The following is a 55,763-nucleotide window of genomic DNA, read 5'->3' on the forward strand; positions in this document are numbered from 1 at the left end:
GCTCGCGCCCGGCACCCCGGTCGAGGTCGTGTACGGGCCGCGCACCGGCAAGAACGTGGCGCTCACCTTCCACGGCAGCGGCGACCCGAAGCTGGCCACCGCACTGCTGGAGATCGCCGAGCAGCGCGGCGCCAAGCTGACCGTGATGGTCGTCGGCAGCTGGCTCGACCAGCAGCCGCAGATGGCCCGGCGGATCCTGGACGGCGGCCACGAGCTGGGCAACCACACCCAGAACCACCTCAACATCTCCGCCATGACGCCCGACCAGGCGCGGGCCGAGATCGCCCAGTGCGCCGACCGGCTGCAGCGGCTCACCGGCTCGATCGGCCGCTGGTTCCGGCCCTCCGCCACGCAGTACGCCACCCCGATGGTGCGCGAGCAGGCCAAGGCCGTCGGCTACGAGCACGTGCTCTCCTTCGACGTCGACCCGCGCGACTACAGCGATCCCTCGGCCGCCGAACTGCAGCGCCGGGTGCTGAACTCGGTGCGCGGCGGTTCGGTGGTGGCCCTGCACATGGGCCACCAGTGCACGGTGGACGCACTGCCGGCCATCTTGGACGGGCTCGCCAAGGCGGGGCTCAAGCCGGTGACCGCCAGCCAGCTGTGCGCGTGAGGGCCGAGTACTCCTGAGGCCCGGGGGCGCCCGAGGCCCGGGGGCGCCCGAGCGCCGTACCGGTCAGACCATCGGGTCGTCGTCCTTGTACGGGCGCAGCCGCAGCGTGCGCGCGTCCGCGGCGCGGATCGCCTCGGCCTGGTGGACCAGTTCCTCCAGGTCGTCCCGCCCGGCGTGGATGAACCGCCCGTGCAGCGCGTCGAAGCGGCCGCGGGCGGCGTCCACGGTGACCGCGACCATGTACGGGATGGAGCCCCAGGCCTTCATGTCCCTGAACATCGGCATCCTGGCGGTCATGTCGGTGGCCACCGCGCCCGGGCTGATGTCGAGGACGACGACGTCGTGCCGGGCGAGCGAGTCCGCCATGTTGTCGGAGAGCTGGAGCAGTGCGCCCTTGGAGGTGGCGTAGGCGGTGTAGTTGCCGTCGGGGCGCAGCGCGAAGCCGGAGTTGAGGTTGATCACCCGGCCGCTCCGCCGGGCGACCATACCGGGCAGTACGCAGCGCAGCAGGTTGTAGGGGCCGCGCAGGTTGGTCTCGATCACCTGCCACCACTGGTTGGCGTCGGTCTCCCAGATCGGCACCTCGGCGCGGTCGACCAGGCCGGCGTTGTTGATCAGCAGGTCGATCGGGCCGAGGTCGCGCTCGACGAGCCGTACGGCCTCGCGCACCGAGCCGGGCCGGGTGACGTCGGCGGTGACGGCGACGCCCCGGGAGCCGTGCTTGACGCACTCCCTGAGGGTCTCGGTCAGCGTCTCGTGGGTGCGGCCGACCAGGCCGACGGCCATTCCCTCGGCGGCCAGGCCGATGGCGATCTCCCGGCCGATGCCCCGGCCGGCGCCGGTGACCAGGGCGACCTGTCCTGTGAGCGATCCCGTCGGCACCGTGTGCTCCCTTCCCGTCCCCGGCCCCCGTCTGCGGCATTCTGTCGGTCGGCGGACGGTGGCGGCCCCGGGCACACCCGCCGGGCGCACGGCCTCACCCGTTCGGGCGACTCCCGGCGGTGGCACTCCTCCGGGGAGGGGGTGACCTACTGGCCGGTACGGAGTAGTAACGTCGTCGGGGCGGTGACCGGTGCACCCATTCCGGCACACCGGCCCGTTGACCAGCAGCTCGCTGGGCCACCAGTCGCTGGGCGACCCCCAGCACCACCGAAGGGCAACTGAGTGAGTGACATCGCGCGCGTCGGAGTAGTCGGCTGCGGTCTGATGGGGTCGGGCATCGCCGAGGTCTTCGCCCGGGCCGGGCTGGACGTCCTGGTGTCGGAGGCCAGCGGTGAGGCGCTGGAGTTCGGCCGTACCCGGCTGACCAACTCCCTGGACACGGCGGTCAAGCGCGGCAAGCTGACCCCCGAGCAGCGGGACGAGGCGATGGCCCGGCTGTCCTTCACCGTGGAGCTGTCCGACTTCGCCGACCGCGACCTGGTGGTCGAGGCCGTGGCCGAGCGCGAGGACATCAAGGTCCGGATCTTCCAGACGCTGGACCAGGTGATCGAGCGCCGCGACGCGATCCTCGCCTCCAACACCTCCTCGATCCCGATCGTGAAGCTGGCCGCCGCCACCTCCCGCCCGGAGCAGGTCATCGGCCTGCACTTCTTCAACCCGGCGCCGGTGCAGAAGCTGGTCGAGGTCATCCCGACCCTGACCACCTCGGCGACCACCACCGAGCGGGTCGAGGCCTTCGCCACCCAGGTGCTCGCCAAGGAGCCGATCCGCGCCCGTGACCGGGCCGGCTTCGTGGTCAACGCGCTGCTGGTGCCGTACCTGCTGTCCGCGGTGCGGATGTTCGAGTCGGGCGTGGCCACCGCCTCCGACATCGACAAGGGCATGGAGGCCGGCTGCGCCCACCCGATGGGCCCGCTGCGGCTGTGCGACCTGATCGGCCTGGACACCATCGTCTCGATCGCCGAGTCGATGTACGACGAGTACAAGGAGCCGCTGTACGCCGCTCCGCCGCTGCTCTCCCGGATGGTCGACGCGGGCCTGCTGGGCCGCAAGTCCGGCCGCGGCTTCTACGACTACACCGCGAGCGCCTGACCGCTTCCGGCGGGAGCGACAGCGGGGCCCGGCGGCCGTGATCCGGCCGTCGGGCCCTGCTCCTCGTGGCTTTTGACGTCGCGTCAGCTGTTGATGGCGTAGCTGTCGCCGTAGACCTTCCACTTCAGCGGCGGGTTGAGGTCGAAGTTCCTGGCGTTGAGGAAGACCAGCTGCTCGGTGTCCACCCGGCTGGTGTCGGAGTGGGCGTCCTCCTTCTTCATGACCACCTTGCGGGCGTCCATGAACGCCTTGAGGTAGGTGGTCTCGTCGCCGCCCTGGGCGGGGGTCCTGGCCTTCTTCATGGCGGCGGCGCGGATGCCGCCGAAGCTGTCCGAGCTGTCGCCCGGGCCGTGCATGACGATGGCGTCGTAGTAGACGAACTGGCCGAGCGCGCGCAGGCCGTCGGCCTTGGCCTGGTTGACGGAGGGGTTGAAGTAGACGCGGTCGCGCTCGTCGTTCTGGGCCTGCTGGAAGACGGTGTCCTTGGCGGCCGTGGCCCAGTCGCGCTCGAAGGCGGAGCCGAGGCCGGCGTGCGACTCGGTGCCGTTGACCTTCTTCAGAGCCGGCAGGTACTTGGCGAGGATGTTGCCGGGCTTGAGGTCGGTGTAGTGCTGGACCAGCTCCAGCATGTCGCCCGTGCCGGAACAGAAGCCGATGATGCCGGCGGTGTAGCCGCGGCCGTCCTTGATGTCCTCGATGTACTTGTACTGGGCCTTCCAGTCCAGTGAGGAGTTCTCCGCACTGGACACCAGCTGCATCGCGATGTCCTTCTTGTGCGGGTCGTCCAGCCCGACCCCCTTGAGCTGGACGGACGCGGCCGGCGCCGGAGCGGCCTGGGCCGCCGTGGTGGCCGCGACGGTGAGGGGCGCGGCCACCAGGGCGGCGGCGAGGGCTATGCGGAGGGCACGACGGGGCTGAGGGCGCATGGGACGCTCCGATTCCTCATGGGTTAGGAAACTTTCCTAACGAGAGGAAAGGAAACGCCCTCCGGCCCCGCCCCCGCAAGGGTTTTGACGGAAACTCTTCAAGCGATCATGGGAGCCCCAGGTCAGACCGCCCGGCGCCGGACCCACCAGACCGCCGCCGCGCACAGGGCCACGGCGAGCAGGGCCGTCCAGCCGAACTCGATGAACTGGAAAGGCCAGTAGCGGTCGGCCGGCTGGTAGGACTCGTGCAGCGAGTAGCCGCCATCGCTCAGCAGCTTCTGGGCCCCGTAGTAGTCGCCGCCCAGATCGTAGAGCCGGTCGAGGCCGAGCCGGTTCCCCGCCGGGTCGGTGACCCAGAAGCTGCCCTCCCAGCGGTGGTCGAGCGAGGTCTGGGCGAGCGTGTGCACGGTGTCCTCGAACGGGGTGCGGTAGTGGAAGCGCAGCGACTCGGCGACCAGGGTGGTCACCACCGAGGCCGCCACCCCGATCCCCACCGCCACCAGCGTCCGCCGCAGCACGGCCCCGGCGAGCGCGGACAGCGCGAAGACCAGCAGCACCCGGCCCAGCAGCGCGGGAGGGGCGCTGGCGAACACCAGCGGAGCGAACCGGCCCCCAGTCGCCGCCAGCGGCGCGATCCACCAGTTGAGCACCGCCGCCGTCAGGGCCGTCGCGACGGCCAGCGTGCTGCCGACGACGACCAGTCCGCCGACCGTCCAGCGGGTGCGCCCGGCTCCCTGGGTCCAGGCGAAGCGCACCGTGCCGTGCTCGAACTCCCGGGCCAGCAGCGGGGCTCCGACGAACGCCCCGAGGGCACCGCCCAGGAAGTAGACCACGTTCCCGCCGACCATCAGCCCGGTGCCGTACTCGCGCCGGAACTCCTTCCAGCGCTCGTTGCACGTCCGCAGCGCCATGTCGCACTCGGCCGCACCGGAGCGGTCGAGTCCCGCGTGGACGTAGTACCCGGTGACGGCCAGCACGAGGATCAGCCCGGCGAGGACGCCCAGCAGGGTCCGCAGCGCGGGCCGGTGGCGCAGCCCGGCCGCCCGCAGGACGGCGGAGCGGGGCGGCGCGATGGTCGTGGAGCTCACGGCAGCAGTACCTTCTCGTTCGGGGGGAGGGCCCCGCGCGGGCCGGGGAGGGCGGAGGCGGTCGGCTCGCGCAGGTAGGCGAGCACCAACTCCTCCAGGCCGATGCGCTGTTGGCGCCATTCGCCGGAGACCGGGGCGTCCACGCCACCGGTGCGGACCAGCAGGTGGGACTGGGCTCCGGCCCGGCGGTCGCGGACCACCGGCAGCCGGTCGGCGACGTCGTCCGCCTCGACGGTCGGGCCGGTGAGCATCCGGTGGCCGCCCAGCAGGTCGTCCACCTCCCCCGCCACCTGGACCCGGCCGCCGCCGAGCACCACCAGGTAGTCGCAGCTCTGCTCCAGCTCGTTGACGGCGTGGGAGGAGAACATCACCGACAGCCCGTCCTCGGCCACCGCGGTCAGCAGCACGGCCATGAAGTCATGCCGGGCCAGCGGGTCGAGCGAGGCCAAGGGCTCGTCCAGCAGCAGGAGTTCGGGGCGCTTGGCGAGCGCGAGGGCGAGCGAGACCTGGGCCTGCTGACCGCCGGAGAGGCGGCCGTACCGGCGGTCCAGCGGAATGCCGAGGCCCTCCAGGTGGGCCTTGGCGCGGTCGCCGTCCCACCGGCGGTTGAGGTGGCGGCCCATCGCGAGCAGGTCGCGTACGGGCAGGCCCGGGTAGAGCGAGGCGTTCTGGGCGACGAAGCCGATCCGGTCCAACGCCCTGGGCGAGCCGGGGAGTTGGTCGCCGAGGACGGTCAGGGCGCCCTCGCTCGGCAGGCTCAGGCCGGCGGCCAGGCTCAGCAGCGTGGTCTTGCCGGCGCCGTTCGGGCCGACCAGCGCCACCACGTGCCCGGCCGGGACGGCGAGCCGGCAGTCCCGCAGCGCCCAGGAGCGGCGGTAGCGCTTGCCGAGCCCGGCGCAGTCGATCACCGTGTCCACGGCCATCAGGCCACCACCCCGTCCCGACCCTCGCGCAGGTCGCGCAGCGCGTCCTCGAACACCGCGGCCATCCCCTCCTCGTCCAGCCCGGCGGTCCGCGCCGAGCGCATCCAGTCCAGCAACCCCCGCCGCAGCGCGGCCCGTTCGCGCAGCGGCACCACCCCTGCGGGCAGCCCCCGTACGAAGGTGCCCTGGCCCCGGCGGCCGACGGCGAGGCCTCGGTGCTCCAGTTCGCGGTACGCCTTGAGCACGGTGTTCGGGTTGATCGCCAGCCCGGCCACCGCCTCGCGCACCCGGGGCAGCCGGTCCCCCTCGGTCAACCAGCCCATCCGCAGCGCCTGTTCGACCTGCTGCACGAGCTGCAGATAGGTCGGGACGCCGGAGGCCGGGTCCAGGCGGAACTCGATCGGCGAGGGCTGGTCGTCGCCTTTATCTACTTCCATAGGTAAAGAGATAAACCATGAGCTGAGACTCCGTCAACCCAAGACACCGTCAAATCCGGGAAACGCGAAGGGCCCCGCCCGGACCTCGGTGGTCCGGGCGGGGCCCTCCTGGGGCGCTACGGGATCAGGCGCCGCGCAGCACCGCTCCGGTGCGGGCGACGGCCTCGGCCACGGCCGCCTCGCGGGCCGCGCTGGCCTCGTCGGCGGTCAGCGTGCGGTCGACGGCGCGGAAGCGCAGCGCGTAGGCCAGCGACTTCTTGCCCTCGCCGATCTGCTCGCCGGTGAACACGTCGAACAGCCGGATGGCCTCCAGCAGTTCGCCGGCGCCCGCGCGCAGCGCGGACTCGACGTCGGCGGCCGGGACCTTCGTGTCGACGATCAGCGCGACGTCCTGGGTGGCCACCGGGAAGCCGGAGACGGTCGGGCCACTGACCCGCTCGGCACCGTCGGCCGTCAGCAGGTCGACGTCGATCTCCATCGCGGCGCTACGGGCCGGCAGCCCGAGCGCCTTGACCACCCGCGGGTGCAGCTCACCGGCGTGGCCGACCACCCGGTCGGTGCCGGCGACGACCAGCTCGGCGCAGCGGCCCGGGTGCCAGGGCGCCAGCTGCCCCTGGCGCACGGTCAGCTCGACGCCGGCCGCACGGGCCACCGTGCGGGCCGCCTCGACGGCGTCCGCCCAGGAGGCCTGGTCGCCCTTGCCCCACCAGCCCGACGGCAGCCGCTCGCCCGCGAGGGCGACGGCGATCCGGCGCGGCTGGTCCGGCAGCGCGGCGTCGAGCTCGGCCAGCTCCTCGTCGCTGGGCCGGTGGTCGACGGCCGGGCGGGGGGCCACGCTCAGCTCGTCCTTGGGCAGGAAGACGGTGCCGGTCTCGAAGATCGCCAGGTCGGTGTTGCCGCGGCCGATGTTGCGGCGCAGCGCCCCGAGCAGGCCCGGCAGCATGGTGGTGCGCAGCGCCGGCTCCTCGTCGTTGAGCGGGTTGACCAGCTTCACCGTCCGGCGGCGGCGGTCGTCCGCCTCCAGGCCGAGCGCCTCCCAGGCGGCCTCGCCGAGGAACGGGTAGTTGTTGACCTCGACGTAGCCGGCCGCGGCCAGCGCGACGCCGATCCGGCGGTTGACGCGCTGGGCCTCGGTCAGGCCCTTGCCCGGCGGGACGTTGGGCATCCGGGCGGGGACGTTGTCGTAGCCCTCCAGCCGGATGACCTCCTCCGCGAGGTCGTACGGGTCGGTGAGGTCGGGGCGCCAGGTCGGCGGGGTGACCTCCAGGACGTCCGCACCGGCGACCGAGCAGCCGACCTCCTGCAGGCGCCGGGTGACGGTCTCGCGGCCGTACTCGGTGCCGGCCACCCGGTCGGGCAGGTCGGCGGCGATGGTGATGGTGCGCACCGGGTGCGGGGCGGCGATGTCGGTGACCCCGGCCTCGGCGGTGCCGCCGGCGATCAGGACGAGCAGGTCGACGGCGCGCTGCGCGGCGGCGCGGGCGGCCTCCGGGTCGACGCCGCGCTCGAAGCGCTTGGACGCCTCGGAGGGCAGCTTGTGCCGCTTGGCGGTGCGGGCGATGGCGACCGGGTCGAAGTGCGCCGCCTCGATGATGACCTCGGTGGTGCCCGGGCCGGCGGCCGGGTCGAGGATCTCGGTGGAGGCGCCGCCCATGACGCCGGCCAGGCCGATCGGGCCGCTGCTGTCGCAGATCAGCAGGTCCTCGGCGGAGAGCTTGCGCTCGACGCCGTCGAGGGTGGTGAGGGTCTCGCCCTCCTCCGCCCGGCGGACCACGATCGGGCCGTTCACGCGCTGCTTGTCGTAGGCGTGCAGCGGCTGGCCGACCTCCAGCATCACGTAGTTGGTGATGTCGACGGTCAGCGAGATCGGGCGGATGCCGGCCTTCTGCAGGCGGCGCTGCAGCCAGATCGGGGACTTGGCGTTCGGGTCGACGCCGACGACCGTACGGGCCACGAAGCGGTCGCAGCCGACCGGGTCGTTGACCTTGACCAGGTAGCCGAAGGAGTTGGCCGGCGGCACGTCGAGCAGCGCCGGGTCGGCCAGCGGCAGACCGTACGCGGCGGCGGCCTCGCGGGCCACCCCGCGCAGCGACAGGCAGTAGCCGCGGTCCGGGGTGACGGCGATGTCGAGCACCTCGTCGACGAGCTGGAGCAGCTCGATGGCGTCGGTGCCGGGCTCGTACTCCGGCGGGAGCACGATGATGCCGCTGTGGTCGTCGCCCATGCCCAGCTCACGGGCGGAGCAGATCATGCCGGCCGAGGTGTGGCCGTAGGTCTGGCGGGCCGCGATCGGGAAGGGGCCGGGCAGCACGGCGCCGGGGAGCACGACCACGACCTTGTCGCCGACCGCGAAGTTGGTCGCGCCGCAGACGATCTCCTGCGGCTCGCCGGTGCCGTTGGCGTCGCCGACGTTGACGTAGCAGTGCCGGATCGGCTTCTTGAAGCCGGTCAGCTCGTCGATGGAGAGCACCTCGCCGACCACCAGCGGGCCCTTGAGCTCGCCGCCGAGCTGCTCGACGGTCTCGACCTCCAGGCCGGCCCGGACCAGGCGCTCGGCGACGTCACGGCCGGTCTCGCCGGCCGGCAGGTCGACGTACTCGCGCAGCCAGGAAAGCGGGACGCGCATCAGATCTCCATCCCGAACGGGAGGGTGAAGCGCACGTCACCCTCGACCATGTCGCGCATGTCGGCGACGTTGTGACGATTCATCAGGATCCGCTCCAGGCCCAGGCCGAAGGCGAAGCCGCTGTAGCGGTTCGGGTCGACGCCGCAGGCGATGAGCACCCGCGGGTTGACCACGCCGCAGCCGCCGAGCTCGATCCAGCCCTCGGAGGAGCAGGTGCGGCACGGCCGGTCCGGGTTGCCGACGCTCGCCCCGCGGCACACGAAGCACTGCAGGTCGATCTCGGCCGACGGCTCGGTGAACGGGAAGTACGAGGGGCGCCAGCGCAGTTCCAGACCGCCACCGATCAGCTTCTCGACCAGCACCTCGATGGTGCCCTTGAGGTCGGCGAAGGTGATGCCCTCGTCCACCGCGAGACCCTCGACCTGCCGGAAGACCGGGGTGTGGGTGGCGTCCAGCTCGTCGGTCCGGTAGACCCGGCCGGGGCAGACCACGTAGAGCGGGGGCTCGCGGTCGAGCATGGTGCGGGCCTGGACCGGGGAGGTCTGGGTGCGCAGCACCACGCCCGAGTCGGCGGAGCCGTCCGGGGCCTGGACGAAGAAGGTGTCCTGCATCGAGCGGGCCGGGTGGTCCGGGCCCAGGTTGAGGGCGTCGAAGTTGAGCCACTCGGCCTCGACCTCGGGGCCCTCGGCGACCTGGTAGCCCATGGCCACGAAGGTGTCCTCGATGCGCTCGGCCATGGTGGTCAGCGGGTGCCGGGCGCCGCGCGGGGTGCGGTCGTACGGCAGCGTGACGTCCACCGCCTCCTCGACCAGCACGCGGGTGTCCCGCTCCGCCTCCAGCTCGGCCTGCCGCCGGGCGTGGGCCTGACCGACCACGCCGCGGGCCTGGCCGATCATCTTGCCGGCGGCGGCCTTGGCGTGCGGGGGCAGGGCGCCGATCTCGCGGTTGGCGAGCGAGAGCGGGGACCGGTCGCCGGTGTGGGCGACCTTGGCCTGCTTCAGCTCGTCCAGGGTGGTGGCGGCGGCGAAGGCGGCGACGGCCTCGTCCCGCGCCTGCTCCACCACCTCGGGCTTGAGGGCCTCGACCTCGACCGGGTCGTACGACTTGTTGGGTGCCGACATCTCTATCTTTCCCGTGCTCCTGCTCGTCCGTGCTCAGGTGGGTGGGCTCGCCTTCGCGTCACGCCCGGCGGGGCCGGAGGCACGGGCAGCCGTTCTCCGTTCACCGGAGGCTCACGGGAGTGGATGTCCGCGGCTCAGCCGCGCAGGGCGTTGCGCGACGCCAAAGGTCGAGTGTAGTCGCAGCGCGTAGCGCGGCTGCCGCGAAGCCCGTCCGGCGGGACCTCGGCGCTCTGTCGGGGCTGCTCCGCCGTTCGTTCCCGCACCCTCGGGGCGGGAACGCGGAGCAGCGGTTCAGAGCATGAAGTCGGGGACGCCGGCGGGCAGGATGAATCGGAACCGGGCGCCGCCGCCGGGTGCGCGGTCGACGCTGATGGAACCGCCGTGGGCCTCCACGATGCCCTTGACGATGTAGAGGCCCAGGCCCGTGCCGCCGCGCTTGGAGCCGCGCCAGAAGCGGGTGAAGACGCGCGGCATCGATTCCTCGGGGATGCCGCTTCCTTCATCGCTCACGGTGACCGCTGTGCCTTCCACGATGCGGGGCGGAGTGCCGGAGCGCTCCCAGACGGGCGCCTCGACGACCTCCTTGGCCGGTGCCACCTCGATCGTGACAGTTCCCTCGCCGTGCCGCACCGCATTTTCCAGCAGGTTGCCGAGCACCTGGTCGACCTTGTCCGGGTCGGCCCACAGGACGGTCAGCGGCTCGTTGACCCGGACGTCGAAGCGCTCCTCGGGGATGCCGGTGGCGACCTTGCGCTCGACGTGCCGGTGCACCGCCGCGGCCAGGTCCACCACCTGCTTGCGCAGCTCCAGCCGGCCCGCGTCGATCCGGGAGATGTCCAGCAGCTCGGCGATCAGCCGGGTGACCCGGTCGGCGTCGGCGTCCACCGTCTCCAGCATCAGCCGCTTCTGCCCGTCGGTGAACCGCTCCCACTTGGCCAGCAGCGTCGCCGTGAAGCCCTTGACGCTGGTCAGCGGCGAGCGCAGCTCGTGCGCGACGGTGGCGATCAGCTCGGCGTGGCTGCGCTCGGTGCGGCGCCGCGCCTCGGTGCCGCGCAGGGCGATCACCAGGCGCTCCACCGGCCCGCACCGCGCCGTACGGACGTACCGGGCGGAGACCAGCACCTCGCGGCCGCCGGGCAGCAGCAGGTTGCGCTCCGGCTGGCGGGTGCGGGTGGCCAGGCCGCCGTACGGGTCGGTCAGCTGCCACCAGCGCCGGCCGTCCAGGTCCTCCAGCTGGAGGACGTCCTCCAGCTCGCTGCCGAGCGCGGCCTCCGCGGACACGCCGGTGAGCCGGGCCGCGGCCCGGTTGAAGCAGACCACCCGGCCCAGCCCGTCGGCGACCACCAGGCCGTCCGGAAGGTCGTCCGGATCGAGCTCGGGCCCGCTGCCGACCATGGGTTGCCTCCCCGATTACCCACCGTGCCGTTCCCCCCACCGAGGCAGACCCTAGCGCCTCCCAGGCCCCCGCAGTAGGGCTTGCAGGGGGGTGATCCACGCGCCCCCGGGTGCGTCAGGCGTTCGAGCGGCAGCCGCCCGGCGAACGCTGCGCCCGCGCCGAGGCGTACAGGCAGACGGCCGCGGCGGTGGCCAGGTTGAGGCTCTCGGCGTGGCCGTGGATCGGGACGCGCACGACCTCGTCGGTGAGCGCCCGGGTCTCCTCCGGGAGCCCCCACGCCTCGTTGCCGAACACCCACGCGCCGGGCGCGGCCAGGGTGCCCTCGTCCAGCTCCTGGTCCAGGTCGCGCTCCCCCGCGCCGTCCGCGGCGAGCACCCGGACGCCCGCCTCGCGCAGCTTGCCGACGGCCTCCTCGACCGGCACGCCGACGGCCACCGGCAGGTGGAAGAGGCTGCCCACGGAGGCCCGGACGGCCTTCGGGTTGTAGAGGTCCACCGAGGCGTCGGTGAGCACCACCGCGTCCGCCCCGGCCGCGTCGGCGGTGCGCAGCACGGTGCCGGCGTTCCCGGGGTCGCGCACGTGGGCGAGGATCGCGACCAGCCGGGGGCGGGCCTTGAGCACCTCGTCGAAGGGGGTGTCGATGAAGCGGCAGAGCGCCACGATGCCCTGCGGGGTCACGGTGTCGCAGATCCCGGCGATGACCTCGTCGGTGGCGGTCAGCACCGGCAGCCCCTCGGCGAGGGCGGCCTCGACGATGCCGGCGTGCCGCTCGGCGGCCTCCGGGGTCGCGTAGACCTCCACCACGGCGTGCTCGGCCGTGCCCGGCAGCCTGCCGAACGCGATGGCCTCCCGGACGGCCTGCGGGCCCTCGGCCAGGAAGCGGCGCTCCTTGGTCCGCTGGTTGCGCTTGGCCAGCCGGCGGGCGGCGACGACGCGCGGCGAGCGCAGGGAGGTCAGCAGGGGGGTGTCGGTGCTCGGCATGGTCTCGTTCTCTGGAGGCGCCGGCGGGCGCGGGGCGCCGGCGGACGGAGGCTGCTGGGGGCGGCGGTCACCCGGGGGGCGGTGGCCGCCTGGGGGCTGAAACGCAGAACCGGACCCGCAGGAGAGCCTGCGGGTCCGGTCAGAGCTCAACCGATCTCGGAAGATCAGGCGGCGTCCGCGGCGGCCTTCGGGGCGTTCACGTCGGCCGGCAGCGCCTTCTGGGCGACCTCGACCAGGGAGGCGAACGCACCCGGGTCGTTGACGGCCAGGTCGGCCAGCATCTTGCGGTCGATCTCGACGCTGGCGGCCTTCAGACCCTGCACGAAGCGGTTGTAGGTGATGCCGTTGGCACGGGCCGCAGCGTTGATGCGCTGGATCCACAGCTGACGGAAGTCGCCCTTGCGCTTCTTGCGGTCGTTGAAGTTGTAGACCAGCGAGTGGGTGACCTGCTCCTTGGCCTTGCGGTACAGGCGCGAGCGCTGGCCACGGTAGCCGCTGGCGCGCTCCAGGATGACCCGGCGCTTCTTGTGGGCGTTGACTGCCCGCTTGACGCGTGCCACTTGATTACTCCTTGGGTTGGACCACGGACTACTTCACGTGGTCCGTCATTCGAATGGGTCGGGAAGGATCAGCTGCCCCGCTCACGGCTCGCGCCGGGCGGGAGGGCGATCACTTGCCGAGAAGCTTCTTGATCTTCTTGGCGTCAGCGGGGGCCAGCTCGACCGTCCCGGCCAGCTTGCGGGTCAGCGTCGAGGGCTTGTGCTCCAGGAGGTGGCGGCGGCCGGCGCGCTCGCGCAGCACCTTGCCAGAGCCACTGATCTTGAAGCGCTTGCTGGCGCCACTGTGCGTCTTCTGCTTCGGCATTTCGCCGTATCTCCTCGTCGGTCCCGTTCGCGCCCGCGCAGCGCGTGCCACGCGGGCGTGAACTGGATGGATCTGTGGTGACCGGGCGGGCTGCCCCGTCACCCTTGGGGCCGGTCCCCCGGACTGCCCTGGGCCGTGAAGGCTCAGGCGCCCTGGGAGGCGGCCGGCTGCTCGACCGGAGCCTCGGCCTCGGTGGCCGGCGCCTCGGCCGGGGCGTCCTGCGCCTCGGTCACGGCGTCCTCGGTCACCAGGTCCTCGGCCACCGCGTCGTCGTCGTCCGCGGAGGCGGCGTCGGAGCCGGTACGGCCCTGACGCTCGGCCTTGCGGGCGTCCGCGAGGGCGCGGGCCTCGGCCATCGCCTCGGTCTTCTTCTTGTGCGGGCCAAGAACCATGATCATGTTACGGCCGTCCTGCTTCGGCGAGGACTCGACGAAGCCCAGGTCCTGGACGTCGTCGGCGAGCCGCTGCAGCAGGCGGAAGCCCAGCTCGGGGCGGGACTGCTCACGACCGCGGAACATGATCGTGATCTTGACCTTGTCGCCCTGCTTGAGGAACCGAACGACGTGACCCTTCTTGGTGTCATAGTCGTGCGGGTCGATCTTCGGCCGGAGCTTCATCTCCTTGATGACCGTGTGCGCCTGGTTCTTGCGCGCCTCACGGGCCTTCATGGCCGACTCGTACTTGAACTTGCCGTAGTCCATGAGCTTGCACACCGGCGGCCGGGCGGTCGCCGCGACCTCGACCAGGTCGAGGTCGTACTCCTGCGCAAGCTCCAGCGCCTTGGCAAGCGGCACGATGCCGACCTGCTCGCCGCTGGGACCGACGAGTCGCACCTCGGGGACGCGAATCCGGTCGTTGATGCGGGGCTCGGTGCTGATGGGGCCTCCTCGGTTGCACCTTCTGCGATGCGGCCGTCGGACGGCGGTCGCACGTAGTGGACTCGACCACTGGGCGGGGCTTCATTCGTGCTGCGCTGCCCGGCACCCTCCGGCACCGTGTGCACCCGCGACACGAAAAAAGCCCCGCTCGGTACAAGCGGGGCTCCACACAACCGGGGGCGGCGCCCGGTGAGGGACGCTGCGGCGACTCGGCGCCAGGGCGCCCGTCGCGGACCGGGACCCGTCGACCGCGAGGTCGATCAGGTGGGAGACTTTCGCGGTTGCCCTCTCGGGCCTCCTCGGTGGAGCCTCCTCTTGCTGGCCAGGCACCCCATACGGGATCCCGGCCGGTCAGTCTCGAAGCATACAGCGCCCGGAGGTCGAAATCCATTCCGCCCCCGCGCACTGCCCTTTCCGGCGCGTTCCGGGCCCCTTGTACGCTCCACGTGTACCCACACGGCACGACGGAACGAGCCCCTCTTGAGCAGCGAGCCCACCCAGACCCCCGGCGCGGACGACGACGCGATCGGCTTCGACGACCTCACCCGCGACATCGCCGAGGTCCCGGCCGTCGAGGTGATCACCACCGTCGCCGTGCACCTGATGAGCGCGGCCGCCGTCAAGTGCGGTCTCGCCGAGGGCGGCGAGAAGGACAAGGACCTGGACGAGGCCCGCAAGCTGATCACCGCGCTGGCCGGGCTGGTCACCGCCGGTGCCCCGGAGATCAGCAACTTCCACGCCGCCCCGCTGCGTGACGGGCTGCGCTCGCTGCAGCTCGCCTTCCGCGAGGCCTCCCTCGTCCCGGACGCGCCGGGCGCGGGCCCGGGCGAGAAGTTCACCGGTCCGGTCTACTCCTGATCCTGAGACCGACCTCGGAAGGAGCGCCCCGCCCGGGGCGCTCCTTCCCGTTTTCCGCCGCTTCCTACCGCTCCTACCGCTCCTACCGCCGGTACAGCGGCTCCCCGGGCAGCTCGGCGTCCGCCGGCAGCACCGCGAGGTCCAGCCCGCGGTCCAGCCGCACCCGCAGCACCGGGTCGGCGGCCACCGCCTGCCCGACCCGCTGCGCCGCGGCCTGCAGCCCCGGCTGGTCGAGCGCCGCGTCGAACACCACCGCGAGCACCCCGTCCGAGCCGTCGGAGGCCGCCAACAGCCCGGCGACCACCTGCGGCTCGGCCGCCAGCAGCGCCCGGACCGCCTCGCGCACCTCGGGGTCCCGGGCCGGCGGCAGGAACGGGCGGTTCTCCGCGAGCGCCCGCAGCCGGGCACCCGTCAGCTGGTAGGCCACCGGCCCGGCCGGATCGATCAGCAGGGTGTCGGCCCGCTCCGAGAAGGCCACCATCGCGGCCTGCGGGGCGGCCACCGGCGCCGGCCGGGCGTCGGCGCGCCAGCGGGCCAGCGCCTCCAGCGAGGTGAAGGCCGGCAGCGCGCGGCGCCCGTCCGGGGCCTCCAGCACCGGGACGGCCATGTCGCTGCTCTTGTCGTGCTTGTGCCCGTGCTCGTCCACCTCGACCTCGCCGAGGAGCGCGACGATCGGGACCATCAGCCGGGTCGGGGTCAGCGCCGCCAGCACCCCGGGCTCCGCCGTACGGTCCTGCGACCAGCGGGCGAGGGCCTCGGTGAGCGCCGGGTCGGCGGTGCCGTCGTCGTCGCCGAAGCCGGGGTTCGGGATGCTCTTGCCGACGAACGCCGGGTTGGAGAAGTCTTTGCGGTCCACCCGCCCGACCCTATGCCACCCCCCGCGACAGCCCCCATTTCCCTGCACGCGCCCCCTACCCACCGGTAGTCCGCTGTGGCACCCTGCGCCCATGGTGATCCTCGACGCACCCGCGCCCGCCCCGGCCTCCGACCGCCACCGGTACGACCGGGCCACCGCCCATCTGGACGGGCCGGTCGCCGTCGTGGACCTCGCCGCCTTCGACGCCAACGCCGCCGACCTGGTGCGCCGGGCGGGCGGCAAGCCGGTCCGGGTCGCCAGCAAGTCGGTGCGCTGCCGGGCCCTGCTGGAGCGGGTGCTGGCCACGGACGGCTTCGCCGGGGTGATGAGCTTCACCCTGGACGAGTCGCTCTGGCTGGCCCGTACCGGCGTCCGCGACATCCTGCTCGCCTACCCCTCCGCCGACCGGGCCGGCTTCGCCGAGCTGACCGCCGACCCGGAGGCTGCCCGCGAGATCGCCGTCGTGCTGGACGACCCGGCCCAACTCGACCTGATCGACAAGGCCCGGGGCGGCGACGCCGAGGTGCGGGTCTGCCTGGAGCTGGACACCGCGCTGCACCTGCTGGGCGGCCGGATCCGGGTCGGCGCCCGGCGCTCGCCGCTGCGCACCCCCGAGGACCTCGGCGCCTTCGCCGAACTCGTCCAGCGCCGCCCGGGCTTCCGGGTGGTCGGCCTGATGGCGTACGAGGGCCACGTCGCCGGGGTGGGCGACCGGGTGCCCGGGCGGCCGGTGCGCTCGCAGCTGATCCGGCTGATGCAGGCCACGTCCCGGGCCGAACTGGCCGAACGGCGCGCGGCGGTGGTCCGGCGGCTGCGGCAGGTGGCCGAGCTGGAGTTCGTCAACGGCGGCGGCACCGGCAGCGTGGAGTCCACCGTGGCCGAGCGCGCCGTCACCGAGGTGGCGGCCGGCTCCGGGCTGTACGCACCGCAGCTGTTCGACAACTACCGCTCCTTCCGGGGCCGTCCGGCCGCCCTGTTCGGCCAGCCGGTGGTGCGCCGCCCCGGCGTCGGCGTGGTGACGGTGCTCGGCGGCGGCTACCCGGCCTCCGGCGCGGCCGGCCCGGATCGCTCGCCGGTACCGTACCTGCCGCCGGGCCTGCGCTACGACCCGATGGAGGGCGCCGGGGAGGTGCAGACCCCGCTGCTCGGCTCGGCCGCCGACGACCTGCTGATCGGCGACCGGGTCTGGTTCCGGCACGCCAAGGCGGGCGAGCTGTGCGAGCGCTTCGCCGAACTGCACCTGATCGAGGGCGACCGGGTCGTCCGGACCGTCCCGACCTACCGGGGCGAGGGAAAGACGTTCCTCTGACGCTTCGTCCGCCCTTGCCCTACCGTGGTGCCGACACTGCGTCATGAACGAGGGAGCGGCATTGGACGCCGAGATCACGGAAATCGCAACGAGGGGCGCGGCCGCTCTGGCCGGCCTCATGGTCACCTCGGCCTGGGAGCGGGTCAAGCCGCGCATCGCGGCGATGTTCGGCCACAAGGCGGAGTCGGTCTCCGAGGAGCTGGACGAGACCCACGCCGAGCTGGTCGCGGCGCAGGAGGGCGACAGCGAGTCCGCCGCCCAGAGCGCGCAGGGCGAGTGGGCGCCGAAGCTTCGCCGACTGCTGGCCGGCAACCCGGCCATGGTCGACGAACTCCGGTCGATCCTCGACGAGTTCGCACCGGAGCCGCCGGAGGAGGCGACCACCGTGTACCACAACGAGCTCAAGAACACGACGGTCCACGGCACCGTCCTCCAGGTCGGCAACGCCGGCAAGGTCGTCCACACCGAGACGGTCAACGGCAACCTGAACTTCTGAGCCCGACCTTTCCGGAGCCTTAAGCGGGCCCGATGGAAGACCCAACTCCGGCCTTCCATCGGGCCTTTGCGCTGATCGGGGGCATACAGTCCGTCAACAAGCGGTCCACACACGGCTATTGCGCTCTGGTCCAGACCAATCCTACGCTCTGGCCGGGGGTCGCGCACCGGGCCGGCGGCCCCCGAGCGGGCAGGCGTGCCCGTTCCCCCACACCCGCCCGGAACGACGGTCAAGGAGTCCCCACCCCATGTCCATCAAGCGAAGTGCCCTGTCCGTCGGTGTGGTCGGCGCCGCGGTCCTCGCCGTGGCCGCGACCGCCGCCGGCACCGCCGGCGCCCACGGCACGATGACCAACCCCGTCAGCCGGGTCGCCGCCTGCTACGCGGAGGGCCCCGAGCACCCGGTGTCCCAGGTCTGCAAGGACCTCGTCGCCGCGAGCGGCACCCAGCCGCTGTACGACTGGAACGAGGTCAACATCGCCAACGCCAACGGCAACCACCAGGCGCTGATCCCGGACGGCAGGCTCTGCTCGGCCAACCGCGACAAGTACGCCGCCCTGGACTGGCCGCGCACCGACTGGCCCGCCACCCCGGTCAAGGCCGGCGCGTTCACCTTCCAGTTCCGCACCACCGCGCCGCACATCGGCACCCAGACCGTCTACCTCACCAAGCCGGGCTACGACCCCACCAAGCCGCTGAAGTGGTCGGACCTCGACCCGACCCCGGTGGTCCAGGTGCAGGTCGACCGCACCGCCAGCAACGGCTACTACACCTACTCCGGCACCCTGCCGCAGCGCACCGGCCGCCAGCTGCTGTACATGATCTGGCAGCGCAGCGACAGCCCGGAGGCGTTCTACAGCTGCTCCGACGTCGACTTCGGCCCGGCTTCCGCCGCCGTCGCCCCGGCGCTCGCCGCCCAGGCCCCGGCCGCGCCCAGCGACGCCCAGATCGCGGCCGACGCCCCCAAGTCCACCGTCGCCCACCACGGCCACGGCGGGGACCCGAACGCCCCGGCCGGCCGGATCGTCCCGACCAGCTCCGCGGCCGTGGCCGGCACCTCGGCCACCGGTCCGCTGCTGCTCGCCGGTGCCGCCGCGATCGGCGTCGGCTGGGCCGGCATGGTGCTCCGGCGCCGTCGCGTCGAGGCTGTTCGACGCGACTCCTGACGCCGGACGCGGGACCGGGCCGGCCACACCCCCGTCCGGCCTGGTTCCCGTGGCACCGAGGAATCCGCGCACGTGCACGCGGCGGCGGCCCACCCGGAGGTCTCCCTCCCGGGTGGGCCGCCGCCGCGTGAGGAGCGCGGGGCTCAGGTCGTGGTGCCCCCGGTGCCCCCGGCGCCTCCCGTACCTCCGGAGCCCGCGGAGCCGCCGGAGCCGCTGGAGCCCGAACCCGAGCCGGGCAGCCCGGGGATGCTGGGGATCTTGCCCTTGTAGTCGGTGATGCCCTTGACGATGGTGTCCATCACGGCGACGTCCGGCGCCTTGTCGGCGATGTCGAAGCCGAAGTGCACCGAGACCAGCGCCTTGCCGTCGGCGGACGGGAAGACCACCGTCTGCACGTAGCCGTTGTTGCCCTTGGGCGCGTCCACCTTCCAGCGGACCAGGTAGCCGTTGCGGCCGTCGACCTTGACCGCCTCGGACTTGAGCTCCTGGTGCCCGGTGATGTCGCCGTAGGACTCCTTGGCGGCCTTGGCGATGTCGGCCTTGGCCGCCGCCTGGGCGTCGGTGCCGCCGTCGGTGATCCGGCCGGTGTTCACGCCGCCCAGGGTGCAGTTGTCGCTGCCGTCCGCGCAGGTGTACGAGCCGACGGTGATCACGGCGTAGCCGTCGCCGGCGGTGGTCGCCTGCCAGCCGGAGGGGACGGGCAGGGTGAGCCGGTTCACCGCGTCGATCGCCTGGCCGGCGCCGGGCCGGGCCTTGCCGCTGCCCTTGCCGTCCCCGCTGCCGCCGCCACCCTTGCCGCCGCTGCCCCCGTTATCACCGTTTCCGCCGGGGTCGCCGAGGCCCGGGAAACCGTTCCAGGGCCCGTAGCCGCCCTGCGGGGCCGGCCGGGCGGCGTGCTTCCCGCGGTCGCCGTGCCCGTCCATCGCCAGGTAGGTGATCCCCGAGCCGGCGCCCAGGCCGAGCAGGGCGGCGACGGCGGTCGCCACGACGAGCTTGGAGGGCTTGCGCCAGGTCTTGCGCGGCGGCGCGGCGGGCGAGCCGTAGGCCGTGCCGAAGGGCGGCGGCTCCGGGTAGCGGACGGTCGGGCCGCTCTCCAGGACCTCGCCCTCCAGCACCGTGGGCCGCTCGGTCGCGCCCGGCCCCGGCTCGCCGGCCGCCGGGGCCTGCGGCGCCGGGGCGTCCGAGGGTGCGGGCCGGGTGTCGGCCGTCCAGCCCTTGCCGTCCCACCACCGCTGTGTCCTCGGGTCGCCGGTGGTGTCCTTCGGGTCCGGGTACCACCCGGCGGGGATCTGCTCACTCACGGAAAAGAATCTAAAGGCAGCCGGATAAACGCGAAATCAGCGCGGCAGCGAATTCCCCCGGTTTTCGATGAGATTACGGTGAGAAGCCCGGCCCCGCCCTACAGCGGGGTGACGTAGGCCCCGGAGATGCCGCCGTCCACCAGGAACTCGCTCGCCGTGATGAAGGAGGAGTCGTCGCTGGCCAGGAAGGCCACCGCGGCGGCGATCTCCTCGGCCCGGGCGAACCGGCCGAGCGGGATGTGCACCAGCCGGCGGGCCGCCCGCTCCGGGTCCTTGGCGAACAGCTCGCGCAGCAGCGGGGTGTCCACCGGCCCCGGCGAGAGCGCGTTGACCCGGATCCCCTCCCGGGCGAACTGGACGCCCAGCTCGCGGGACATCGCCAGCACCCCGCCCTTGGAGGCGGTGTACGAGATCTGCGAGGTGGCCGCGCCCATCCGGGCCACGAAGCTGGCGGTGTTGATGATCGAGCCCCGGCCGTGCCGGCGCATGTACGGCAGGGCGGCCTTGCAGCACAGGTAGACCGAGGTCAGGTTGACCTCCTGGACCTTGCGCCAGGCGTCCAGCCCGGTGGTCAGGATCGAGTCGTCCTCCGGCGGCGAGATGCCCGCGTTGTTGAACGCCACGTCCACGCTGCCGTAGGTCTCGTACGCCTCGTCGAACAGCGCCTCGACCATGTACGGGTCGGTGACGTCGGTGTGCACGAACAGCCCGCCGACGGCCTTGGCCGCGGCCCGGCCCGTCTCCTCGTCGAGGTCGGCGCAGACCACCTTGGCCCCCTCCGCGGCGAGCCGGCGGGCCGCGGCCAGGCCGATGCCGCTGCCCGCGCCGGTGACCACGGCGGTGCGGCCGACGAGCCGGCGGCAGACCGGCCCGTCCTGCGCGGCGTGCTTCTCGCTCATCGGGCTGTCACTCCTCGCTGTGGATGAAGACGTTCTTGGTCTCGGTGAAGTGGCGCAGCGCGTCCGGCCCCAGCTCGCGGCCGACCCGGGAGTCGCCGAAGCCGCCGAAGGGTGTCCAGTAGCGCACCGAGGCGTGCGAGTTGACCGAGAGGTTGCCCGCCCGCACGCCCCGGGGTCATGCGTCACATCCGTTCGAAGGACCGGTAGCGCTCCCAGTCGGTGACGGCGCCGTCGTAGGCGGCCTGTTCGACCCGGGCCATGTTCAGGTAGTGCTCGACCACGTCGGCGCCGAAGGCCTCCCGGGCCAGTTCGCTCCCCGCCCACGCGTCGGCCGCCTCCCGCAGCGACCCGGGCACCCGGGCGTACTCCTCCACCGCGTACGCGTTGCCCAGGCAGGGGGCGGGCAGCTCCAGCTTGCGCTGCAGCCCGTCCAGCCCGGCCGCGATCATGCCGGCCACCGCGAGGTAGGGGTTGACATCGCCGCCCGGCACCCGGTTCTCCATCCGCAGGCCGGGGCCGTGGCCGACGACCCGGTAGGCGCAGGTGCGGTTGTCCCGGCCCCAGGCGACGGCGTTCGGGGCGAAGGAGCCCGGGCGGTAGCGCTTGTAGGAGTTGATGTTCGGGGCGTACAGCACGCTGAACTCGCGTAGTGCGGTCAGCTGGCCGGCCAGGAAGTGCCGCATGGTGTCGGTCATCCGGCCGTCGCGGTCGGCGAAGGCGGGGGCGCCGACGGCGTCGCGCAGCGAGAGGTGGATGTGGCAGCTGTTGCCCTCGCGCTCGTCGTACTTGGCCATGAAGGTGAGCGCGCAGCCGAGTTGGGCGGCGATCTCCTTCGCGCCGGTCTTGTAGACGCTGTGCTGGTCGCAGGTGGTGAGGGCATCGGCGTAGCGGAAGGCGATCTCGTGCTGGCCGAGGTTGCACTCGCCCTTGGCGGACTCCACGACCAGGCCGGCGCCGGCCATCTCGTTGCGGATCCGGGAGAGCAGCGGCTCGACCCGGGCGGTGCCCAGCATCGAGTAGTCCACGTTGTAGAGGTTCGCCGGGGTCAGGCCGCGGTAGCCGCCGAGCCAGGCCTGCTCGTAGGTGTCGCGGAAGACCAGGAACTCCAGTTCGGTGCCGATGTCGGCGGCCAGGCCGTACTCGGCGAGCCGGGCGATCTGGCGGCGCAGCAGGTGGCGCGGGGCGGCGTCCACGAGGTGGCCGCCGTGCCGGGCGAGGTCCGCGGTGACCTGGGCGGTGCCGGGCTGCCAGGGGGTCAGCCGCAGGGTGCCGAGGTCGGGGCGCATCGCGAAGTCGCCGTAGCCGGTGGCCCAGGAGGAGAAGGCGTAGCCGTCGACGGTGTTCATGTCGACGTCGACGGCCAGCAGGTAGTCGCAGGCCTCGGCGCCGTGCTCGGCGACTTCGTCGAGGAAGAACCGGGCGGCGAAGCGCTTGCCCTGCAGGCGGCCCTGCATGTCGGTGAAGGCGAGCGCGACGGTGTGCACCTCGCCGGCGTCCACCAGGGTGCGCAGCTCGTCCAGGGTCAGCGGCGGCCGGGGCGGCGAGCCCGCGGCGGTGCGCTCCGACGCGGTGCGCTCCGACGCGGTGGTCCCGGGGGTGGTGTTCTCGGGAGTGGTGTTCTCGGGCATGGCTGAACCCTCCTTCCTCGATCACTCTTCGAGATCAAGCGGTCACAGCGAACCGTACGGCCTGCGACTCGTGGGGCGGAAGAGGGCGGGCGGGTGTGGCGCGCCGATGCGCGTGGTTGGCCGTGGATCAGGCCACCCGGGGGGAGAATGCCCGCCATGGATCGCAGGCCTTTGATCGGCGTCAGCACCTACCTGGTGGACGCGAGTTGGAGCGACTGGCAGGGCCGCCGGGTGGCCCTCGTGCCCGAGCGGTACACCGCGTACGTCCAGGACTCCGGCGGTATCGCCGTCCTGCTGCCGCCGGACGCACCGGAGCGCGCGCCGGAGGTGCTGGCCCGGCTGGACGCCCTGGTCATCGCGGGCGGGCCGGACATCGACCCGGCGTACTACGGGCAGCCGGCCCATCCCGCCACCGAGGCGGACTCGCCGCGGCGGGACGCCTGGGAGGTCGCGCTGCTGCGGGCCGCGCTGGCGGCGGGGATGCCGCTGCTGGGCGTCTGCCGGGGGATGCAGGTCCTGAACGTGGTGTGCGGGGGGACGCTGGTGCAGCACGTGCCGGACGTGGTGCCGGTGGACGTGCACGGCGGGACCCCGGGGCGCTACGGGTCGCACCTGGTGCGGCCGGTGCCGGGGACGCTGCTGGGCGGGCTGCTGCCGGAGAGCGAGCTGGCGGTGCCGACCTTCCACCACCAGGCCGTCGACCGGCTCGGCGAGGGCCTGCGGGTGAGCGCCCACGCGCCGGACGGAACGGTGGAGGCGGTGGAGGGGCCGGGTTTCACGCTGGGGGTGCAGTGGCACCCGGAGCAGGGGGACGACCTGCGGCTGATGCGGGCCCTGGTCCGGGCGGCCACCGCCGCGGTGCTGGACACCGTGGTGCTGGACGCGGTGGCGCTGAGGTAGCACAACTGGGCGCGGGGGCACGGGATTTCCGCCGTACGGACGGCTGCGGCCTGCACCGGGTGCGGCCGCCCGAACGGCAACGACAACGGTCACCAGTACAGCCTTTGGATCTTTGTCGATTCTGCGGTTCACTTCGGGTGCAGGGCGGTCGCGCCGCGCCCCTGTTCCCACCCGTGCGCCCAGAGAGGACTTCCATGGCCGGGCACGAGCATTCGCACGATGATCATGCGCATGACCACGAGCACTCGCACGGTGGCCACGGAGGTCACGGGAGTCATGGTGGCCACGGTGGTCACGGGGGCCACGGAGGGCACTCGCACGGCGTCTCCGCCGACGCGGACCGCCGCTGGCTGCTCAGCGCCCTCGCCCTGATCGTCGTCTTCATGGCCGGCGAGGTCGTGGTCGGCTTCGCCGCCCAGTCCCTCGCGCTGATCTCCGACGCGGCGCACATGCTCACCGACGCCGCCTCCATCGCGCTGGCCCTCGTCGCGATGCAGCTCGCCGCCCGCCCGGCCCGCGGCGGCTACACCTACGGCCTCAAGCGCGCCGAGATCCTCTCCGCGCAGGCCAACGGGGTGACGCTGTTGGTGCTCTCGGCCTGGCTCGGCTACGAGGCCGTCACCCGGCTGATCGAACCGCCGGAGGTCACCGGCTCGCTGGTGCTGGTCACCGCGCTGATCGGGATCGTCGTCAACCTCGCCGCCACCTGGTGCATGTCGAAGGCCAACCGCAGCTCGCTGAACGTCGAGGGCGCCTTCCAGCACGTGCTCACCGACCTGTACGCGTTCATCGCCACCGCCGTCGCCGGCCTGGTCGTCCTGACCACCGGCTTCGCCCGGGCCGACGCCATCGCCTCGCTCATCGTCGTCGCCCTGATGCTCAAGGCCGGCATCGCACTGGTCCGCGACTCCGGGCGGATCTTCCTGGAGGCCGCCCCCGCCGGGATCGACCCCGACGCGGTCGCCGACCGGATGGTCACCGAACCCCTGGTCGAGGAGATCCACGACCTGCACATCTGGGAGATCACCTCCAACCAGCCGGCCCTGTCCGCGCACATCCTGGTCACCCCCGGCGGCGACTGCCACGCCGTCCGGCGCCAGCTCCAGCGCCGGCTGGCCGACGAGTACGGGATCACCCACAGCACCCTCCAGGTCGACCACGTCGGCGAGGACGAGGCGGGCGCCCTGCTGCAGATCGCCGCACCCGGTGACACCGCCGCCGAACACTGCGCCGACGCCCACGGCCCGGTCCACCGCGCCGGGCCGCACGAACACTGAAGCCGCCCGTCCGTCGGCGCGGTGCGGCATGATCTGACGCGTGACCGCACCGCGACTGATGCTGCTCGACTCCGCCAGCCTGTACTTCCGGGCCTACTTCGGCGTACCGGACACCCTGCGCTCCCCGCAGGGTGAGCCGGTCAACGCCGTCCGCGGCCTGCTGGACTTCATCGCCCGGCTGGTCCACGACCACCGCCCCGACCGACTGGTCGCCTGCATGGACGCCGACTGGCGCCCGCAGTGGCGGGTGGACCTCGTCCCCTCGTACAAGACCCACCGGGTCGCCGAGGCCGCCCAGGACGGCGAGGAGGAGGTGCCCGACACGCTCGCCCCGCAGGTCCCGGTGATCGAACAGGTCCTGGACGCGCTCGGCATCGCCCGGGTCGGCTCCCCCGGCTACGAGGCGGACGACGTGATCGGCACCCTCACCGCCCGCGCCGAAGGCCCGGTGCAGATCGTCACCGGGGACCGCGACCTCTTCCAACTGGTCGACGACGCCCGCGGGATCACCGTGCTCTACCCGGTCAAGGGCATGGGCAACCTCCAGGTCACCGACGACGCCCTGCTCCTGGAGAAGTACGGCGTGCGCGGCGCCCAGTACGCCGACATGGCCGCCCTGCGCGGTGACCCGTCGGACGGCCTGCCCGGCGTCAAGGGCATCGGTGAGAAGACCGCCGCCCAGCTCATCAACGAGTACGGCGACCTCGCGGCCATCCGCGCCGCCGCGCTGGACGTGGGCTCCAGGCTCACCCCCGCCCGCCGCCGCAACCTCGTCGAGGGCTCCGCCTACCTCGACGTCGCCCCCAAGGTCGTCCGGGTCGCCGACGACGCCCCGCTCCCCGACTTCGACCCCACCCTCCCCCGCGAACCCCTCGACCCCATGACCCTTGAGGAACTCGCCACCCGCTGGGGCCTCGGCACCTCCCTCGACCGCGTCCTGGAGACCCTCGCCACCCGCTGAGCCCGTACCCGGGAGGGGTCCGTCGCATCGCGCGGCGGGCCCCTCCGGCGTTCCCGGGCCGGATCGCCGGCTGCATTGTCTCCCCGTGAACTCTTGACCGCAATCTACTTTGCGATGCAAAGTGAACCCACGATCAAGCTCGACAGGGGTGGATCATGGACACACTGCACCACGGCGACCCGGCCCAACTGCTGGCCGCCACCGAAGGGTTGCTGGCTCGCACCCGAACCCGACTGCGCGGCGCGGGGGTGCCACTACTGACCTTCGGCCTGCTCTCACTGGCAGCCGCGCCGATCGCCGGACAGGCCTACAACTTCGGCGCCAACGGGCGGAGCGTCGAGTCGTACCCGGCCTTCGCCTACGCGCAGCTCACCGGCCTCTGCGTCGCCCATGCGCCGGACGCCGCCTGCGACGCGCACGAATTCGACGGGGCGGTCCTCCGCTTCCTCGGCTGGGGGATCTGGTTCGCGCTGCTCCCCCTGGCCTGGCTGGCCCTGGCCCGCTGGTACCGGCGACGCGGCGAGGCACGCGGCATCGTCCCGCACCGCACCGCCTGGATCGGCGCCACGGCCGGTGCCGGCGCCCTGGTCGCCGCCGTGCTTCTCGCGCTGCTCCTCTCCGACCGGACGCCGTTCACGCTCTCCCTGCTGGCCAACGCCTACGCCTCGCCCTGGTACGTGATCGGCATCGGCCTGCTCGTCCTCGGGCTGACCGAGCGCAGCCCGCTGGTCGCCGGTGCGGGCCTCGCCCACACCGCACTGCTCACCGCCTACCTCGCGGCACCGTGGGAGAGCGGCTGGCTGCCGTGGCTCGACCGGAGCGACGGCGGCTGGGCCGACGGCCCCCAGCCCAAGGCCCTGCTGCTGGCCGCGATCCTGCTGGCCGCCGGGCTCGCCCAGTGGACCGCGACCCGCCGCCAACCGGCGCCGTCCCGTACGGTCACCCCATGAGCGTTGCCGACGAAGCCGAGGAACAGCATCCGACCCTCGCCCTGGACGACACCGTCCACCAGCGCGTCCGGCTCGGCATCCTGACCGTCGCCCGCGAGGCCGAGAGCGTCGAGTTCGGCTTCCTGAAGGAGCAACTCGGCCTCACCGACGGCAACCTCTCCCGGCACCTGAAGGTCCTGGAGGACGCCGGCCTGATCGCGGTCAACAAGGGCTACGCCGGCCGCCGCCCGCGCACCTGGGTCACCCTGACCCCGCAGGGCGCCCAGGCCCTGGACCGCGAACTGCGCGCCCTCCGCGAGCTGGTCCGCCGCCTCGACGCCGCCGGATCCGGACACCCCCGCACATAGGAAGTCGGCCGAGCCGACTTCCCGCGCTGCGTGTCCGCGATCGCTTGTGCGGCCAGATCGCCAACCTCGCGGACCTCGCCGCTTGGGCGGCGTTCGACGCGGGTCAGAGCGCACCCTCACGGAGCACCTTCGGACTCGGTATCAGGGCGGCGCAGGAGGCCGGCGACGACGGACTCCTGTGTCACGTCGCAACTGGCCTCGCTCGTCAGGAGATCGCCGAACGCAGGTCGAAGGATGCCGTGGCACTCGCCGACCGGGCGATGGACAACGTTCCCCTGTCGGCGCTCTCGATGATCGCAGCCGTGAAGGCCCAGGCCTACGCCATCCAGGGCGACGAGACCGAGGTGATGCGGCAGATCGCCCTCGCGGAGTCGATCTACAGTCGCGTCACTGATCTCCGCAGCGAACCGCGCTGGATGTGGTACTTCACCGAGCACAAACTGCACGGGGAGACCGGGCACGCCCTCTACCTCCTCGCATTGGTCAAGGACAGACCGGTCTCCGATCTGGTGTCCCGGCTCCGGCGAGCCGTGGACTCCCAGACCTCAAACCGGGCCCGCGCAACCAGCGCGGGCCCGGCCCTTCTCGTTTTCCACACCGTCGCCGCTTCGGCCTTGCCGAAGCGGCGACGGAAAAGTCTCCCCTGTGGAATCCCTGGAAGCCCTACGGCTGCCCCAAACATCTCGTCTGGATCACCTTTGCTTCTGTGCAGGAAGTCGGCCCAGCCGACTTCCTGCACAGCGCCGTCGCCGCTTCGGCTCCCGCCGAAGCGGCGACGGCGACCGATCGCGTGGTGGGGGGTGGGGGGGTAAGCCGCCAAGGCCGCAGGCCTGGCGGCTTACCGCCGATCGCTTCTTCTGTGCAGACGGCAAAGGGCCCGGGCTTCGAGATCGGTCTCGAAGCCCGGGCCCCTGGTTCGTCGGGTCAGCCCACGGAGGAGTAGGCGATGATGCCGCGGCGGAGGCCGTCGACGGCCTTGCGGGCGGTCTTGCGGAGTTCGACGTCCTCGCCGGCCGCGTCCTGGATCTGGCCGAGGACGTCGATCAGTTGCTTGGTCCAGCGGACGAAGTCGCCGGCGGGCATGTCGGCGTCGCGCAGGACCTGGTCGAGGCTGTGGCCGAGGGCCCAGCGGTAGGCGGCCCAGGCGAAGCCGAGGTCGGGTTCGCGCTGGCCGACGCCTTCGGCGGTATTGATCCGGTGCTGCTCCTCCAGGGCGTCGAGGTGGCCCCAGATCCGGACCATCTGGCCGAGCGCCTCCTTGGCCGCGCCCTCCGGTACGCGGGGGGCGCCGGCGTCGTCGGACTGGCGGGCCTCGTACACCAGCGCCGAGGCGCAGGCGGCGAGTTCGGCGGCGGCCAGGCCGCTCCAGACGCCCTCGCGGATGCATTCGGAGGCGAGCAGGTCGAGTTCGCCGTAGAGCCGGCCGAGGCGCTTGCCGTCGTCGGTGACGGTGTCGCCGCGCAGGTAGCCGAGGTCGGTGAGCAGGGCGCAGACCCGGTCGAAGGTGCGGGCGATGGTGTGGGTGCGCGAGCGCATCCGGCGTTCCAGCAGTTCGGTGTCGCGGTGCAGCCGGTGGTAGCGCTCGGCCCAGCGGGCGTGGTCCTCGCGGTCGGAGCAGCCGTGGCAGGGGTGTTGGCGCAGTTCGGTGCGCAGCCGGGTGATCTCGGGGTCGTCGGCGGCGGCGGCGCGGCCGCGGCGGAACCGCTCGGGCTCCAGGTGGCCGGCCTTGGTGCGCAGTGCGGAGGCGAGGTCGCGGCGGGACTGCGGGCTGCGCGGGTTGAAGGACTTGGGGATCCGCACGCGTTCGATCGCGGCGACCGGGTGCGGGAAGTCGATCATGGCGAGGCGCTTGACCTGGCGCTCGGCGGTGAGCACGACCGGGCGCGGGCCGTCCTGGTAGTCGGGGTGGCGCGTCCCGCCGCGGCCGGAGCGGTTGACCGGCGGCAGGCCTGGGTCGAGGACGAGGGCGAGGCCGGCGAACTTGCCGGTGGGGACGTGGATGACGTCGCCCGGCTTGAGCTGCTCGATGGATTCGACGGCGGCCGCGCGGCGCTGGCTGCTGCCCTCGCGGGCGAGTTCGTTCTCGCGGTCCTTGAGCCGGCGGCGCAGGTCCATGTACTCGTCGAAGTCGCCGAGGTGGCAGGTCATGGACGCGCGGTAGCCCTCCAGCCCCTCCTCGTTGCGCTGCACCTGGCGGGAGATGCCGACGACCGAGCGGTCCGCCTGGAACTGGGCGAAGGAGGTCTCCAGCAGTTCGCGCGAGCGGTGCCGGCCGAACTGGGAGACCAGGTTGACGGCCATGTTGTAGGAGGGCCGGAAGCTGGACTTGAGCGGGTACGTACGGGTGCCGGCCAGGCCGGCCAGCGCCTCCGGGTCGAGGCCCCGCTGCCAGAGCACCACGGCGTGGCCCTCGACGTCGATGCCGCGCCGCCCGGCCCGGCCGGTCAGCTGGGTGTACTCGCCGGGGGTGATGTCGGCGTGGGTCTCGCCGTTCCACTTGACCAGCTTCTCCATGACCACCGAGCGGGCGGGCATGTTGATGCCGAGCGCCAGGGTCTCGGTCGCGAAGACGGCCTTGACCAGGCCCTTCACGAAGAGCTCCTCGACCACTTCCTTGAACCGGGGCAGCATCCCGGCGTGGTGGGCGGCGATGCCGCGCTCCAGCCCGTCCAGCCACTCGAAGTAGCCGAGGACGTGCAGGTCCTCGTCGGGGATGTCGGCGCAGCGTTCCTCGACGATCGCGCGGACCAGGGCGCGGTCGGCGTCCTTGTTGAGCCGCAGCCCGGAGCTGAGGCACTGCTGGACGGCGGCCTCGCAGCCGGCCCGGCTGAAGATGAAGGTGATCGCGGGCAGCAGGCCCTCGGCGTCGAGCCGGTCGATGACGTCGACCCGGCCCGGGGTCCAGACCCGGCCGGGGCGGCCGTTGGGCATCGAGCGGCCCCGGCCGCGGCCGAAGCGGTCGCGGGGGTTGCGGTCGAGTTCGGAGCGGGCGAGCCGGACCAGTTCGGGGTTGACGGCCTTGCCGGGGTTCTTCAGGTTGTTCTTGGGGCGGCCGTCGCGGTCGGGGTTCGCGAACAGGTCGTACATCCGGTTGCCGGCCATGACGTGCTGCCACAGCGGCACGGGGCGGGTCTCGGAGACGATCACCTTGGTACCGCCGCGCACGGTGTCCAGCCAGTCGCCGAACTCCTCGGCGTTGGAGACGGTCGCGGAGAGCGAGACGAGGGTGACCGACTCGGGGAGGTGGATGATGACCTCCTCCCAGACGGCGCCGCGGAAGCGGTCGGCGAGGTAGTGCACCTCGTCCATGACGACGTAGCCGAGCCCGTTGAGGGTGCTGGAGCCCGCGTAGAGCATGTTGCGCAGCACCTCGGTGGTCATGACCACCACGGGGGCGTCGCCGTTGACGGTGTTGTCGCCGGTGAGCAGGCCGACCTTGGCGGCGCCGTAGCGCTTGACCAGGTCTCCGTACTTCTGGTTGGACAGCGCCTTGATCGGCGTGGTGTAGAAGCACTTGCGCCCGGAGGCCAGGGCCAGGTGCACGGCGAACTCGCCGACGATCGTCTTCCCGGAGCCGGTGGGGGCGGCGACCAGGACGCCGGATCCGGCTTCCAGCGTCTCGCAGGCCTCCAGCTGGAAGTCGTCCAGCGGGAAGTCGTACAGCTGCTGGAAGCCGTACAGGGCGGTGGCCTGCTCCTTGGCCCGGCGACGGCTGGCCGCGTACGCCTCGGCGGGGCTGAGCTCCTGGTCGTCCTGGGGCTCTGGATCGGGGGTGTTCATCGCCGTCCGGGTGTGATTGGTGTGATCTCGCATCTCAGCGAGAGGTTACCCGGGAGGACTGACATCGATAGCACCGTTTTTCCGCACCTCGGGATCAGTTCTCTCTCAGGTCCATAGTTGCAAATGTCTTCAAGTGATCGCGCTTGCGCCGACTTCGGACGTCTTCGGTCATCGGCGGTGGTTCACCGCACGACCTCCCTACCTTCGACGTCACGGCCGGCAAGCGGCCGCAGTCGGCCACGAGCGGCCGCAAGCAGCCACCAACGCACGGGAGGACAGCCACGATGGCGAACCTGGAGACGTCCCTCAAGGAAGCCATGGCGATCGAGGGCGCGATCGGCGTCGCCCTGGTCGACTACGGCAGCGGCATGGCCCTCGGCAGCCTCGGCGACGGGGGCGAGCTGGACCTCAACGTCGCCGCAGCCGGGAACACCGACGTGGTCCGCGCCAAGATGCGGGCGATGGAGATGCTCAACCTGCACGACAACGAGATCGAGGACATCCTGATCAGCCTGACCAACCAGTACCACATGGTCCGGCCGATCACGACGCCCAGCGGCCGCGGCCTCTTCCTCTTCCTGGCGCTCAACCGCAGCCGCTCCAACCTCGCGATGGCCCGCCACCGCCTCAAGCAGATCGAAGGCTCGCTGGAGATCTGACCCCGGACCGACACCAGGAAGGGGGGCCTCGTGACGATGGGGGTACCTCCCGGCCGAAGGCTGGGGGAGCTCTACCAGGTCAAGGCCGAGTTGTTCCGGATGCTCGGCCATCCCGTCCGGATCCGGGTGCTGGAACTGCTCCAGGCCGGGCCGACGCCGGTCCGCGGGCTGCTGGCCGAGCTGGAGGTCGAGCCCTCCAGCCTGTCCCAGCAGCTCGCGGTACTGCGCCGGTCCGGCATCGTCACCGCCACCCGGGAGGGCGGCACGGTGGTCTACGCGCTGGCGGGCGGCGACGTGGCCGACCTGCTGCGGGCGGCCCGGCGGATCCTCACCGGGCTGCTCGCCGACCGGAACCTGCTGCTCGCGGAGCTGCGGGCGCACGTCGAGTGACTCGCGCCGGCAGCGCTCCTCACCTCGACGGGCTGAACCTGCCCCAGCAGGCGGATCACTTGAGCAGCTCCGCCAGCCCGTCCGCCAGCCGCTCGTACTCCCCCGGCCGGTTGTACAGCTGGGCGCTGACCCGCAGCACCCCGCCGCCGGACCACGGGCGGACGGCGATCCGGGTGCGGAGCCGTCGCCACACCTCGGCCATCAGCGCCTTCGCCTCCGCCTCGGCCTCGCACCGGCCGGCCGGCAGCCGGACGGCGCGCATCCACACCCCGGGCGTGGCGGGCAGCGGCGGCAGGCCCGCCCGCTCGGCCAGTACCCGCTGGCCGTACGCGGCGAGCGCGGCGTTGTGCCCGGCCACCGCCGCCGGGCCGAGTTCGCGCAGCAGCTCGAAGCCGGCCGGGGCGGCCAGCCAGGGCGTGTAGTCGCAGGTGCCGCGCCACTCGACGTTGCCGGGGAAGCCCTTGTCGTGCTCCCAGGACAGTGCCAGCGGGCGTACCCGGCCGGTCCACTCGGGGCGGACGGTGAGCACGCCGGTGGCGCGCGGGGCGAAGGCCCACTTGTGCAGGTTGCCGAACCAGAAGTCGGCGTTCGGGTCGGCCGGGGCGGGCAGCATGCCGGGGGCGTGGGCGCCGTCCACCACGGTGGTCACGCCGCGTTCGCGCAGTTCGGCGAGCAGGGCCGGGCCGGCCACCAGCCGGGCGGTGGGCGAGGTGAGCTGGTCGAGGACGGCGACGGTGGTGCGCCCGTCCACGGCGGCGAGCACCGCCTCCCGGACGGCGTGCTCGTCCGGGGCGTCCAGCGGCAGTTCGGCGACCACCAGCTCGGCTCCGGTCTCGGCGGCCTTGCGGGCGACGGCCTGGGTGACCGCGCCGTAGCCGTGGTCGGTGACCAGGATCCGGTCGCCGGGGGCGAAGGGGATGCTGTCCAGGGCTATCGCGGTGGCCTCGGTGACGTTGGAGACCAGGGCGAGCCGGTCCGGGTCGGTGCCGAGGTCGGCGGCGATCCGGGCCCGGGCGGCGGCGATCCGGGCCGGGAGGTCGGCGAAGAAGCCGTCCGGGTCCAGCTCGTGTTCGGTCCGCAGCCGTTGCTGCGCCCGCTGTACGGGCACGGGCACGGCGCCGAACGAGCCGTGGTTCAGGTGCGCGGCCTCCGGCGACACGCTGAACAGCCCGTCGGCGGCGGGCAGCGGGGCCGGGGGCTCGGCGGTCCACAGGTCCTCGATCACGTTGTCCTCCCGCACGATGTCCTCCCGCACTGTGTCCTCCCACGCTGCGTCTTCTCCACGACGCGGCAACATGGTGTGTGACATTTCACATGGCAGACTACTGGTCGGGGCACGCACCGCGCGACCACGATCGGGCCGTGACCATCACCGACGCCTACCTTGCCCTCAGCGCCCGCACCGGCCGGTTCACCTTCGGCGCGCCGCGCGCGTACACCCTCGCCGAGGACGGTACCCGGCTGCTGCTGCTCCGCTCCACCGGTTCCGAGGACCCGGTCGACCGCCTCCACCTGGTCGACACCGCCACCGGCGAGGAGCGCCTGGTCGCCGACCCGGCCGCGCTGCTGCCCGGCCGCAGCGGCCGCCGCGACGACCTGCCCGCCGTCGAGCGCCGGCTGCGCGAACGCACCCGGCTGGTCGCCGCCGGGATCGGCACGTACGCCGCCACCGCCGACCTCGCGGTCGCCGTCTTCACCCTCGACGGCCGGCTGTTCCGCACCGACACCGCCGCCGGCACCAGCGACGAACTCCCCGTCGCCGGGCCCGCGTTCGACCCCCGCCCGGACGCCACCGGACAGCGCGTCGCCTACGTCGCCGGGGACGCCCTGTACGTCACCCCCGGCCTCGCCCCGCTCTCCCCCGCCGACGGCGCCCGCTGGGGCGTCGCCGAGTTCGCCGCCGCCGAGGAACTCGGCCGCGCCCGGGGCCACTGGTGGCGCCCGGACGGCGGCGCGCTGCTCGCCGCCCGGGTCGACGAATCCGCCCTCCCCCGACGCCACTTCGCCGACCCGGCCCACCCCGGCGAGGCACCCGAGGACTTCGCCTACCCGCAGGCCGGCGGCCCCAACGCGGACGTCCAGCTCTGGGTGCTCGGCCTCGACGGCGGCCGGGTCCGGCTGCACTGGGACGCCGACGCCTTCCCGTACCTCTGCGCCGCCTCCTGGGCCTGCGACCAGGAGGTGCTGCTCACCGTCGCCGACCGCCTGCAGCAGAACGTGCTGCTGCTCGCCGCCGACCCGGCCACCGGCCGCACCCGCGAACTGTCCCGCACCACCGACGAGTTCTGGGTGGACGACCTGCCCGGCACTCCCGCCAGGCTGCCCGGCGGCCGGCTGCTCACCGTCCACGACACCCCGCAGGCCCGCGGCCTCGCGCTCGACGGCAAGCCGCTGGACACCACCGGCCTGCAGATCCGCCGGGTGGTCGGACGGCTGCACGGACGGCTGCTCTGCGAGACCGGCCAGGGCGATCCGGCCGACCAGCACGTCCACCTGATCGACCCGGACGGCGGCGCCCCCGAACCCCTCACCACCGGCCCGGGCGTGCACTCCGCCCTCGCCGCCGGCGACACCCTGCTGCTCACCTCGGCCGGCCCCCGGGGCATCCGCCGCACCGTCCGCCGCACCGCCGACCGCGACGGCCGCGAACTGCCGCTCACCGACCTGTCCGCCGCGCTGCCGTACCCCGTCCGCCCGCAGCTGGCCCGGGTCACCGACCGCGCACTGCCGAGCGCCGTGGTGTACCCGCGCGAGCACACCCCCGGCTGGCGGCTGCCCGTCCTGCTGGACGTCTACGGCGGGCCCGGCTACCAGGCCGTGGCCACCGAGCCGCGCCGCTGGCAGCTCCGCCAGTGGTGGGCCGACCAGGGCTTCGCCGTCGTCACCACCGACAACCGCGGCACCCCGTTCGTCTCCCCCGACTTCACCCGGGCGATCTTCCGCCGCTTCTCGCAGGCCGCCCTGGACGACCAGGTCGACGCCTTGCACGCGCTCGCCGCGCGCCACCCGGACCTCGACCTCGGCCGGGTCGGCGTGCGCGGGTGGTCGTACGGCGGCTACTTCGCCGCACTCGCCGTGCTGCGCCGCCCGGACGTCTTCCACGCCGCCTGCGCGGGCGCCCCGCCCACCGACTTCCGGCTGTACGACACCGCGTACACCGAGCGCTACCTCGGCCTGCCGCAGGACAACCCCGAGGGCTACGCCGGCGACTGCCTGCTCACCGACGCGCCCGGGCTGACCAGGCCGCTGCTGCTGATCCACGGGCTGGCCGACGACAACGTCCACCCCGCGCACACCCTGCTGCTCTCCCAGGCGCTCACCGCAGCCGGCCGGCCGCACGCCGTACTGCCGCTGCCGGGCGTCACCCACATGACCCCGGACGGCCTGAACGAGCAGCTCGCCCAGGCCGAACTCGCCTTTCTCCGGGACGCCTTGGGGTAATCCATCCCATTGCGCCGCCCGAGCCGGACTGCGACACTCCGCGTGGTCACCGCCCGGCCCGGGCGGCGCGACGGAACGGGGAGAGCACGCGGATGAGGATCGACAGACCCGGCCCGGTCGGGCAGCGGCAGTGGACCCCACTGACCGCCGGCAACGCCGGCCTCGCGTTCGGACTGGAGCTCGCCATGCTGGCGGCGCTCTGCTACTGGGGCTTCAGGACCGGCTCCAACCTCGGCACCCGGCTGCTGCTGGGGCTCGGCGCACCGGCCCTGGCGGCAGCCGTCTGGGGCCTGTTCCTGGCCGCGGGCGGGCCGAAGTACCGGCTGCCGCTCGCCGCGGAGATCCTCCTCAAGCTGCTGGTGCTCGGCACCGCCGCGCTCGCCCTGTACGCCACCGGGCGGACCACGCTCGCCGCGGTGTACGGCGGGCTGGTGGTGGTCAGCGTGGCGCTGGAGTACACCACCCGCTGACGGCAGCTCCGCTGACGATCCGGCAGCGGCAACGGCAGCGGCCGGAAGGGGCGTCGCACCTCCGCGTGCGGCGCCCCTTCCGCTTGCTCCGGACCTCTTCCACGTGACCCGTGACATGTGAAATATTACCTGCGCTTCACCGACCCAACCCAGACCCAACCCGGACCCAACCCCAGGCCGATATCCCAGGCCCATGCCCGAAGCACCCCCATCCCCCGGAAAGGACCGGTCAGTTGCGCAGACTGTCCGCGGCCCTCGCAGCCGCGCTCACCACGAGCGCGATAGCGGCCACCCTGCTGGGCACGCCCGCCCAGGCCGCGCCCCCAGCCCCCGTCACCGCCGCCGCCACGGCGGCGGACCCGGCCGAGCAGGGCGCCGAGGCCCCGCCCGCACCGCTCGTCCCGCAGGAGCGGGAGCGCCAGGCGCTCCGCAGCAAGGCCCTGGAGCAGCTCAACAAGGGCACCGTCGCCAGGACCGCCGACAAACGGGCCCCCGCGAAGGTGAGGATCGGCAACGACTACGTCCAACTGGCGCACCAGCGCACGGACAAGGTCTTCGTGATCCTCGCCCAGTTCGGCGACGAGGTCGACAACTCCACCCAGTGGAACGGCCAGCCCCGCTACGGCGGCACGCCCGGCCCGCGCCACAACCAGATCCCCCAGCCGGGCAGGGACGACAACCACACGCTGTGGTCGGCGGACTTCGACCGCTCGTACTACCAGAAGATGTTCTTCGACGACACGCCCGGCGCGGTGTCGATGCGCAACTACTACCGCACCCAGTCCTCCGGCCGGTACGACGTCGAGGGCACCGTCAGCGACTGGGTCACCGTCCCGTACAACGAGGCCCGCTACGGCAGCAACAAGGGCCCGCAGGGCTCCGGCGCCTGGACGCAGGCCCAGGAGTTCGTCCGGGACGCCGTCAAGGCCTGGTACGACGGCGAAGTCGCCAAGGGCCGCTCCGTCGCCGACATCAAGGCGCAGCTCGCCCAGTACGACGTCTACGACCGCTACGACCACGACAAGAACGGCGAGTTCAACCAGCCCGACGGCTACCTGGACAACGTCATCGTGGTGCACGCCGGCGTGGACGAGACCTGGGGCGGCGGAGCCCAGGGCGCCGACGCCCTGTGGGCGCACCGCAGTTGGGCCTTCCCGGACGCGACCGGGCAGACCGGCCCGGACGGCGACAAGATCGGCGGCGCACCGGTCGGCGACACCGGCCTCTACGTCTACGACTACGTCCAGGGCGGCGAGAACAGCGGCGTCGGCCTGTTCGCCCACGAGTACGGCCACAACCTCGGCCTGCCCGACCTGTACAGCACCACCGGCGGGGACAACAGCGTCAACTTCTGGTCGCTGATGTCCTCCGGCTCGTACCTGGGCAAGGGCCCCAACACCACCGGCGGCTACCCGGGCGACCTCGACGCCTGGAGCAAGCTGCAGTTCGGCTGGCTCAACTACGACGAGGCGCAGGCCGCGACCCGCTCCAGCCACGCCCTCGGGGTGAGCAGCTACAACACCGACCAGGCGCAGGCGGTCCTCGTGCACCTGCCGGACGGCACCACCAGCACCGACCTCGCCGACCCGTACGAGGGCGGCGCCCAGTGGTGGAGCGACACCGGCGACAACCTCGACAACTCCCTCGCCCGGGACCTCGACCTGCGCACCGCCGCCGGGCCCGCCGCGCTGGACGCCGCGGTCTGGTACGACACCGAGCAGGACTACGACTTCCTGACCGTCGAGGCCTCCACCGACCAGGGCCAGCACTGGACCGCCCTGGGCGGCACCGTCGACGGCGCCCCGATCGGCAACACCAGCGCCAACACCCCCGGGCTGAGCGGCAGTTCCGGCGCCTACCGGAAGCTGCACATCCCGCTGGACGGCTACCTCGGCCAACAGGTCCGGCTGCGCTTCCACGCCACCTCGGACGGCAACACCCACGGCCGGGGCGTGCTGGTGGACGCCGTGAAGGCGACCGCCGGCGGCACCGAGATCTTCTCCGACGGCGCCGAGCACGGCGCGAACGGCTGGACGGCCACCGGCTTCACCGTCATCACCGGCCGCACCGCCGTCAAGCAGCACCCGCGCGCGTACATCGCCGAGAACCGCCGCTACACCGGCTACGGGGCGTTCCTGAAGACCGGCCCGTACAACTTCGGCTACGGCGGCGTCGCGGGCAAGGCCAACGTGGTCGACAACTACCCGTACCAGGAGGGCGTCCTGCTCTGGCTGTGGGACACCTCGTACGGCGACAACAACACCAAGGACCACCCCGGCGGCGGGCTGATCCTGCCGATCGACGCCCACCCGACGCCGATCCGCTTCACCGACGGCACGCTGGTCAACGGGCGGGCGCAGACCTTCGACGCGCCGTTCTCGCTGAAGCCGACCACGCCGTTCACCCTGCACAAGGGCGGGGTCGCGGTGCGGATCCCGGCCGAGCCGGCCGTCCCGGTCTTCAACGACCACAGCGGGGTGTACGCCGACCCGGCCACCCCGCAGCTGACGGTGAAGGTGCCGGACACCAACACGAGGATCGAGGTCGTCCGGGAGTCCCAGGGCGGACGGATCACCACCGTCCGGGTGGGCCCGGCCTCCTGAGCGGGACAACGCCGAAAAGGCCCCGGGTCCCCCCGGTGACAAGGGGACCCGGGGCCTGTCTCTGCAGGTCATGCGGGCCATGCGGGCCATGCGGGCCATGCGGGTAACGTGCCTGCTCAGCAGCGGTCGTGCCGGGGGGCGGTGGATCCCGGTCGGACGCGGCCCTCGTAAGGTTCCCCGCCGCGCCCGACCGGGGGTTTCGGTGCCCGGCTCACATCACCGGGAGGTCCCGGCTCAGCCCTCCGGGAAGTGGCCCCTCCGGGAAGTGGCAGGCCGCCTGCCGGCTGCCCGGCCCGGCGATCCGCAGCAGCGGCCGCTCCGTACGGCACAGGTCCTGCGCCTTCGGGCAGCGCGGGTGGAAGCTGCACCCGGGCGGCGGGTCGGCCGGGCTCGGCGGGTCGCCGAGCAGCACGATCCGCTCGCGCGTCCGCTCGGCCTGCGGGTCCGGCAGCGGCACCGCGGACAGCAGCGCCCTGGTGTACGGGTGCGCGGGGCTGCCGTACACCTCGGCCTTGTCGCCGATCTCCACGATCCGGCCCAGGTACATCACCGCGACCCGGTCGCAGACCCGTTTGACCACCGAGAGGTCGTGCGCGATGAACACGTACGCCAGCCCGAGCTCCCGCTGGAGCCGCTCCATCAGGTTGACCACCTGGGCCTGGATGGACACGTCCAGCGCGGAGACCGGCTCGTCGGCGATCACCAGCCGCGGCGAGGTGGCCAGTGAGCGGGCGATCCCGATGCGCTGCGCCTGGCCGCCGGAGAACTCGTGCGGGTAGCGGTCCAGGTGCTCGGGGATCAGCCCGACCAGTTCCATCAGCTCGGCGGCCCGCTTGCGCGCCGCCGCCGCGCTCTCGCCCTGGACCAGCAGCGGCTCGGAGATGATCCGGGACACCGTCTGCCGGGGGTTGAGCGAGGAGTACGGGTCCTGGAAGACCATCTGCAGGTCCCGCCGGTGCGGGCGCAGCCGGGCCTGGGAGAGCCCGCCGATCTCGGTGCCGTCGAAGGTGACGGTGCCCGAGGTCGGGTCGAGCAGCCGGACGATCATCCGGCCGGTGGTGGACTTGCCGCAGCCGGACTCGCCGACCAGGCCGAGGGTCTCCCCCGCGCCGACGTCGAAGCTGACCCCGTCCACCGCCCGGATCGGCGCCCCGGGCCGCCCGGTGCGGCTGCGCCGACCGGCGAAGGTCTTCACCAAGTCCCGTACGGACAACAAGGGTTCGGTCATCAGAGCACCCCTTCCGGCACCAGCGGCAGGTGGCAGGCGGCCTGGTGGCCGGGGGCGAGCGGGCCGAGCACGGGGCGCTCGGCCAGGCAGCGGGCGTGTTCCTCGGCGGACGCGGCGGTGGTGCGGGCGCAGCGCGGGGCGAAGGAGCAGCCGGGGGCGGGGGCGATCAGCGACGGCGGGCTGCCGGGGATGGCCCGCAGCGGGGCGTCGTCGGTGTCGTCCAGCCGCGGCAGCGAGTCCAGCAGGCCGCGGGTGTACGGGTGCGCGGGTTGCGCGAACAGCCGGTCCACCGGAGCCTGTTCGGCTGCCCGGCCGCCGTACATGACCAGCACCTCGTGGGCGACCCGGGCGACCACGCCGAGGTCGTGGGTGATCATCACGACGCCGAGGCCGCGCTCCTGCTGGATCCGGGCGATCAGGTCGAGGATCTGCGCCTGGACGGTGACGTCGAGGGCCGTGGTGGGCTCGTCGGCGATCAGCAGGTCGGGTTCGCAGGCGAGCGCCATGGCGATCATGACGCGCTGCCGCATGCCGCCGGAGAACTGGTGCGGGTACTCGTCGACCCGGCGGGCCGGCTCCGGGATGCCGACCTCGGCCAGCATCTCCACCGCGCGGGCCCGGCCCGCCTTGCGGTTGGCCTTGAAGTGCACCCGGTAGTGCTCGGCGATCTGTTCGCCGACGGTGTAGAAGGGGTGCAGGCTGGACAGCGGGTCCTGGAAGATCATCGCGGCCCGGCGGCCCCGGACGGTGCCGAGTTCCTTCTCCCCGAGCCCGTTCAACTCCTGCCCGTGCAGCCGGATCGAGCCGGTGACGGCGGCGCCGCGGTGCAGCCCCATGACGGCGAGCGAGGTGACGGACTTGCCGCTGCCCGACTCACCGACCAGGCCGAGGGTGCGCCCGGCCTCGACGCTGAACGAGATGCCGTCCACCGCGCGGACGGTGCCCCGGGGCGTGTCGAAGGCGACCTTGAGGTCCTCGACCTCCAGAAGGGGAGCCATCAGTACCTCACTCTCGGGTCGACGTAGGCGTAGAGCAGGTCGACCAGCAGGTTCGCGGCGACGATGAAGGCGGCCGCGAGCAGGGTGACGCCGAGGATGACGGGCTGGTCGGAGCGGACCAGCGCGTCGTAGAAGAGCCGTCCGACCCCGGGCAGTCCGAAGATCGACTCCGTGATGACGGCGCCGGCCAGCAGTCCGCCGAGGTCCATCCCGAAGATGGTCAGGATCGGCGTCATCCCGGAACGCAGCCCGTGCTTGACGGTGACCGTCCGCGGCGGCAGGCCCTTGGCGCGGGCGGTGCGGATGTACGGTTCGGCCATCGCCTCGATCATCGAGTTGCGGCTCTGCCGGGCGTACATGGCCGCGTACAGCAGGGCCAGGGCGATCCACGGCAGCAGCAGGTTGGAGGCCCAGGTGAAGGGGTTCTCGGTGAACGCGTGGTACGCCGGGTAGGGCAGCAGCCCGGCCGTCCTGACGACGCCCCAGATCAGCATGATCGAGGTGAAGTAGACCGGCAGCGAGGCGGCGCCCACCGAGAGCACCATCAGCGTCCGGTCGGTCGCCCCGCCCTTGCGCAGCGCCGAGGTGACGCCCGCGCCGAGGCCGAGGACCAGCCAGAGCACGGAGGCGCCGACGGCCAGCGAGACGGAGACGGGCAGCCGGTCGGTGAGCAGGTTCCAGACCGGCAGCGAGTACTCGTAGGAGTACCCGAGGCAGGGGAAGCCGCAGTGGGTGGCACTCGGTCCGCTGCCGTAGTCGCGTCCGGCGAAGATGCCGGTGAGGTAGGTGGCGAACTGCTCCCAGACCGGCTTGTCCAGGCCCATCGCCACCTTGACCTCGGCGACCCGCTCGGGGCTGCAGGTCTTGCCGCAGGCGGCCACGGCGGGGTCGGAGGGCAGCAGGTAGAAGATGGTGAAGGTGATCGCGCAGACGGCCAGCAGGATGCCGGCCGCGGCGAGCAGCCGGCGTCCGAGGTAGAGGATCACGACCGGCCTCCCCGGGGGTCGAGGATGTCGCGCAGCGCGTCGCCGAGCAGGGTGAAGGCGAGCACGGCGAGGAACAGGAAGGCCGTCGGGATCAGGAAGTACGTCGGGTCGGTCTCGTAGAAGCTGATGCTCTCGGCGATCATCTGGCCCCAGGACGGGGTCGGCGGGCGGACGCCGACGCCGAGGTAGCTGAGCGCGGCCTCGGTGGCGATCATGCCGGGGACGAGCAGCGTGGTGTAGGCGATGATCGGGCCGGAGACGTTCGGCAGGATCTCCCTGCTGAGGATCCGCCAGGAGCGGGCGCCGCCGACCTTGGCGGCCTCGACGTACTCGCGGTGCTTGAGCGAGAGGGTCTGGCCGCGCACCACCCGGGCGATGCCGGGCCAGCCGAACAGGCCGATCACCAGGGTCATCAGCACGACCCGGTTGACGTCCTTGGCCACCGACATCATCGAGATCATGAAGATCAGGGACGGGAAGGACATGGTGAGGTCCATCAGCCGGGAGAGCACGGCGTCGGTGCGGCCGCCGAAGTAGCCGGCCGCGATGCCGGTCAGGGTGCCGGTGACCACGACCACCGCGGTGGCGGTGAAGGCGATCAGCAGGGAGACCTGGCCGCCGTGCAGGACCCGGGCGAACAGGTCGCGCCCGGTGGCGGGTTCGACGCCCAGCCAGTGCCGGGTGCCGACCCCGCCGAAGTCGCCGATCGGCAGGCCGCCGAGGTACGGATCGATCGCGCGCTTGTCGAACTCCTCGGGGGACCAGCCGCCGAGGTCGCTGAGCGGGCCGGCCAGCGCGGCGAGCAGGACCAGCAGCGCGACGGTGACCAGGCCGAACCGGGCCGCGCCCTTGGCCCAGAGCTGGTCCCAGACCAGCCGCCAGGGCCCCCTGCCTGTGCGGGCGGGGGCCGCCCCGACCGGTGTTGTGGTGGTACTCATCGGGCGCTCCCTCAGCCCTGGCTCTTGGCGGGGTCCTTGAGGCCGATCGTGGCGAAGTCCCACTGACCGGTCCACACCGGGTGGCCGAAGGCGCCGGCGATGTTCGTCCCGGCCAGCAGCGGACGGCGCTGCCAGATCATCGGTACGGTCGGGGCCTTCTTCAGCAGGTCCTCGTTGAGCTGCAGCCACGCCTTGTTGGCCTCGGCGACGTCGGTCATCGCGTTGATCTGGTCGATCCGGTCCGAGGTGGCCTGGTCGCGGAACTGCTCGACGTTGCCCTGGTTGCCCTTCTCCTTGATGGTGCGGCCGTCGAAGACCATGGGCAGGAAGGTGGCGCCCGAGGGGTAGTCCGGGCACCAGCCGAGGATGGCCAGGTCGGGCGCGTTCTTGGTGTCGCCGATGGTGTCGTAGTAGACGGACGGGTCGGCGGTGGTGATGGTGACCTGGATGCCGACCTTGGCCAGCGACTGCTGGAGCGCCTCGGCCCGGGTCTTGTCACCGGCGGAGACGGTCAGCGAGACCTTCAGGTCGGTCTTGCCGGCGTCCTTGAGCAGCTGCTTGGCCTTCTCGACGTCGCCGGTGGCGGGGACCTTCAGGGTGTCCACCCGGGTGCCGCCGGTCAGCGCGGGCGGCAGGTAGGAGGTGGCCGGGTCGGCCATCGCCGGGCCGCCGTTCGCGGTCACCTGCGCGTCGCGGTCCACCGCGTACAGCAGCGCCTCGCGGACCTTCGGGTCGTCGAACGGCGCCTTGGAGGTGTTGGGGTAGAGCATGTCGGTGCAGCCCTGCTGCTCGGCGATCAGCCGGTTCTTGACGTCCGGCTTGGGCAGCACCTTGGCGATCGACTCCGGGCGCAGGTTCATCCACTCGACGGCGGAGGCGTCCGCGCCCTCGCTCGCGATGATCCGGTCGTCGACCTGGCCGCCCTTGAGGCCCTGGGTGACCACGATCCGGTCCGGGTAGGCCTTGCGGACCGGGTCGGTGGACTGGTCCCAGGCGGCGTTTCGCACGAGCACCAGCTGCTTGCCGCGGTCGTAGGTCTCGATCTTGTACGGGCCGGAGGAGAACGGCCGCAGGTCGTACTGGGTGCCCTTGTCCTGGGACTGGGGCACGGGCGCGAAGGTCGGCAGGGTCGCGGTGTACGAGAACTCGGCGACGGGGCGCTTGAGGTGGAAGACGATCGTCCTGTCGTCCGGGGTCTCGATGCTGGAGAGGTGCTCGCCGGTCAGCGGGCCCTTGTAGTTCTCACCGCCCGTCAGGTACTGCTGGGCGTAGTCGGGGCCGCCGGTGAGGTCCGGGGCGAAGGAGCGCTCGACGTTGTACTTGATGTCGGCGGCCTTGATGGGCGTGCCGTCCTCGTACTTGACGCCGTCCTTGAGGGTGAAGGTCCAGGTCTTCCCGCCGTCCGAGGACCTGCCGAGGTCGGTGGCGAGGTCGGGGACGATCTCGCTGCCCGCGGCGCCCGGCTCGGCCTTGAAGGTGACCAGGGTGCGGTAGAGCAGCCGGATGCCGAAGTCCATGTTCGGCATGGTCCAGTTGCGGGCCGGGTCGAGGTGGGCGAAGTCCTGGTTCGACAGCACGGTCAGGGTGCCGCCCTTGACCGGGGTGCCGCCGACGATCGTGCCGGACTCGGCGCCGGGGGCCTTGGTGCTGCCGGCCGCGGGGCTCGTGCCGCCGCTGTCGCTCTTGTCGTTCTTGCAGGCCCCGAGGCCGAGGGTGAGGGTCGCCGCGAGGGCCGCCGCGAGGGCGGCGTGGGTGCGCCTGGTCATGTTGCAACTCCGCTGTGGGGGGCCTGATCCGGCCGCTCCGCTGTGTGACCCGTAACATAGTAATGTGAAATTGCACTGCACAAGAGGTGACACCACCCGTTACCGAGCTGTGTCCGTGCCCACCCCCCGTACCGCACATCTCCCCAGCCCCGCCAAGGAGTTCACCGGTGACCACACCCCCGACCGGCCTCAACACCGGGAGCCACGACCTCCCGGTCACCCCCGCCCTCGCCGCCTTCATGGGCACCCGCTGGGCCGCCACCCCCCTCCCCGCCGACCTCCGCGTCCCCGGCCACGACCGCTTCCCCGGCCGCCGCGCCCGCCTCTGCGCCGCCTTCCCCGGCGAGCGGCTGATCGTCCCGGCCGGCCGCCTCAAGGTCCGCAGCAACGACCTGGACCACCGCTTCCGCCCGCACAGCGCGTACGTCTGGCTCACCGGACTCACCGGCGAGGACCAGGCCGACCACGTCCTCGTCCTCGAACCGGCAGGCCCCGAAGGCCACGAACCCGTCCTCTACCTGCGCCCCCGATCCCCGCGCGACGGCGGCGAGTTCTACCGCGACCGCCGCTACGGCGAGTTCTGGGTCGGCTCCCGCCCCGACCTCGCCGAAGCCGCCCGGCTCACCGGAGTACGCACCGAACACCTCGACGACCTGGCCGAGTTGCTCGCCGGCCCACAGCCGCCCACCCGCGTCCTGGCCGGCACCGACGCACAGGTGGACGAGGCCACCGGGCGGCGCACCGCCTCCCGCGAGGACGGCGAACTCGCCGCCGTCCTCTCCGAGTTGCGCCTGGTCAAGGACACCTGGGAGGTCGAACAGCTGCAACTCGCCGTCGACCACACCGTCACCGGCTTCGAGGACGTCGTCCGCGCCCTGCCCACCGCACTGCGCCACCACCGCGGCGAACGCTGGATCGAAGGCGTCTTCGACCTGCGCGCCCGCGCCGAGGGCAACGGCACCGCCTACACCACCATCGCCGCCTCCGGCGCCCACGCCTGCGTCCTGCACTGGATCCGCAACGACGGCGCCCTCGACCCGAACTCCCTGCTCCTGCTGGACGCCGGCGTCGAAACCGACACCCTCTACGCCGCCGACATCACCCGCACCCTCCCGCTCGGCGGCACCTTCACCCCCGTCCAGCGCCAGGCCTACGACCTCGTCCTCGCCGCCCAGAGCGCCGGCATCGCCGCCCTGCGCCCCGGCGCCCGCTTCCGCGACTTCCACCGCGCCGCCATGCGGGTCATCGCCGAAGGCCTCGCCGACTGGGGCGTCCTGCGCATCCCCGCCGAACAGGCCCTCGCCGAGGACAACGGCCTCTACCGCCGCTACACCCTCTGCGGCAGCGGCCACATGCTCGGCCTCGACTACCACGACTGCGCCAAGTCCCGCGCCGACCGCTACCTCGACGGCACCCTGGAGGAGGGCATGGTCCTCACCGTCGAACCCGGCCTCTACCTCCAGCCCGACGACGAAACCCTCCCCGCCGAACTCCGCGGCCTCGGCATCCGCATCGAGGACGACCTCGTCATCACCCCCGACGGCGCCCACCTGATGTCCGCCGCCCTCCCCCGCACCGCCCAGGACGTCGAATCCTGGATGGCCACCCTCCTCAGCTGAGGAGGGGCCCCGGAGCGGACGGTCACGCCACCTTGATCGTCCGCTCCCCGCGCCGAACCGTCACCTCGACCTCGCCGCCGATCGCCGCCGAATACGCCCGTAGGTTGTCCAGGCTGTCCACCTGCCCGTGCTCGATCTGCGACACCCGCGCCTGACTCACGCCCATCAGCGCCGCCACCTCCTTCTGGGTGAGGTTGGCCGCTTTCCGCATCTCGGCCAGCTCGTAGCCGCGAATCCGGGCCAGGTTCTCCTTCCGGATCCGAGCCCGGTCGGCCTCCGCCTCCGGCGAGGCCAACCAGGGGTTGATCCGCTGCGCCTCGGCCCACACCTCAGTCCAACTACGACCCTTCATGCTCAGGCTCCCTCGTCCTTCTCATCGACGTACTGCTCATAGCGAGCTTCCGCCAGCGGGATGTTGATGTCGTACCACCGGGACCACTCCCCGTTCTTGTCGCCGGCGACCAGGATGATGGCCTCCCGCTCGACATCGAAAACGAAGAGCATTCGAACCTCGGAGCGCCCCGCCGAGCCGGGCCGAAGTTCCTTCAGGTTGTGCAACTTGCTTCCATGAATCCGGTCCACCATGGGGCGCCCGAGCAGTAGCCCCCTTCTGGCGAGCAACTCGATCGCGTCGGCGATCTGGTCGGCCGTGTCCGGGTCCTTGACCGCGATGTCCAGGAACCAGTCATTCACCGGACCAATGAGTGTGATCTCCCACATTGGGCCAAATAAGTTGTCCCTTATACGGTACCGCGCGCTTTCCCGCCCAATCCACCCCTGCGAGCGACAACACGCCCCATCCGACGCGCGCCGGGCGCACTACCCCCGCGCGGAGCGCCAGAGGTCGGTGACGAGTTGCTCCGCCGGGCCGGAGCGGGCCAGGTGGTGGGCCGTGCCCGCCCAGAGGTGCATGGCCGTGGTGTCCCCGCGGCGGGTGGCGGCGGCCCGCAGGGGGGCGGTGAGGTGGTGGACCTCGGGATAGGCGGGCGGGGCGTACGGGCCGTGGCGGTCGATGAAGGCGTTGCGCAGGCCGCGGGCGGGGCGGCCGGTGAAGGCGCGGGTGACGGTGGTCTCCGGGAGTTCGGTGAGCGCCGCCCGGTGGGCGGCCGAGGCACCGGACTCGTCCGCGCGCAGCAGCGCCGTCCCCAGCTGCACCGCGACCGCCCCGGCCCGCAGCGCCGCCGCGATCGCCGCGCCGTCACCGAGGCCGCCGGCGGCGATCAGCGGCAGCGCCGTCACCGCCCGTACGGCGGGCAGCAGTTCGAGCAGCGGCAGCTCCCCCGGCAGGTCCGCGGTCCGGTGGGTGGCCCGGTGCCCGCCCGCCTCGGGGCCCTGCACGCACAGCGCGTCCATCCCGGCCGCCTCCGCCGCCCGCGCCTCCTCGGTTGTGGTGACGGTGCCGACCTGCAGCGTCCCGACCGCCCGGAGCGCGGCCGCCTCCTCCGCCGTCGGCAGCCCGAAGGTGTACGAGACCACCGGCACCGGGTCGGCGAGCAGCGCGGCGAGCTTGGCCTCCCAGTCGTCCCGGTCCGGCCCGATCTCCGCCGGCAGCTCCACCCCCCACTGTTCGGCCTCGGGCCGCAGCCGCTCGCGGTAGGCGGCGACCGCCGCCCGGTCCCCGGGCGGGGCGGGGACGAAGAGGTTCACCCCGTACGGCCGGTCGGTCGACTTCCGTAGCAGCGCGATCTGTTCGGCCATCGCCGGGGCGCTCTTGTACCCCGCCGCGAGGAACCCCAGCCCGCCGGCCCGGTTCACCGCGGCCGCCAGTTCCGGCGTGGAGCCGCCGCCCGCCATGGGCGCGGCGATCACCGGTACGGCCAGCGATTCGAGGTGGGTACGGACGGCCATCGAGGGCTCCTCACGCTGCTGCGGGTACGGACGGACGCCCTCAGCCTACGCTCGGCGGATCAGCCCCCGCCCCCGTGCCTCCCGCACCGCCGCCGTGCGCGAGTCGACCCCCAACTTGGTGTAGATGTGCACCAGATGGGACTTCACGGTGGCTTGGCTCAGGTGCAGCCGCTGGCTGATCTGCTGGTTGGTCAGCCCGTCCGCGACCAGCCCCAGCACCTCGGTCTCCCGCGCGCTGAGCGCCGCCGCGGGCGTCCGCATCCGCTCCAGCAGCCGGTCCGCGACGCTGGGCGCCAGCGCCGAGCGCCCGGCCGCGGCGGCCCGGACGGCCTGTGCCAGTTCCTCCGGCGGCGCGTCCTTCAGCAGGTACCCGGTCGCGCCCGCCTCCAGCGCGGGCAGGGTGTCCGCGTCGGTGTCGTACGTGGTGACGACCAGTACCCGCGGCGCGCCCGCCCGGGCGGTGATCGCGGCGGTGGCCTGTGCCCCGTTCATCGCCGAGCCGGGCCCGAACTGGAGGTCCATCAGCACCACGTCGACGCCCGGCCCGGCCGCGAGTTCGACGGCCTGCTCGGCGGTCGCCGCCTCCGCGACGATCGTGAAGTCGGGCTCGCTCTCCAGTACGGCGCGCAGCCCGGCCCGCACCACCGGGTGGTCGTCGGCGATCAGCAGCCGGATCACGGCGCCACCTCCGGGCCCGGCCCGACCGGCCCGACCGTTCCGACCGGCAGCTGTACCGCGACCGCCGTCCCCTCCCCCGGCGCCGACTCCACCGTGAAGGTGCCGCCGAGCGACCGGGCCCGGGCCCGCATCGAGGGCAGCCCGAACCCGCCGTCCCCGCCGGTGCGGCCCGCGACCGCCGCCGGGTCGAACCCGGCCCCGTCGTCGAACACGTCCAGCGCCACCTCACCCTCCATGTAGCTGAGTGTCACCTCGGCCCGCGCGGCCTGCGCGTGCCGGACGGTGTTGCCGAGCGCCGACTGCGCGATCCGCAGCAGCGCCACCTCCTGCGCCGCCGGCAACCGGACCGGGTCGCCGGAGAGGTGCAGTTTCACCGGCAGGCCGGTCTGCGCCGTCGTCGTCGCGCACAGCCGCTCCAGTGCGACCGGCAGCGAGTCGCCGTCCAGCGCGGGCGGGGTGAGCGCGCGGACGAACCGCCGGGCCTCGTCCAGGTTGTCCTGGGCGGCCTGCCGCGCCTGTTCGACGTACCCGGCGGCGGCCTCGGTGCGCTCGGGCAGGGCCCGCTGGGCCGCCCGCAGCAGCAGCTGGATGGAGCTGAGGCTCTGCGCCAGGGTGTCGTGGATCTCCCGGGCGAGGCGCTCGCGCTCGGCGAGCACTCCGGCCGTGTGGTGGGCGGCGGCGAGGTCGGCGCGGGCGGCGGTGAGTTCGTCGATCAGCCGGCGGCGCTCCTCGCTCTCCCGGTACAGCGCCTGGTAGCCGAGCACGGTGGCGGTGGCGACGGCCGCGCCGAGCGCGGGCCCGATCGAGGCGGCGAGGCTGAAGCTGTGCTGGTGCCAGGACCACGCGGCGATCGCCCCGGCGGCGGTCAGCCCGACGGCCGCCGGCCCGCCGCGCCGCCCGAGCAGGTGCAGTTCCAGGAAGTACAGCGGGAAGGCCAGCCAGACCCCGTCCTGGGTGGCGAGCAGCACGCCCGCCCAGGTGACCCCGAGCAGGGCCAGCCAGAGCGCGGCCGCCCGGCGCGAGCGGCGGACGGCGGCCAGCCGCGGCCCGACGGCGTAGACGGCGCCCATCGCGGTGGCCGCGGCGGCGACGGCGGCCGGATCGCCGCCGTGGCCCGCGTCGCCGTCGTGGACGGCCCGGGCGACGGCGAGCACGAGCAGGCCCGCCACGAGCAGGTGCAGGCAGACCTGGAGGACGCGGGCGACGGGGGTGGTTCTGGATCGTTCGGTCGCCATCCGTCCAGCCTAGGTTCCGCTCACCGGGCCCGGCATCAATCAAAAGGTTGAACTCCGCTTCTGCCCTTCGATGCCCAGGATGCAATCCGCGGCGCGATGCCCCGGGGCCCTGCGGTCCGCGACGGTGGAAGCGTCGGAGAACACCGGTCCGGCACCCACCCGTACAGAGGAAGGCCACCGTGTTCGTCGCCTGGAGGGACCTGAGGTTCGCCAAGGGGCGGTTCGCCCTGATGGGAACCGTCATCGTGCTGATCACCGTGCTGGTCGGCCTGCTGTCGGGGCTGACCGCCGGCCTCGGCCGGCAGAACATCTCCGCGATCACCGGCCTGCCCGCCGACCACCTGGTGTTCGGCAAGCCGGCCGACGGGCAGAAGCTCTCCTTCACCGACTCCCAGGTCACCCCCGAGCAGTGGCAGGCCTGGGCCCGCGAGCCCGGCGTCACCTCCGCCCGGCCGCTCGGCATCACCACCACCAAGGCCGCCGCCGGGAAGCGCACCGCCGCGCTCTCCGCCTTCGGCGTCCCGGACGGCTCCGGGCTGGCCCCCCGGGGCACCCGGATCGCACTCGGCCAGGCGGTGCTGTCGAAGACCGCCGCCGAGAACCTGGGCGGCCTCGCCCCCGGCGCCGACCTCACCCTCGCCGGGCACCCGCTGCGGGTCGCGGCCGTCGAGGGCGACGCCGCGTACAGCCACACCCCGGTGATCTGGACCAGCCTCACCGACTGGCAGCAGTTCGCCCCGGGCGGCGCCGGCCACGCCACCGTCATCGCCCTGACCACGGCGAAGGGCGCCGACCTCGCCGCCGCCGACGCCCGCCACGGCACCGAGAGCCGCACCCGCGACGACGCCCTCGCCGCGATCGGCTCCTACACCTCGGAGAACGGCTCGCTCCAGCTGATGCGCGGCTTCCTGTTCGCCATCTCGGCGCTGGTGATCGGCGCGTTCTTCACCGTCTGGACGATCCAGCGCACCGGCGACATCGCCGTCCTCAAGGCCCTCGGCGCCTCCACCCGCTACCTGCTGCGCGACGCGCTCGGCCAGGCCGTCCTCCTGCTGGTGCTCGGTACGGCCGTCGGCACCGCGATCGCGTCCGGCTTCGGCGCGCTGATCGGCTCCGCCGTCCCCTTCGTCCTCGATACCCCGACCGTCCTCCTGCCCGCCGCCGTCATGATCGCCCTCGGTGCGGTCGGCGCGGCCCTGTCCATCCGCCGGATCACCTCCGTCGACCCGCTGACCGCCCTGGGGAGCGCCCGATGACCCTGCACCTCGACCGCATCACCCTCACCTACCCGGACGGCGACGGCCGGCTCACCGCACTCGACGACGTCTCGCTGACCGTCCCCGAGGGCTCCATCACGGCCGTCGTCGGCCCGTCGGGCTCCGGCAAGTCCAGCCTGCTGGCGGTGGCCGCGACCCTGATCACCCCGGACTCCGGGCGGGTCGTCATCGACGGCACCGACACCGCGGGCCTCGGCCGGGCGGACCTCACGGCGCTGCGCCGCACCAGGATCGGCATCGTCTTCCAGCAGCCCAACCTGCTGCCCTCGCTGACCGCCGTCGAACAGCTCCAGGTGATGGCCCACCTCGACGGCCGCGCCCCGCGCGAGGCGCTCCCCCGCGCCCTGGACCTGCTGGCCGCCGTCGGCCTGCGCGACCAGGCCGCCCGCCGCCCGCACCAGCTCTCCGGCGGCCAGCGCCAGCGCGTCAACATCGCGCGCGCCCTGATGAACGACCCCACCGTCCTGCTGGTCGACGAGCCCACCAGCGCCCTCGACCACGAACGCGGCGCCGCCGTCCTGGACCTGATCACCGAACTCACCCACCGCCGGGCGACCGCCACCGTCCTGGTCACCCACGACCGCACCCACCTGACCGCCGTCGACCAGATCGCCGAGGTCCACGACGGAAAGCTGACGGTGCCCGCAGCGGTCGGCTAGCCGATCAGGTCGTCCACGCCCAGCACCACCGACGCCCCGATCGACAGCGGCAGGGTGAACGACTCCCCCGGGCCGTGGACGACCCGCTCCCGGTACTCACCGCCTCGGGGCTCGGTCAGCACCAGCACCCGCCGTTCGATCCGGTCCACGATCACGTACACCGGCACCCCGGCCATCGCGTACGCGGCAGGCTTCCTGGCGAGGTCGCTGCACAAGGCCGCCGACGTCACCTCCAGTACGAGGCGGAAGATCTTCGGGTCGTAGCAGTTGTACGTGACCACGTGATCGTCGCTTGCAGCATCGACGATGGACAGATCCGGCATCGCGAAGTCGTCCGGCCCGGTGGGCAGCCAGATCGCGAGCCGCTGGAAGACCTCCGTGTTCCCGCCGTCCAGCCCGGCCTCGCAGCACGCCCGCATGACGCGCCGCAGGACTCTGCCATGCGCCATGACCGAGGCGGGCTCGACGGACACCTCGCCGCCCAGCACCTCCACCTGGTGCCCGGGAAACCGCTCGAAGAGAGCCTCTGCCATGTAGAGCGCACTGTTCCGCACAGGAGATCGCTACTTCTTGACGATGAGCACATCGTCGACCGAGAGCGTCACGGCGGCCCCGATCGACTCCGGCAAGGTCAACGACTGCCCGGGGTGGTGAACGGCATGCACCCGGTATTCGCCGTCTCGCGGTTCGGTCAGAACCATGACCTTGAAGTTCTTGCGGTCGACGATCAGGTAGACGGGCACTCCCGCACCGGCGTACAGCGCCGGCTTGACCTTCAGATCCGTCAGGTGGTTCGACGATGTCACTTCGGCTACGAGCCGGAAGATCGCCGGGTCGTAGCAGTTGTGCTCGATCAGGCGATCGGCATAGTCGGCATCGACGATCGACACGTCCGGAATGGCGTAGTCCGATGGACCGTCAGGCAACCAAAGGCCCACCCCCTGAAGCACTCGGGTCGCCTTACCGTGCAGACCCGCCACGATGAACGGCACACTCATGCTGGTCAGGCAGTCACTGTGCTGACCGTCGGGAGGCGGCGTCACTGTGATCTGTCCTCCGAGGATCTCGACCCGGTGCCCTACCAGCTGCTTGGAGATCAGCTCTGCGGATTCGAGCAGCGTCATCTGCTCGAAGGGCTCTTCCACTGCGGCGGCGGACATGGATTTCCTCCTGACTGCCGATGTCGAGACCATCATCGTAGAGCCCAGGCGCCTTCCGACGCCCGATCCTCAGCCCTCACCCGAAGGGGTGGTTTAGCCCTACCGAGCCCGCAGCCGCAGGGCCGGCCGCTCCGCTTCCGCCGCCTCGTCCTGGCCCGCCCAGAGCGAGCGGACGTGGCTGAGGTGGCGGGTCATGCAGGCCTCCGCCGCCTCCGCGTCGCCGGAGATCATCAGGTCGAGCAGCTCCAGGTGCTCCTCCGCCGAGGACACCAGCTCGCCGCGCTCGTCGAGCCGGTTCAGCCCGTACAGCCGCGAGCGCTTGCGCAGGTCGCCGACCACGTCGACGAGTCTCGCGTTGCCGGCCAGGCCGAGCAGGTCCAGGTGGAACTGCCGGTCGGCCTCCAGGTAGCCGATCAGGTCGTGCTTGCGGGCGGCGGCGACGATGGCCTGCGCCTGCGGGCGCAGCCGCTCCAGCTGGTCCTTGTTCGCCGTGCGCGCGACCCGGCCGACGGTCGGGACCTCGATCAGGGCGCGGATCTCGGTGTAGTCGTCCAGGTCGCGCTCGGTGAGTTCGGTGACCCGGAACCCCTTGTTGCGGACGGCTTCGACCAGGCCTTCGCGGGCGAGGTCGAGCATGGCCTCGCGGACCGGGGTGGCGGAGACGCCGAAGTCGGCGGCGAGGGCGGGCGCCGAGTAGACGACGCCGGGGCGCAGTTCGCCGGAGATGAGGGCCGCCCGGAGTGCGTGGGCGACCTGGTCGCGAAGCCGCTCCTGGACGGAGATCAGGGTGCGGGATTTGAGGTCGGCCATGGTGTTCCTCCGGATGGGTGCAGAACACCAGCGTACAATGTCACGTTACGGTGCGTGCGCAACCGTCCGCGATTCGGATGCCCCGCCGAGCCTGCCGACGCTCATGGTGGCAGCGGCCGTCGACCGTGACAACGGCCGACGGCACACGATCCGCCACCACACGAAGACCTACGCCCGGCGGAACTGCGCCACCAGCGAGCTCAGGCTCGCCGAGCCCCTCGATTGGAACGAGCTCTATCCAGAGCGCCGGGGCGACGCTAGCGCAGCTCTAGAACGAACGCTCTACCCAGAACCTCGACTAGGATTCCCCCGTGAAGACGTCCGAGAAGACCACCACCGTCGGCACCCGCGAGCGGATCATCCGGGCCACCTCCCGCCTGCTCCAGCGCCAGGGGTACGAGGGCACCGGAATCAAGCAGATCTCCCGCGAGGCCGAGGCCACGCTCGGCTCCGTCTACCACTTCTTCCCGGGCGGGAAGCAGGAGTTGGCCGCCGAGGCGATCCGGCACGGGGACGAGGAGTTCGCCGTCCTGCTGCGCGCCGGGCTGGGCTCCTCCGAGGACCTGGGCGAGGCGGTGAACGCCTGCACCCGGCTGCTCGCCCACGAGCTGCGCGCCTCCGACTGGCAGGACGGCTGCCCGATCACCACCACCGCCCTGGAGACGGTCGGCCGGGTGCCGGTGATCGAGCAGGCCGTGACCGAGGCCTTCGCCAACTGGCGGGCCATCGTGGCGGAGCGGCTGCGCGCTTCCGGCATCACCGACGAGGACGCCCGCGAACTGGCCGGCACGGTCGTCAACACCCTGGAGGGCGCCGAGCTCTCCGCCCAGATCGCCCGCAGCGAGGAGCCGTTGCTGGTCACCGGCAGGCACCTGGCCCGCCTGCTCGCCACCTACTGCTGACCGCACCGGGAACGCAGAGAAGCCGGCCCGGCGGGGGATCCCTTCCCGCCGGGCCGACTCCAGCCTCACAACTCCCGACCAGCGCCCGGAGTAACGGACTCGGGCATCGGGATCGCACTGTGCGACGGCCACCCGAACACACTGAACCACCGCATTGCGCGAGCGCCCGAGCCGGCGAGCGCCTACGCCCGCCGGTACACCTCCGCCGCGATCGCCAGGTCCTCCCAGGCCATCCCGACGCTCTTGAAGAACCGCGGCCGCCCGTCCGGCACCAGCGCGTCACCGCGCACCAGCTCGGCGAGGTTCCACACCTGCCGCCCGGCCACCCCCGCCAGCAGCAGGTCCCCGGCCTCGCGGGCCGCGACCGACCGCGCCTCCACGTACAGCTCGGCGCGCCCGACCAGCGTCCCGTCCACCTCCCGCGCGTCCGGGTCGTGCGAGCCGACCGCCGCCACCGCCGCGTGCGCGGGCACCAGGGCGCCGTCGAACAGCGGGGTGCGCGCGGTGGTGCAGCACACCACCAGGTCCGCCTCCGCGACGGCTTCCGGCCCGCCGACGGCGGCCGCCAGGCCGAGTCCCTGGCCGTACGCCGCGAGCGCCTCGGCCCGCCCGGCGTGGCGCGCCACCACCGTGAGCCGGCTCAGCGGCCGGACGGCCAGCAGCGCGTCCAGGTGCCCGTAGGCCTGCGGCCCGGAGCCGAACAGCACCAGGTGCCGCGCCTCCGGCGCCGCCAGCCGCCGCAGCGCCGCCGCGGTGACGGCGGGCGTGCGCAACGCGGTGAGCGCGGCGCCGTCCAGCAGCGCGAGCGGTTGCAGGGTGGGCCCGTCCAGCAGCAGGTAGCTGCCGGTGATCCGGGGCAGGCCGCGCTCCGGGTTGGCGGGCGCGACCCCGGCGATCTTCACGCCCGCGTACGGCCCGGCGGCGGCCGGCATCAGCAGCAGCTCACCGGCGGGCACCGGCACGGCCGACCGGGCGGGTGCCGCCTCCGGGTCGAACCCGTTCAGCAGCACCCGCTCGATCGCCCCCACCGCCCCGGCGGGCCCGACCCCGCCGGTGCCCGGCACGGCGTACTGGAGCGGCTCAACCGCCGTACCGGGCAGTGCAGTTGGACTCGAATCCGCCGAGCTCGACGCGGCCGGGCTCGACGCGGCCGGGCTCGACGCGGCCGGGCTCGACGCGGCCGAGCTCGACACGGCCGGGCTCGAATCTGCCGGACCCGACCCGGCCGGACCCGACGCGACCGAACCCGATGCAGTCGCGCTCGACCCGGCCGGGCTCACAGCAGGAACCCCGTCCCCAGCTCGTCCCCCGGCGCCAGCACGAACCCGTGCTCCCCGGTGCGGAAGGCCGTCCCGCCGACCTCGGTGACGACGCCCGCCCCCAGCGGGTCGCCGCCGGCGAGCACCTGCCCGGTGAAGACCGTCCCGATGACGGACTCGTGCCGCAGCGTCTCCCCCGGGGCCAGCCGGCCCTCGGCGGCGA

At 72.8% G+C, this 55,763-nt stretch carries 54 protein-coding genes and 1 pseudogene (1 of these 55 running past the window's edge); 21 read left to right on the top strand and 34 right to left on the bottom strand.

Annotation, left to right across the window (positions count from 1 at the left end; all coding sequences use genetic code 11):
* A partial coding sequence (locus OP86_RS06620; RefSeq protein ID WP_033331179.1) for a polysaccharide deacetylase family protein occupies window positions 1-613 on the top strand: 613 nt, incomplete at its 5' end.
* A gap of 63 nt (window positions 614-676) precedes the next feature.
* Here OP86_RS06620 and OP86_RS06625 read toward each other — a convergent pair.
* Complete coding sequence (locus OP86_RS06625) at window positions 677-1,495, bottom strand: SDR family NAD(P)-dependent oxidoreductase (protein ID WP_030055659.1); 819 nt, start codon at window positions 1,493-1,495, stop codon at window positions 677-679.
* 282 nt (window positions 1,496-1,777) lie between these two features.
* On the opposite strand from OP86_RS06625, the gene OP86_RS06630 reads away from it, so the two are divergent.
* Window positions 1,778-2,647, top strand: coding sequence for a 3-hydroxybutyryl-CoA dehydrogenase (locus OP86_RS06630; RefSeq protein WP_030055658.1), 870 nt, complete (start codon window positions 1,778-1,780; stop codon window positions 2,645-2,647).
* Between the two features lie 83 nt (window positions 2,648-2,730).
* On the opposite strand, the gene OP86_RS06635 is transcribed toward OP86_RS06630, so the two are convergent.
* From OP86_RS06635 to infC, 11 genes are all read right to left on the bottom strand, one after another.
* Window positions 2,731-3,573, bottom strand: a complete 843-nt coding sequence (locus OP86_RS06635; RefSeq protein WP_030055657.1) for a chitosanase — start codon at window positions 3,571-3,573, stop codon at window positions 2,731-2,733.
* A 122-nt stretch (window positions 3,574-3,695) separates the two neighbouring features.
* Window positions 3,696-4,661: an ABC transporter permease subunit gene (locus OP86_RS06640; protein ID WP_030055656.1), complete on the bottom strand. Its 966-nt coding sequence runs from the start codon at window positions 4,659-4,661 to the stop codon at window positions 3,696-3,698.
* Window positions 4,658-5,584 carry an ATP-binding cassette domain-containing protein gene (locus tag OP86_RS06645; RefSeq protein WP_051829767.1) on the bottom strand — a complete coding sequence of 309 codons (927 nt, stop codon included), beginning with the start codon at window positions 5,582-5,584 and terminating at the stop codon, window positions 4,658-4,660. The genes OP86_RS06640 and OP86_RS06645 overlap by 4 nt, the downstream gene beginning before the upstream one ends.
* Window positions 5,584-6,021, bottom strand: a complete 438-nt coding sequence (locus tag OP86_RS06650; RefSeq protein WP_051829768.1) for a GntR family transcriptional regulator — start codon at window positions 6,019-6,021, stop codon at window positions 5,584-5,586. Before OP86_RS06650 ends, OP86_RS06645 begins: the two co-directional genes overlap by 1 nt.
* A 124-nt stretch (window positions 6,022-6,145) precedes the next feature.
* The gene (gene pheT, locus OP86_RS06655; protein ID WP_030256207.1) at window positions 6,146-8,647 is read right to left on the bottom strand and encodes a phenylalanine--tRNA ligase subunit beta; all 2,502 of its coding nucleotides are present in this window, start codon (window positions 8,645-8,647) and stop codon (window positions 6,146-6,148) included.
* Window positions 8,647-9,768, bottom strand: a complete 1,122-nt coding sequence (gene pheS / locus OP86_RS06660) for a phenylalanine--tRNA ligase subunit alpha (protein WP_030055652.1) — start codon at window positions 9,766-9,768, stop codon at window positions 8,647-8,649. The genes pheT and pheS overlap by 1 nt, the downstream gene beginning before the upstream one ends.
* A 291-nt stretch (window positions 9,769-10,059) precedes the next feature.
* Window positions 10,060-11,163: a sensor histidine kinase gene (locus OP86_RS06665; protein ID WP_030055651.1), complete on the bottom strand. Its 1,104-nt coding sequence runs from the start codon at window positions 11,161-11,163 to the stop codon at window positions 10,060-10,062.
* A 115-nt stretch (window positions 11,164-11,278) separates the two neighbouring features.
* Entirely contained in the window at window positions 11,279-12,145 is an 867-nt protein-coding gene (locus OP86_RS06670) for a TrmH family RNA methyltransferase (protein ID WP_030055650.1), read from the bottom strand.
* A 164-nt stretch (window positions 12,146-12,309) separates the two neighbouring features.
* Window positions 12,310-12,705: a 50S ribosomal protein L20 gene (rplT, locus tag OP86_RS06675; protein ID WP_030055649.1), complete on the bottom strand. Its 396-nt coding sequence runs from the start codon at window positions 12,703-12,705 to the stop codon at window positions 12,310-12,312.
* A gap of 109 nt (window positions 12,706-12,814) precedes the next feature.
* Entirely contained in the window at window positions 12,815-13,009 is a 195-nt protein-coding gene (gene rpmI, locus OP86_RS06680; RefSeq protein ID WP_030055648.1) for a 50S ribosomal protein L35, read from the bottom strand.
* A 143-nt stretch (window positions 13,010-13,152) separates the two neighbouring features.
* Entirely contained in the window at window positions 13,153-13,887 is a 735-nt protein-coding gene (gene infC / locus OP86_RS06685; RefSeq protein ID WP_063832308.1) for a translation initiation factor IF-3, read from the bottom strand.
* 480 nt (window positions 13,888-14,367) lie between these two features.
* Between infC and OP86_RS06690 the strand changes: the two genes are divergently transcribed.
* A complete protein-coding gene (locus OP86_RS06690) occupies window positions 14,368-14,745 on the top strand; it encodes a DUF1844 domain-containing protein (protein ID WP_051829769.1) in 378 nt (125 codons plus the stop codon).
* 82 nt (window positions 14,746-14,827) lie between these two features.
* Here OP86_RS06690 and OP86_RS06695 read toward each other — a convergent pair whose 3' ends face one another.
* A complete protein-coding gene (locus tag OP86_RS06695) occupies window positions 14,828-15,601 on the bottom strand; it encodes an SseB family protein (RefSeq protein ID WP_051829770.1) in 774 nt (257 codons plus the stop codon).
* 91 nt (window positions 15,602-15,692) lie between these two features.
* On the opposite strand from OP86_RS06695, the gene OP86_RS06700 reads away from it, so the two are divergent.
* From OP86_RS06700 to OP86_RS06710, 3 genes are all read left to right on the top strand, one after another.
* Entirely contained in the window at window positions 15,693-16,910 is a 1,218-nt protein-coding gene (locus OP86_RS06700; RefSeq protein ID WP_030055643.1) for an amino acid deaminase/aldolase, read from the top strand.
* A 43-nt stretch (window positions 16,911-16,953) separates the two neighbouring features.
* Entirely contained in the window at window positions 16,954-17,406 is a 453-nt protein-coding gene (locus tag OP86_RS06705) for a hypothetical protein (RefSeq protein WP_063832309.1), read from the top strand.
* A 247-nt stretch (window positions 17,407-17,653) separates the two neighbouring features.
* Window positions 17,654-18,571, top strand: coding sequence for a lytic polysaccharide monooxygenase auxiliary activity family 9 protein (locus OP86_RS06710; protein WP_030055641.1), 918 nt, complete (start codon window positions 17,654-17,656; stop codon window positions 18,569-18,571).
* Window positions 18,572-18,714: 143 nt separating this feature from the next.
* Here OP86_RS06710 and OP86_RS32795 read toward each other — a convergent pair whose 3' ends face one another.
* From OP86_RS32795 to OP86_RS06725, 4 genes and pseudogenes are all read right to left on the bottom strand, one after another.
* Window positions 18,715-19,872: a DUF2510 domain-containing protein gene (locus OP86_RS32795; RefSeq protein ID WP_033331184.1), complete on the bottom strand. Its 1,158-nt coding sequence runs from the start codon at window positions 19,870-19,872 to the stop codon at window positions 18,715-18,717.
* 98 nt (window positions 19,873-19,970) lie between these two features.
* The gene (locus OP86_RS06720; RefSeq protein WP_030256222.1) at window positions 19,971-20,771 is read right to left on the bottom strand and encodes a 3-oxoacyl-ACP reductase; all 801 of its coding nucleotides are present in this window, start codon (window positions 20,769-20,771) and stop codon (window positions 19,971-19,973) included.
* Between the two features lie 7 nt (window positions 20,772-20,778).
* Window positions 20,779-20,943: pseudogene (locus OP86_RS35640) on the bottom strand (aldehyde dehydrogenase family protein); the annotation flags it as partial.
* A 10-nt stretch (window positions 20,944-20,953) separates the two neighbouring features.
* Window positions 20,954-22,399 carry a glutamine synthetase family protein gene (locus tag OP86_RS06725; RefSeq protein WP_078588541.1) on the bottom strand — a complete coding sequence of 482 codons (1,446 nt, stop codon included), beginning with the start codon at window positions 22,397-22,399 and terminating at the stop codon, window positions 20,954-20,956.
* A gap of 156 nt (window positions 22,400-22,555) precedes the next feature.
* Between OP86_RS06725 and OP86_RS06730 the strand changes: the two genes are divergently transcribed.
* The 6 genes from OP86_RS06730 to OP86_RS39320 all read left to right on the top strand — a co-directional run bounded on the left by OP86_RS06730 (window position 22,556) and on the right by OP86_RS39320 (window position 27,646).
* Window positions 22,556-23,299 (top strand): gamma-glutamyl-gamma-aminobutyrate hydrolase family protein, encoded by a 744-nt coding sequence (locus tag OP86_RS06730; protein ID WP_030055637.1) that lies wholly within the window; start codon window positions 22,556-22,558, stop codon window positions 23,297-23,299.
* 194 nt (window positions 23,300-23,493) lie between these two features.
* Window positions 23,494-24,576, top strand: coding sequence for a cation diffusion facilitator family transporter (locus OP86_RS06735; RefSeq protein WP_030055636.1), 1,083 nt, complete (start codon window positions 23,494-23,496; stop codon window positions 24,574-24,576).
* 58 nt (window positions 24,577-24,634) lie between these two features.
* Window positions 24,635-25,537: a 5'-3' exonuclease gene (locus tag OP86_RS06740; RefSeq protein ID WP_030055635.1), complete on the top strand. Its 903-nt coding sequence runs from the start codon at window positions 24,635-24,637 to the stop codon at window positions 25,535-25,537.
* Between the two features lie 155 nt (window positions 25,538-25,692).
* Window positions 25,693-26,487: a hypothetical protein gene (locus tag OP86_RS06745; protein WP_030256229.1), complete on the top strand. Its 795-nt coding sequence runs from the start codon at window positions 25,693-25,695 to the stop codon at window positions 26,485-26,487.
* On the top strand, window positions 26,484-26,834 hold the full coding sequence (locus OP86_RS06750) for a winged helix-turn-helix domain-containing protein (RefSeq protein ID WP_030055633.1): 351 nt from the start codon (window positions 26,484-26,486) through the stop codon (window positions 26,832-26,834). Before OP86_RS06745 ends, OP86_RS06750 begins: the two co-directional genes overlap by 4 nt.
* Before the next feature lie 26 nt (window positions 26,835-26,860).
* Complete coding sequence (locus OP86_RS39320) at window positions 26,861-27,646, top strand: NsdA family TPR-like regulatory protein (RefSeq protein WP_483414667.1); 786 nt, start codon at window positions 26,861-26,863, stop codon at window positions 27,644-27,646.
* A 112-nt stretch (window positions 27,647-27,758) separates the two neighbouring features.
* Here the strand turns inward: OP86_RS39320 and OP86_RS06760 are convergent, their stop codons facing one another.
* Window positions 27,759-30,614, bottom strand: coding sequence for a DEAD/DEAH box helicase (locus OP86_RS06760; RefSeq protein ID WP_030055631.1), 2,856 nt, complete (start codon window positions 30,612-30,614; stop codon window positions 27,759-27,761).
* 284 nt (window positions 30,615-30,898) lie between these two features.
* Here OP86_RS06760 and OP86_RS06765 point away from each other — a divergent pair, with 284 nt between their 5' ends.
* Window positions 30,899-31,273: a hypothetical protein gene (locus OP86_RS06765; RefSeq protein WP_030055630.1), complete on the top strand. Its 375-nt coding sequence runs from the start codon at window positions 30,899-30,901 to the stop codon at window positions 31,271-31,273.
* 36 nt (window positions 31,274-31,309) lie between these two features.
* Window positions 31,310-31,663: an ArsR/SmtB family transcription factor gene (locus OP86_RS06770; protein ID WP_030055629.1), complete on the top strand. Its 354-nt coding sequence runs from the start codon at window positions 31,310-31,312 to the stop codon at window positions 31,661-31,663.
* Between the two features lie 55 nt (window positions 31,664-31,718).
* Here the strand turns inward: OP86_RS06770 and OP86_RS06775 are convergent, their stop codons facing one another.
* Window positions 31,719-32,918 carry an aminotransferase class V-fold PLP-dependent enzyme gene (locus OP86_RS06775; protein WP_234434852.1) on the bottom strand — a complete coding sequence of 400 codons (1,200 nt, stop codon included), beginning with the start codon at window positions 32,916-32,918 and terminating at the stop codon, window positions 31,719-31,721.
* A 107-nt stretch (window positions 32,919-33,025) separates the two neighbouring features.
* Between OP86_RS06775 and OP86_RS06780 the strand changes: the two genes are divergently transcribed.
* The 3 genes from OP86_RS06780 (at window position 33,026) to OP86_RS06790 (ending at window position 38,177) form a co-directional block, all read left to right on the top strand.
* The gene (locus tag OP86_RS06780; protein ID WP_030256237.1) at window positions 33,026-35,104 is read left to right on the top strand and encodes a S9 family peptidase; all 2,079 of its coding nucleotides are present in this window, start codon (window positions 33,026-33,028) and stop codon (window positions 35,102-35,104) included.
* A 92-nt stretch (window positions 35,105-35,196) separates the two neighbouring features.
* Window positions 35,197-35,574: a YrdB family protein gene (locus tag OP86_RS06785; protein ID WP_051829772.1), complete on the top strand. Its 378-nt coding sequence runs from the start codon at window positions 35,197-35,199 to the stop codon at window positions 35,572-35,574.
* Between the two features lie 233 nt (window positions 35,575-35,807).
* Window positions 35,808-38,177, top strand: coding sequence for an immune inhibitor A domain-containing protein (locus OP86_RS06790; RefSeq protein ID WP_030055626.1), 2,370 nt, complete (start codon window positions 35,808-35,810; stop codon window positions 38,175-38,177).
* A gap of 211 nt (window positions 38,178-38,388) precedes the next feature.
* Here OP86_RS06790 and OP86_RS06795 read toward each other — a convergent pair whose 3' ends face one another.
* The 5 genes from OP86_RS06795 to OP86_RS06815 are packed head-to-tail and all read right to left on the bottom strand — an operon-like array spanning window position 38,389 to window position 44,093.
* Window positions 38,389-39,405, bottom strand: coding sequence for an ABC transporter ATP-binding protein (locus OP86_RS06795; protein ID WP_051829773.1), 1,017 nt, complete (start codon window positions 39,403-39,405; stop codon window positions 38,389-38,391).
* The gene (locus OP86_RS06800; protein WP_030055624.1) at window positions 39,405-40,403 is read right to left on the bottom strand and encodes an ABC transporter ATP-binding protein; all 999 of its coding nucleotides are present in this window, start codon (window positions 40,401-40,403) and stop codon (window positions 39,405-39,407) included. The genes OP86_RS06795 and OP86_RS06800 overlap by 1 nt, the downstream gene beginning before the upstream one ends.
* Complete coding sequence (locus tag OP86_RS06805) at window positions 40,403-41,389, bottom strand: ABC transporter permease (RefSeq protein WP_030256245.1); 987 nt, start codon at window positions 41,387-41,389, stop codon at window positions 40,403-40,405. The genes OP86_RS06800 and OP86_RS06805 overlap by 1 nt, the downstream gene beginning before the upstream one ends.
* The gene (locus tag OP86_RS06810; RefSeq protein ID WP_030256247.1) at window positions 41,386-42,327 is read right to left on the bottom strand and encodes an ABC transporter permease; all 942 of its coding nucleotides are present in this window, start codon (window positions 42,325-42,327) and stop codon (window positions 41,386-41,388) included. Before OP86_RS06810 ends, OP86_RS06805 begins: the two co-directional genes overlap by 4 nt.
* Before the next feature lie 11 nt (window positions 42,328-42,338).
* Window positions 42,339-44,093, bottom strand: a complete 1,755-nt coding sequence (locus OP86_RS06815) for an ABC transporter substrate-binding protein (RefSeq protein WP_030055619.1) — start codon at window positions 44,091-44,093, stop codon at window positions 42,339-42,341.
* A 167-nt stretch (window positions 44,094-44,260) separates the two neighbouring features.
* On the opposite strand from OP86_RS06815, the gene OP86_RS06820 reads away from it, so the two are divergent.
* Window positions 44,261-45,712, top strand: a complete 1,452-nt coding sequence (locus tag OP86_RS06820; protein WP_030256249.1) for an aminopeptidase P family protein — start codon at window positions 44,261-44,263, stop codon at window positions 45,710-45,712.
* A 22-nt stretch (window positions 45,713-45,734) separates the two neighbouring features.
* Here the strand turns inward: OP86_RS06820 and OP86_RS06825 are convergent, their stop codons facing one another.
* From OP86_RS06825 to OP86_RS06845, 5 genes are all read right to left on the bottom strand, one after another.
* On the bottom strand, window positions 45,735-46,064 hold the full coding sequence (locus OP86_RS06825) for a helix-turn-helix domain-containing protein (protein ID WP_030055617.1): 330 nt from the start codon (window positions 46,062-46,064) through the stop codon (window positions 45,735-45,737).
* A gap of 2 nt (window positions 46,065-46,066) precedes the next feature.
* Window positions 46,067-46,405, bottom strand: coding sequence for a type II toxin-antitoxin system RelE/ParE family toxin (locus OP86_RS06830; protein WP_234434853.1), 339 nt, complete (start codon window positions 46,403-46,405; stop codon window positions 46,067-46,069).
* A gap of 126 nt (window positions 46,406-46,531) precedes the next feature.
* Complete coding sequence (locus OP86_RS06835; protein ID WP_030055615.1) at window positions 46,532-47,560, bottom strand: nitronate monooxygenase; 1,029 nt, start codon at window positions 47,558-47,560, stop codon at window positions 46,532-46,534.
* A gap of 45 nt (window positions 47,561-47,605) precedes the next feature.
* Window positions 47,606-48,238, bottom strand: coding sequence for a response regulator transcription factor (locus OP86_RS06840; protein ID WP_030055614.1), 633 nt, complete (start codon window positions 48,236-48,238; stop codon window positions 47,606-47,608).
* Window positions 48,235-49,473: a sensor histidine kinase gene (locus tag OP86_RS06845; protein ID WP_030256252.1), complete on the bottom strand. Its 1,239-nt coding sequence runs from the start codon at window positions 49,471-49,473 to the stop codon at window positions 48,235-48,237. Before OP86_RS06845 ends, OP86_RS06840 begins: the two co-directional genes overlap by 4 nt.
* Before the next feature lie 179 nt (window positions 49,474-49,652).
* On the opposite strand from OP86_RS06845, the gene OP86_RS06850 reads away from it, so the two are divergent.
* Window positions 49,653-50,729, top strand: coding sequence for an ABC transporter permease (locus OP86_RS06850; protein ID WP_030055612.1), 1,077 nt, complete (start codon window positions 49,653-49,655; stop codon window positions 50,727-50,729).
* Complete coding sequence (locus OP86_RS06855) at window positions 50,726-51,409, top strand: ABC transporter ATP-binding protein (protein ID WP_030055611.1); 684 nt, start codon at window positions 50,726-50,728, stop codon at window positions 51,407-51,409. Before OP86_RS06850 ends, OP86_RS06855 begins: the two co-directional genes overlap by 4 nt.
* Here OP86_RS06855 and OP86_RS06860 read toward each other — a convergent pair.
* The 3 genes from OP86_RS06860 to OP86_RS06870 form a co-directional block, all read right to left on the bottom strand.
* Entirely contained in the window at window positions 51,406-51,942 is a 537-nt protein-coding gene (locus tag OP86_RS06860) for a Uma2 family endonuclease (protein ID WP_033331191.1), read from the bottom strand. The two genes, OP86_RS06855 and OP86_RS06860, sit on opposite strands and share 4 nt — an antisense overlap.
* 30 nt (window positions 51,943-51,972) lie before the next feature.
* Window positions 51,973-52,569 (bottom strand): Uma2 family endonuclease, encoded by a 597-nt coding sequence (locus OP86_RS06865; RefSeq protein ID WP_030055609.1) that lies wholly within the window; start codon window positions 52,567-52,569, stop codon window positions 51,973-51,975.
* 99 nt (window positions 52,570-52,668) lie between these two features.
* Complete coding sequence (locus tag OP86_RS06870; protein WP_030055608.1) at window positions 52,669-53,379, bottom strand: GntR family transcriptional regulator; 711 nt, start codon at window positions 53,377-53,379, stop codon at window positions 52,669-52,671.
* Between the two features lie 311 nt (window positions 53,380-53,690).
* On the opposite strand from OP86_RS06870, the gene OP86_RS06875 reads away from it, so the two are divergent.
* Window positions 53,691-54,281, top strand: coding sequence for a TetR/AcrR family transcriptional regulator (locus OP86_RS06875; RefSeq protein WP_030055607.1), 591 nt, complete (start codon window positions 53,691-53,693; stop codon window positions 54,279-54,281).
* A gap of 182 nt (window positions 54,282-54,463) precedes the next feature.
* Here the strand turns inward: OP86_RS06875 and OP86_RS06880 are convergent, their stop codons facing one another.
* The gene (locus OP86_RS06880) at window positions 54,464-55,345 is read right to left on the bottom strand and encodes an ornithine cyclodeaminase family protein (RefSeq protein WP_030256259.1); all 882 of its coding nucleotides are present in this window, start codon (window positions 55,343-55,345) and stop codon (window positions 54,464-54,466) included.
* A 212-nt stretch (window positions 55,346-55,557) separates the two neighbouring features.
* Window positions 55,558-55,763 carry the end of a proline racemase family protein gene (locus tag OP86_RS06885; protein ID WP_030055606.1) on the bottom strand. Its footprint extends 823 nt past the window's final position, so only the last 206 of its 1,029 coding nucleotides appear in the window; its start codon lies off the right edge, out of view — the gene reads right to left on this strand; it ends in the stop codon at window positions 55,558-55,560.

This window comes from Streptomyces novaecaesareae (genome assembly GCF_000716875.1).
Lineage (GTDB): Bacteria > Actinomycetota > Actinomycetes > Streptomycetales > Streptomycetaceae > Kitasatospora > Kitasatospora novaecaesareae.

Excerpts from the sequence above, each read along its gene's own strand:
- OP86_RS06825 (WP_030055617.1), bottom strand. The coding sequence starts at position 46,064 with ATGAAGGGTCGTAGTTGGACTGAGGTGTGGGCCGAGGCGCAGCGGATC.
- OP86_RS06795 (WP_051829773.1), bottom strand. The coding sequence starts at position 39,405 with ATGACCGAACCCTTGTTGTCCGTACGGGACTTGGTGAAGACCTTCGCC.
- OP86_RS06735 (WP_030055636.1), top strand. The coding sequence starts at position 23,494 with ATGGCCGGGCACGAGCATTCGCACGATGATCATGCGCATGACCACGAG.
- OP86_RS06725 (WP_078588541.1), bottom strand. The coding sequence starts at position 22,399 with ATGCCCGAGAACACCACTCCCGAGAACACCACCCCCGGGACCACCGCG.
- OP86_RS06700 (WP_030055643.1), top strand. The coding sequence starts at position 15,693 with ATGGTGATCCTCGACGCACCCGCGCCCGCCCCGGCCTCCGACCGCCAC.
- OP86_RS06750 (WP_030055633.1), top strand. The coding sequence starts at position 26,484 with ATGAGCGTTGCCGACGAAGCCGAGGAACAGCATCCGACCCTCGCCCTG.
- OP86_RS06760 (WP_030055631.1), bottom strand. The coding sequence starts at position 30,614 with ATGAACACCCCCGATCCAGAGCCCCAGGACGACCAGGAGCTCAGCCCC.
- OP86_RS06860 (WP_033331191.1), bottom strand. The coding sequence starts at position 51,942 with ATGGCAGAGGCTCTCTTCGAGCGGTTTCCCGGGCACCAGGTGGAGGTG.
- pheS (WP_030055652.1), bottom strand. The coding sequence starts at position 9,768 with ATGTCGGCACCCAACAAGTCGTACGACCCGGTCGAGGTCGAGGCCCTC.
- OP86_RS06810 (WP_030256247.1), bottom strand. The coding sequence starts at position 42,327 with ATGAGTACCACCACAACACCGGTCGGGGCGGCCCCCGCCCGCACAGGC.
- pheT (WP_030256207.1), bottom strand. The coding sequence starts at position 8,647 with ATGCGCGTCCCGCTTTCCTGGCTGCGCGAGTACGTCGACCTGCCGGCC.
- OP86_RS06645 (WP_051829767.1), bottom strand. The coding sequence starts at position 5,584 with ATGGCCGTGGACACGGTGATCGACTGCGCCGGGCTCGGCAAGCGCTAC.
- OP86_RS06670 (WP_030055650.1), bottom strand. The coding sequence starts at position 12,145 with ATGCCGAGCACCGACACCCCCCTGCTGACCTCCCTGCGCTCGCCGCGC.
- OP86_RS06665 (WP_030055651.1), bottom strand. The coding sequence starts at position 11,163 with ATGGTCGGCAGCGGGCCCGAGCTCGATCCGGACGACCTTCCGGACGGC.
- OP86_RS06855 (WP_030055611.1), top strand. The coding sequence starts at position 50,726 with ATGACCCTGCACCTCGACCGCATCACCCTCACCTACCCGGACGGCGAC.
- OP86_RS06800 (WP_030055624.1), bottom strand. The coding sequence starts at position 40,403 with ATGGCTCCCCTTCTGGAGGTCGAGGACCTCAAGGTCGCCTTCGACACG.
- OP86_RS06745 (WP_030256229.1), top strand. The coding sequence starts at position 25,693 with ATGGACACACTGCACCACGGCGACCCGGCCCAACTGCTGGCCGCCACC.
- OP86_RS06870 (WP_030055608.1), bottom strand. The coding sequence starts at position 53,379 with ATGGCCGACCTCAAATCCCGCACCCTGATCTCCGTCCAGGAGCGGCTT.
- OP86_RS06765 (WP_030055630.1), top strand. The coding sequence starts at position 30,899 with ATGGCGAACCTGGAGACGTCCCTCAAGGAAGCCATGGCGATCGAGGGC.
- OP86_RS06835 (WP_030055615.1), bottom strand. The coding sequence starts at position 47,560 with ATGGCCGTCCGTACCCACCTCGAATCGCTGGCCGTACCGGTGATCGCC.
- OP86_RS06705 (WP_063832309.1), top strand. The coding sequence starts at position 16,954 with ATGAACGAGGGAGCGGCATTGGACGCCGAGATCACGGAAATCGCAACG.
- OP86_RS06770 (WP_030055629.1), top strand. The coding sequence starts at position 31,310 with ATGGGGGTACCTCCCGGCCGAAGGCTGGGGGAGCTCTACCAGGTCAAG.
- rpmI (WP_030055648.1), bottom strand. The coding sequence starts at position 13,009 with ATGCCGAAGCAGAAGACGCACAGTGGCGCCAGCAAGCGCTTCAAGATC.
- OP86_RS06785 (WP_051829772.1), top strand. The coding sequence starts at position 35,197 with ATGAGGATCGACAGACCCGGCCCGGTCGGGCAGCGGCAGTGGACCCCA.
- OP86_RS06815 (WP_030055619.1), bottom strand. The coding sequence starts at position 44,093 with ATGACCAGGCGCACCCACGCCGCCCTCGCGGCGGCCCTCGCGGCGACC.
- OP86_RS06865 (WP_030055609.1), bottom strand. The coding sequence starts at position 52,569 with ATGTCCGCCGCCGCAGTGGAAGAGCCCTTCGAGCAGATGACGCTGCTC.
- OP86_RS06650 (WP_051829768.1), bottom strand. The coding sequence starts at position 6,021 with ATGGAAGTAGATAAAGGCGACGACCAGCCCTCGCCGATCGAGTTCCGC.
- OP86_RS06740 (WP_030055635.1), top strand. The coding sequence starts at position 24,635 with ATGCTGCTCGACTCCGCCAGCCTGTACTTCCGGGCCTACTTCGGCGTA.
- OP86_RS06845 (WP_030256252.1), bottom strand. The coding sequence starts at position 49,473 with ATGGCGACCGAACGATCCAGAACCACCCCCGTCGCCCGCGTCCTCCAG.
- OP86_RS06720 (WP_030256222.1), bottom strand. The coding sequence starts at position 20,771 with ATGAGCGAGAAGCACGCCGCGCAGGACGGGCCGGTCTGCCGCCGGCTC.
- OP86_RS06635 (WP_030055657.1), bottom strand. The coding sequence starts at position 3,573 with ATGCGCCCTCAGCCCCGTCGTGCCCTCCGCATAGCCCTCGCCGCCGCC.
- OP86_RS06730 (WP_030055637.1), top strand. The coding sequence starts at position 22,556 with ATGGATCGCAGGCCTTTGATCGGCGTCAGCACCTACCTGGTGGACGCG.
- OP86_RS06710 (WP_030055641.1), top strand. The coding sequence starts at position 17,654 with ATGTCCATCAAGCGAAGTGCCCTGTCCGTCGGTGTGGTCGGCGCCGCG.